50 protein-coding genes and 1 pseudogene (2 of these 51 only partly in view) are annotated in these 57,671 nt (G+C 44.3%); 40 read left to right on the top strand and 11 right to left on the bottom strand.

Annotation, left to right across the window (positions count from 1 at the left end; genetic code table 11):
* From DIU38_RS18325 to DIU38_RS18315, 3 genes are all read left to right on the top strand, one after another.
* Positions 1 to 1,932, top strand: partial view of a beta-N-acetylhexosaminidase gene (locus tag DIU38_RS18325; protein ID WP_112654760.1) — the 3' portion only. It extends 339 nt beyond the left edge of the window; the window shows 1,932 of its 2,271 coding nt (coding positions 340–2,271); its start codon lies off the left edge, out of view; it ends in the stop codon at positions 1,930 to 1,932.
* Positions 1,933 to 2,376: 444 nt separating this feature from the next.
* Entirely contained in the window at positions 2,377 to 4,680 is a 2,304-nt protein-coding gene (locus DIU38_RS18320) for a glycoside hydrolase family 3 N-terminal domain-containing protein (RefSeq protein ID WP_167516223.1), read from the top strand.
* Between the two features lie 9 nt (positions 4,681 to 4,689).
* The gene (locus tag DIU38_RS18315) at positions 4,690 to 6,867 is read left to right on the top strand and encodes a GH92 family glycosyl hydrolase (RefSeq protein WP_112654758.1); all 2,178 of its coding nucleotides are present in this window, start codon (positions 4,690 to 4,692) and stop codon (positions 6,865 to 6,867) included.
* Positions 6,868 to 6,967: 100 nt separating this feature from the next.
* Here the strand turns inward: DIU38_RS18315 and DIU38_RS18310 are convergent, their stop codons facing one another.
* Positions 6,968 to 7,768, bottom strand: a complete 801-nt coding sequence (locus DIU38_RS18310) for an SDR family oxidoreductase (RefSeq protein ID WP_112654757.1) — start codon at positions 7,766 to 7,768, stop codon at positions 6,968 to 6,970.
* Positions 7,769 to 7,880: 112 nt separating this feature from the next.
* Here DIU38_RS18310 and DIU38_RS18305 point away from each other — a divergent pair, with 112 nt between their 5' ends.
* Positions 7,881 to 8,399, top strand: coding sequence for a lipocalin family protein (locus tag DIU38_RS18305; RefSeq protein WP_112654756.1), 519 nt, complete (start codon positions 7,881 to 7,883; stop codon positions 8,397 to 8,399).
* Positions 8,400 to 8,509: 110 nt separating this feature from the next.
* Here the strand turns inward: DIU38_RS18305 and DIU38_RS18300 are convergent, their stop codons facing one another.
* Positions 8,510 to 9,124 (bottom strand): YhcH/YjgK/YiaL family protein, encoded by a 615-nt coding sequence (locus DIU38_RS18300; RefSeq protein WP_112654755.1) that lies wholly within the window; start codon positions 9,122 to 9,124, stop codon positions 8,510 to 8,512.
* A gap of 266 nt (positions 9,125 to 9,390) precedes the next feature.
* Here DIU38_RS18300 and kduI point away from each other — a divergent pair, with 266 nt between their 5' ends.
* The 3 genes from kduI (at position 9,391) to DIU38_RS18285 (ending at position 12,384) form a co-directional block, all read left to right on the top strand.
* On the top strand, positions 9,391 to 10,221 hold the full coding sequence (gene kduI, locus DIU38_RS18295; protein ID WP_112654754.1) for a 5-dehydro-4-deoxy-D-glucuronate isomerase: 831 nt from the start codon (positions 9,391 to 9,393) through the stop codon (positions 10,219 to 10,221).
* A gap of 30 nt (positions 10,222 to 10,251) precedes the next feature.
* The gene (locus DIU38_RS18290; RefSeq protein WP_112654753.1) at positions 10,252 to 11,067 is read left to right on the top strand and encodes an SDR family oxidoreductase; all 816 of its coding nucleotides are present in this window, start codon (positions 10,252 to 10,254) and stop codon (positions 11,065 to 11,067) included.
* A gap of 537 nt (positions 11,068 to 11,604) precedes the next feature.
* A complete protein-coding gene (locus DIU38_RS18285) occupies positions 11,605 to 12,384 on the top strand; it encodes a DUF4350 domain-containing protein (protein ID WP_112654751.1) in 780 nt (259 codons plus the stop codon).
* Between the two features lie 189 nt (positions 12,385 to 12,573).
* On the opposite strand, the gene DIU38_RS18280 is transcribed toward DIU38_RS18285, so the two are convergent.
* Positions 12,574 to 13,509, bottom strand: coding sequence for a type VI secretion system baseplate subunit TssG (locus DIU38_RS18280; RefSeq protein ID WP_112654750.1), 936 nt, complete (start codon positions 13,507 to 13,509; stop codon positions 12,574 to 12,576).
* Between the two features lie 113 nt (positions 13,510 to 13,622).
* Here DIU38_RS18280 and DIU38_RS34485 point away from each other — a divergent pair, with 113 nt between their 5' ends.
* From DIU38_RS34485 to DIU38_RS18265, 5 genes are all read left to right on the top strand, one after another.
* A complete protein-coding gene (locus tag DIU38_RS34485) occupies positions 13,623 to 14,168 on the top strand; it encodes a TssN family type VI secretion system protein (RefSeq protein ID WP_262714338.1) in 546 nt (181 codons plus the stop codon).
* On the top strand, positions 14,141 to 14,248 hold the full coding sequence (locus tag DIU38_RS34480) for a TssN family type VI secretion system protein (protein WP_262714337.1): 108 nt from the start codon (positions 14,141 to 14,143) through the stop codon (positions 14,246 to 14,248). Before DIU38_RS34485 ends, DIU38_RS34480 begins: the two co-directional genes overlap by 28 nt.
* The gene (locus tag DIU38_RS34475; RefSeq protein WP_262714336.1) at positions 14,245 to 14,514 is read left to right on the top strand and encodes a TssN family type VI secretion system protein; all 270 of its coding nucleotides are present in this window, start codon (positions 14,245 to 14,247) and stop codon (positions 14,512 to 14,514) included. Before DIU38_RS34480 ends, DIU38_RS34475 begins: the two co-directional genes overlap by 4 nt.
* Before the next feature lie 21 nt (positions 14,515 to 14,535).
* Complete coding sequence (locus DIU38_RS18270; protein ID WP_112654748.1) at positions 14,536 to 15,675, top strand: hypothetical protein; 1,140 nt, start codon at positions 14,536 to 14,538, stop codon at positions 15,673 to 15,675.
* Between the two features lie 114 nt (positions 15,676 to 15,789).
* The gene (locus tag DIU38_RS18265; RefSeq protein ID WP_112654747.1) at positions 15,790 to 16,077 is read left to right on the top strand and encodes a hypothetical protein; all 288 of its coding nucleotides are present in this window, start codon (positions 15,790 to 15,792) and stop codon (positions 16,075 to 16,077) included.
* Between the two features lie 136 nt (positions 16,078 to 16,213).
* Here DIU38_RS18265 and mnmE read toward each other — a convergent pair whose 3' ends face one another.
* Complete coding sequence (mnmE, locus tag DIU38_RS18260; RefSeq protein WP_112654746.1) at positions 16,214 to 17,674, bottom strand: tRNA uridine-5-carboxymethylaminomethyl(34) synthesis GTPase MnmE; 1,461 nt, start codon at positions 17,672 to 17,674, stop codon at positions 16,214 to 16,216.
* Positions 17,675 to 17,877: 203 nt separating this feature from the next.
* Here mnmE and DIU38_RS18255 point away from each other — a divergent pair, with 203 nt between their 5' ends.
* Both DIU38_RS18255 and DIU38_RS18250 read left to right on the top strand, forming a co-directional pair.
* Complete coding sequence (locus DIU38_RS18255) at positions 17,878 to 18,936, top strand: nucleoid-associated protein (RefSeq protein WP_112654745.1); 1,059 nt, start codon at positions 17,878 to 17,880, stop codon at positions 18,934 to 18,936.
* An 83-nt stretch (positions 18,937 to 19,019) separates the two neighbouring features.
* Positions 19,020 to 19,313, top strand: a complete 294-nt coding sequence (locus DIU38_RS18250; RefSeq protein WP_146750332.1) for a hypothetical protein — start codon at positions 19,020 to 19,022, stop codon at positions 19,311 to 19,313.
* Between the two features lie 12 nt (positions 19,314 to 19,325).
* On the opposite strand, the gene DIU38_RS18245 is transcribed toward DIU38_RS18250, so the two are convergent.
* From DIU38_RS18245 to proS, 4 genes are all read right to left on the bottom strand, one after another.
* Complete coding sequence (locus DIU38_RS18245) at positions 19,326 to 20,162, bottom strand: TIGR02757 family protein (RefSeq protein ID WP_149354122.1); 837 nt, start codon at positions 20,160 to 20,162, stop codon at positions 19,326 to 19,328.
* Between the two features lie 18 nt (positions 20,163 to 20,180).
* Positions 20,181 to 20,588, bottom strand: coding sequence for an SMI1/KNR4 family protein (locus tag DIU38_RS18240; RefSeq protein ID WP_112654742.1), 408 nt, complete (start codon positions 20,586 to 20,588; stop codon positions 20,181 to 20,183).
* A 27-nt stretch (positions 20,589 to 20,615) separates the two neighbouring features.
* A complete protein-coding gene (locus tag DIU38_RS18235) occupies positions 20,616 to 21,755 on the bottom strand; it encodes a cystathionine gamma-synthase (RefSeq protein ID WP_112654741.1) in 1,140 nt (379 codons plus the stop codon).
* Between the two features lie 132 nt (positions 21,756 to 21,887).
* Positions 21,888 to 23,360, bottom strand: a complete 1,473-nt coding sequence (gene proS, locus DIU38_RS18230; RefSeq protein WP_112654740.1) for a proline--tRNA ligase — start codon at positions 23,358 to 23,360, stop codon at positions 21,888 to 21,890.
* A 100-nt stretch (positions 23,361 to 23,460) separates the two neighbouring features.
* On the opposite strand from proS, the gene DIU38_RS33145 reads away from it, so the two are divergent.
* Together DIU38_RS33145 and DIU38_RS18220 are read left to right on the top strand one after the other, a co-directional pair.
* Positions 23,461 to 24,399 carry a hypothetical protein gene (locus tag DIU38_RS33145; protein ID WP_167516047.1) on the top strand — a complete coding sequence of 313 codons (939 nt, stop codon included), beginning with the start codon at positions 23,461 to 23,463 and terminating at the stop codon, positions 24,397 to 24,399.
* 33 nt (positions 24,400 to 24,432) lie between these two features.
* Entirely contained in the window at positions 24,433 to 25,914 is a 1,482-nt protein-coding gene (locus tag DIU38_RS18220; protein ID WP_112654738.1) for an OmpP1/FadL family transporter, read from the top strand.
* Here the strand turns inward: DIU38_RS18220 and DIU38_RS18215 are convergent.
* A complete protein-coding gene (locus DIU38_RS18215) occupies positions 25,897 to 26,085 on the bottom strand; it encodes a hypothetical protein (RefSeq protein WP_112654737.1) in 189 nt (62 codons plus the stop codon). The genes DIU38_RS18220 and DIU38_RS18215 overlap by 18 nt on opposite strands.
* 82 nt (positions 26,086 to 26,167) lie before the next feature.
* On the opposite strand from DIU38_RS18215, the gene DIU38_RS18210 reads away from it, so the two are divergent.
* Positions 26,168 to 27,952 carry a DUF885 domain-containing protein gene (locus tag DIU38_RS18210; RefSeq protein ID WP_112654736.1) on the top strand — a complete coding sequence of 595 codons (1,785 nt, stop codon included), beginning with the start codon at positions 26,168 to 26,170 and terminating at the stop codon, positions 27,950 to 27,952.
* A gap of 191 nt (positions 27,953 to 28,143) precedes the next feature.
* On the opposite strand, the gene DIU38_RS18205 is transcribed toward DIU38_RS18210, so the two are convergent.
* Together DIU38_RS18205 and DIU38_RS18200 are read right to left on the bottom strand one after the other, a co-directional pair.
* Entirely contained in the window at positions 28,144 to 29,991 is a 1,848-nt protein-coding gene (locus tag DIU38_RS18205; protein ID WP_112654735.1) for a type VI secretion system baseplate subunit TssF, read from the bottom strand.
* 4 nt (positions 29,992 to 29,995) lie between these two features.
* A complete protein-coding gene (locus DIU38_RS18200) occupies positions 29,996 to 30,430 on the bottom strand; it encodes a GPW/gp25 family protein (protein ID WP_112654734.1) in 435 nt (144 codons plus the stop codon).
* A 219-nt stretch (positions 30,431 to 30,649) separates the two neighbouring features.
* On the opposite strand from DIU38_RS18200, the gene DIU38_RS18195 reads away from it, so the two are divergent.
* From DIU38_RS18195 to DIU38_RS18085, 23 genes and pseudogenes are all read left to right on the top strand, one after another.
* Positions 30,650 to 31,168 carry a type VI secretion system TssO gene (locus DIU38_RS18195; protein ID WP_091172388.1) on the top strand — a complete coding sequence of 173 codons (519 nt, stop codon included), beginning with the start codon at positions 30,650 to 30,652 and terminating at the stop codon, positions 31,166 to 31,168.
* An 8-nt stretch (positions 31,169 to 31,176) separates the two neighbouring features.
* On the top strand, positions 31,177 to 31,665 hold the full coding sequence (locus DIU38_RS18190; RefSeq protein WP_146750331.1) for a type VI secretion system transmembrane protein TssO: 489 nt from the start codon (positions 31,177 to 31,179) through the stop codon (positions 31,663 to 31,665).
* A gap of 37 nt (positions 31,666 to 31,702) precedes the next feature.
* Positions 31,703 to 32,665: a PKD domain-containing protein gene (locus tag DIU38_RS18185; protein WP_112654732.1), complete on the top strand. Its 963-nt coding sequence runs from the start codon at positions 31,703 to 31,705 to the stop codon at positions 32,663 to 32,665.
* A 31-nt stretch (positions 32,666 to 32,696) separates the two neighbouring features.
* The gene (gene tssR / locus DIU38_RS18180; protein WP_112654731.1) at positions 32,697 to 35,060 is read left to right on the top strand and encodes a type VI secretion system protein TssR domain-containing protein; all 2,364 of its coding nucleotides are present in this window, start codon (positions 32,697 to 32,699) and stop codon (positions 35,058 to 35,060) included.
* Between the two features lie 3 nt (positions 35,061 to 35,063).
* Positions 35,064 to 37,541, top strand: coding sequence for an ATP-dependent Clp protease ATP-binding subunit (locus DIU38_RS18175; RefSeq protein WP_112654730.1), 2,478 nt, complete (start codon positions 35,064 to 35,066; stop codon positions 37,539 to 37,541).
* Positions 37,542 to 37,636: 95 nt separating this feature from the next.
* Positions 37,637 to 38,077, top strand: coding sequence for a type VI secretion system contractile sheath small subunit (locus DIU38_RS18170; RefSeq protein ID WP_091172377.1), 441 nt, complete (start codon positions 37,637 to 37,639; stop codon positions 38,075 to 38,077).
* Between the two features lie 32 nt (positions 38,078 to 38,109).
* Positions 38,110 to 39,492: a DUF5458 family protein gene (locus tag DIU38_RS18165; protein WP_112654729.1), complete on the top strand. Its 1,383-nt coding sequence runs from the start codon at positions 38,110 to 38,112 to the stop codon at positions 39,490 to 39,492.
* A 223-nt stretch (positions 39,493 to 39,715) separates the two neighbouring features.
* Positions 39,716 to 40,288 (top strand): NAD(P)H-dependent oxidoreductase, encoded by a 573-nt coding sequence (locus tag DIU38_RS18160; RefSeq protein WP_112654728.1) that lies wholly within the window; start codon positions 39,716 to 39,718, stop codon positions 40,286 to 40,288.
* Between the two features lie 107 nt (positions 40,289 to 40,395).
* The gene (tssD, locus tag DIU38_RS18155) at positions 40,396 to 40,794 is read left to right on the top strand and encodes a type VI secretion system tube protein TssD (RefSeq protein ID WP_090531688.1); all 399 of its coding nucleotides are present in this window, start codon (positions 40,396 to 40,398) and stop codon (positions 40,792 to 40,794) included.
* Between the two features lie 74 nt (positions 40,795 to 40,868).
* Entirely contained in the window at positions 40,869 to 41,261 is a 393-nt protein-coding gene (gene tssD / locus DIU38_RS18150; protein ID WP_090531686.1) for a type VI secretion system tube protein TssD, read from the top strand.
* A 112-nt stretch (positions 41,262 to 41,373) separates the two neighbouring features.
* Positions 41,374 to 42,273: a hypothetical protein gene (locus tag DIU38_RS18145; protein ID WP_112654727.1), complete on the top strand. Its 900-nt coding sequence runs from the start codon at positions 41,374 to 41,376 to the stop codon at positions 42,271 to 42,273.
* Positions 42,274 to 42,276: 3 nt separating this feature from the next.
* Entirely contained in the window at positions 42,277 to 42,888 is a 612-nt protein-coding gene (locus DIU38_RS18140; RefSeq protein WP_112654726.1) for a hypothetical protein, read from the top strand.
* 19 nt (positions 42,889 to 42,907) lie between these two features.
* The gene (locus tag DIU38_RS18135; protein ID WP_112654725.1) at positions 42,908 to 44,779 is read left to right on the top strand and encodes a type VI secretion system Vgr family protein; all 1,872 of its coding nucleotides are present in this window, start codon (positions 42,908 to 42,910) and stop codon (positions 44,777 to 44,779) included.
* A 2-nt stretch (positions 44,780 to 44,781) separates the two neighbouring features.
* Positions 44,782 to 45,657, top strand: coding sequence for a hypothetical protein (locus tag DIU38_RS18130; protein WP_146750330.1), 876 nt, complete (start codon positions 44,782 to 44,784; stop codon positions 45,655 to 45,657).
* A 36-nt stretch (positions 45,658 to 45,693) separates the two neighbouring features.
* Entirely contained in the window at positions 45,694 to 47,064 is a 1,371-nt protein-coding gene (locus DIU38_RS18125) for a PAAR-like protein (protein WP_091172361.1), read from the top strand.
* A gap of 18 nt (positions 47,065 to 47,082) precedes the next feature.
* Complete coding sequence (locus DIU38_RS18120; RefSeq protein WP_112654723.1) at positions 47,083 to 47,859, top strand: PoNe immunity protein domain-containing protein; 777 nt, start codon at positions 47,083 to 47,085, stop codon at positions 47,857 to 47,859.
* Between the two features lie 231 nt (positions 47,860 to 48,090).
* Positions 48,091 to 49,746, top strand: a complete 1,656-nt coding sequence (locus tag DIU38_RS18115; protein ID WP_112654722.1) for a glycoside hydrolase family 28 protein — start codon at positions 48,091 to 48,093, stop codon at positions 49,744 to 49,746.
* Entirely contained in the window at positions 49,746 to 50,738 is a 993-nt protein-coding gene (locus DIU38_RS18110; protein WP_112654721.1) for a pectinesterase family protein, read from the top strand. The genes DIU38_RS18115 and DIU38_RS18110 overlap by 1 nt, the downstream gene beginning before the upstream one ends.
* A gap of 8 nt (positions 50,739 to 50,746) precedes the next feature.
* Complete coding sequence (locus DIU38_RS18105; protein ID WP_243770714.1) at positions 50,747 to 52,648, top strand: glycoside hydrolase family 88/105 protein; 1,902 nt, start codon at positions 50,747 to 50,749, stop codon at positions 52,646 to 52,648.
* 24 nt (positions 52,649 to 52,672) lie between these two features.
* Complete coding sequence (locus tag DIU38_RS18100) at positions 52,673 to 54,166, top strand: tagaturonate reductase (RefSeq protein ID WP_112654719.1); 1,494 nt, start codon at positions 52,673 to 52,675, stop codon at positions 54,164 to 54,166.
* A 12-nt stretch (positions 54,167 to 54,178) separates the two neighbouring features.
* A pseudogene (locus tag DIU38_RS18095) lies at positions 54,179 to 55,829 on the top strand (UxaA family hydrolase).
* A 281-nt stretch (positions 55,830 to 56,110) separates the two neighbouring features.
* Positions 56,111 to 57,124 (top strand): zinc-binding alcohol dehydrogenase family protein, encoded by a 1,014-nt coding sequence (locus tag DIU38_RS18090; protein ID WP_112654717.1) that lies wholly within the window; start codon positions 56,111 to 56,113, stop codon positions 57,122 to 57,124.
* 130 nt (positions 57,125 to 57,254) lie between these two features.
* On the top strand, positions 57,255 to 57,671 hold the start of the coding sequence (locus DIU38_RS18085) for an MGH1-like glycoside hydrolase domain-containing protein (RefSeq protein WP_112654716.1). Its footprint extends 1,134 nt past the window's final position; 417 of the gene's 1,551 nt are visible here — the first part of the coding sequence; it begins with the start codon at positions 57,255 to 57,257; the stop codon falls past the right edge of the window.

Raw genomic sequence — 57,671 nt, 5'->3', positions numbered from 1 at the left:
ATCAGCGGCAGCGGAGCTGGTGTTTTTTACGGGGTACAATCACTAATTCAATTGTTGCCGACAGATAAAGCAGCGCCCCTAAAAGTTGCCGCCTGTACCATAGCCGATCAGCCACGTTTTGGCTGGCGTGGTCTGAGCCTTGATGTAAGCCGCCATTTTTTTACAGTTGATGAAGTAAAAAAATACATTGACGTAATGGCACATTACAAACTCAATACTTTTCACTGGCATTTAACTGATGATGAAGGTTGGCGTATCCAGATTGATAAATATCCGCGCCTTACCGAAGTTGGCGCCAGGATCAGCTACTATGCCAAACGCGGCGAATTCCGCAAACTGGACAACCTGATAGATGACGGTCGCGATGGTTTTTATACCAAGGATGAAATTAAGGATGTGATTAAATATGCGCAGGACAGATTTGTGACCATCCTGCCCGAAATTGAAATGCCGGGCCATAGCGAGGCTGCTATTTTTGCTTACCCGCAACTGGGCTGCCAGGATTCGACAGGGGCTAAACACCGTGTGCGGATGCTTGACCCGAGTGAATATACTTTCAAATTTATGGAAGATGTGTTAAGCGAGGTGATAGCACTGTTCCCGAACCAATACATTCACATTGGCGGTGATGAGGCTGAAATGGCCGATTGGCTCAAAAGCCCTACAGCAGTCGCACTCATGAAACGTGAGCACCTGAAAAGCGAAAAAGAAGTACAGAGTTATTTTATTAAACGGATAGAAAGGTTCCTGCTGTCGAGAAATAAGAAATTGGTTGGTTGGGACGAGATTTTGGAGGGTGGCCTTGCCGAGTCAGCGACAGTAATGAGCTGGCAGGGCGAAGCAGGAGGGATAGCTGCCGCCAGGATGCATCATCACGTAGTAATGACGCCGCTGCCATACATGTACTTTGATGCCCCGCAGGCCAACGAGGACCTGGAGCCTATAGGCTGGAACCCGCCGGTTACCTGGCAAATGGTGTACAATTATGAGCCGCAATCAAAAGAACTCACTAATGCCGAAGCCGAGTATATCTTAGGTGCCCAGGGCAATATCTGGAACGAAAAGGTGCCCAACGCGCAGCACCTGCAATACATGGTTTACCCCCGTGCCCTCGCCGTAGCCGAACTCACCTGGAGCCCGAAAAATGAAAAAGACCCGGAGCGCTTTGGCAGGAAAATGAAAAACCAGTATGGCCTGTTTAAGTTGTGGGATTTCAATGCCCGCCTGCCTGATATTGACGGCGTAGACAACGTAATTACCAATAAAAGCCGGTTTAAACTAACGCTGAGCTACCCGCTGAAAGGAGCTAAAGTTCGGTACGCGTTAAACGGTAAAATGCCGGATGCCCATAGCCCGGCTGTACCTTTCCCGGTAAATATCAATGTACCCTTAAAAGACAGCATCGGTTTAAGAACCTTCACCACCTGGACATTGAATGATCAGCACATTCGCCAAATGGCCAGCATTAGGCGGGTGAATATCAAGCATGCACATGAAAAAGTTGCTAACCTCAAAACCAGTATGGCTTACGAGGTTTTTAAAACGAGGGAACGCGATATAGATAAGCTGGGAAATGAAAAGCCAACGGAAACCGGCGAAACAAGCCTGATTGTACCCGTTAAAATTGCAACCGAAGGTTTTATCAATTGGGTTAAAATTAAAGGCTTTATCAAAATAGGCAAGGAAGCGGATTATGAATTAACTACCGGTTTTGAGGTTAGTCCTGCTTTGTTTTTGGATGAAGTACCGGTAATTAAACCCGGGCTGAACACTTATGTAGAACCGCAAAAAGCTCTATTACATTTGAAAAAAGGCATCTATGCTTTAAGCGGACATTACATGGCTGATAAAGCTAATGAGAATCAAACCCTGATAGAATTGAAGGTAGCCGGAGGGGAGAAGCTTTATCCTAAGTTTTATTTGATGCATTGAGGGGATAAAATCGGTTTCTATGCCGTTGTTGGTGACAACATCATAAGTGTACGGAAGATGCAGATCAGTTGAAATTATTGGTTTAAAAAACCATGTCATTGCGAGGGGGAACGACGAAGCAATCTCGTAGTTATACAGAGCGGACATGCATTGGCTACGAGATTGCCGCGCTACGCTCGCAATGACATGTTCTTTATCCTGGTAAATGTTTAGAACGCAAAGGACCTCAGGGTCCTCTGCGAGAGACCCTGAGGGAACATGATGAAAATATGCCGTTGTTGGTGTTGTCACCAACAACTCCTATGATTTTTATTTTCTGAAATGCCGCATGAAAAGTTGTTGGTGACAACACCAACAACGGCGAGGAGGACAAGCAACGATGCTTTGCATGTTGGGGACGCATGTGATGCGTCTCTACATTTGAAAATTAAATATCTGGATACTATGCAAAAGAAATTATGCCTGTTTACCGCGTTTGCTTTTGTAATAAATATTGCCAGCGCGCAGATTTACAAAAAGCCTGAAGCGCCTGTAGCCGAGCGGGTAAAAGACTTGCTAAGCCGCATGACGCTGGAAGAAAAAGTGGGCCAGATGAGCATGAATTCGTTAAAAGGCTCCATGCAAAACCCAATTGCTTACGGTGTTTGCGAAAGCCCTTTTACCAATATCAATGATATAGCATCGCTCTCAATCGCTGCAAAAAAATATGCTAAAGAAAAAACAAGACTTGGTATCCCACCCATCCAAATAGGAGAATGTCTGCACGGGCAACTGGCCGCAGGGGCAACCATTTTTCCGCAGGCTATAGCACAGGGCAGCACCTGGAACCCGGCGCTGATTGAAAAAATGGGTTCGGTAATCGCTTATGAAGCGTCCTCGTCAGGAGTTGACCAGGCGCTTTCGCCTTTGTTCGATCTCATCCGCGACCCGCGTTATGGCCGTAATGAGGAATGTTATGCCGAAGATCCATATCTCGTAAGCAGGATGGGTACATCGTTTGTAATTGGGATGCAGGGTGATCCTTCGCAAACAATAAACGGTATTGGTAAAGACAAAGTGATGTGCACGGCCAAGCATTTCGCGGCCTACAGCATCCCTGTGGCAGGTATCAATTTAGCCCCGGCATTAGTAGGGGAAAGGGAGCTACGGTCGATGTTTTTGCCGCCTTTTAAAGATGCCGTGCTAAAGGCAAATATTTATGCCGTGATGCCGGCCTACAACGAAATTGACGGTGTGCCTGCACATGCCAACCATTTCCTGCTGCAAACCATATTGCGGGAGGAGTGGGGTTTTAAAGGCTATGTATTTTCGGACTATGAAGGTTTAAAACATTTATACACTTTTCATCATATTGCTAAGGACGCCGAAGGCGCTGCTCCAATTGGCCTGAACGCCGGAGTTGACCTGGAAGCGCCAAGCCCCGATGTGTATAATAAACTGATTGGCCTGGTGAAAAGCGGAAAAGTAAAAGAAGCGTTGGTTGATAGCGCTGTTGCCCGTATCCTTACTATAAAATTTAAAGCAGGTTTGTTTGAAAAGGCATTGCCCGATACATCAGCGCTAAAGAAACGGGTACACACGCCTGCTCATATCGCCCTGTCGCAGCAAATAGCAGAGGAATCGATCATCCTGCTCAAAAACGATAAGCAGCTTTTACCGCTCAATATGAACAGCCTGAAATCGCTGGCGGTAATCGGCCCTAATGCCAACCAGGTTCAGTATGGCGATTACAGTTCAACCCGCGACAGCCGCTCGGGCACAACAGTGCTTGCTGGCATAAAACAGTTGACCGGCAATAAAATAAAGATCAATTATGCTAAAGGCTGTGCCCTGTCGGGCCCGGACAAAAGCGGCTTTGCCGAAGCCATCACGGCTGCAAAAAACAGTGATGCCGTAATAGTAGTTTTGGGCACCACCAGCGTGGTATTCTCCGGTGTTGGCTGGAACGGGCATGCACCCGAAAGCGAGCCTAAAGACCCATTCACCTGCGGCGAAGGTTATGATGTAACCGACATTGATCCCGATGGTGTACAACGTGAACTGTTGCAGGCTGTTTATAAAACAGGTAAACCCGTAATTTTGGTACTGGTACACGGCCGGCCGCAAAGCATCAGTTGGGAAAAAGAAAATATCCCGGCTATTGTGGAGGCCTGGTATCCCGGCGAAAGGGGAGGAAATGCCATTGCCAATGTCCTGTTCGGAAAGGTAAACCCATCAGGCAGGCTTACGGTATCTATCCCGCAGTCAACCGGGCATATCCCGGTTTTTTATAATCATGTGGCATCCAACAAAGGTTTTTATCATAATCCGGGTTCAACCGAAAAACCGGGACAAGACTATGTTTTTTCATCGCCGGATGCGCTGTTTCCCTTTGGTTATGGGTTGAGCTATACTTCATTTAAATACAGTAATCTGAAGGTATCGGCAGCGTCGTTCGGAAAAAATGAGACTATAACGGTTTCGGTAGATGTAACCAACAGCGGCAGCATGGCCGGTAAGGAAGTGGTACAAATGTACCTGGGCAATAAGGTAAATTCGGTAACTACGCCTGTAATGGCCCTCAAGGGTTTTGACAAGATCAACCTTAAACCCGGCGAAACCAAAACAGTTAAATTTACGGTAAAGCCCGAAGATATCGCTATCTGGAATAATCAAATGAAACAGGTAACCGAACCCGGTACATTTGATGTGATGATAGCACGCTCGGCCGAAGATGTTGTGTTAAAAAAGACAATTGAATATAAATAGTAAAAGGTCATGAAAAAGCTGATTGCCGTTTTATTAGTGTTGACTTTGGCTGTTGAGGTTAATGCGCAATCGTATAATAAATACGTAAACACCTTCATTGGCACTTCCGCAACAGGGCATACCTTTCCGGGCGCTACGGTGCCTTTTGGTATGGTTCAGCTTAGTCCTGAGACCGGGAATTTTGGTTGGAACTACTGCTCGGGATATCGTTACGAAGATAACGTGATCACCGGTTTCGCGCATACCCATTTAAGCGGTACAGGTGGTGTTGATTTAGGAGATGTGCTGTTTTTTCCCTTTCAGGGCGATCAACCTCAAAAGTTTCAAAGCAAATTTTCTCATCAGGAAGAAAAAGCATCGCCCGGTTATTATGAAGTGATTTTGGGCGATAACAATATTAAGGCTCAACTAACTGCTTCTGCCCATACTGGTTTGCACCGGTATACTTTTACAAAAGCCGGTAAAGCACATTTGCTTGTTGATATGCAAAGCGGACTGGTTGATAGCCCGGAGCAATTGGCTGAGCATGTTTCTGACGGGGAGATCACTATCGATAGCAAAATAACTATCAGTGGTTATGCCTTCACCAGCCAATGGGTAGATAAAAAAGTATATTTCACGGCTGTTTTTAACCGCCCGTTTACCGGACAGCATTTTATTGATGGCGATAATAAACGCCGCTTAATATTGGATTTCGATCTGAAACCCGGTGAAACTATTGAAGCTAAAGTTGGGGTATCGGGCGTAAGTATTGCCGGTGCGCGTAAAAACCTGCTGGCCGAAACACAGCACAAAACATTTGAACAGGTAAAAACGGAAGCAGCCCGTACATGGGAAAATAATCTTGGTAAACTTAAAGCCGAAGGCAGCAAAAAAGAGAAAATAGCATTTTATACCAGCCTGTACCACGCCTTGATCCAGCCTAACAACATTGCGGATGTTGACGGTCAATATCGCGGGGCCAACAGCCTGGTGCACCGACCCGCTGATAAAGTTTTCTATTCTACGCTTTCATTATGGGATACTTACAGGGCCGCCCATCCACTGTATACTATTATTTGTCCTGAAAAAGACGGGCAAATGGTAGAGAGCATGTTACAACACAACGACGTGGCAGGTATGCTGCCAATCTGGACGCTGTGGGGTAAGGAAAGCTACGCCATGATCGGTAACCATGCCGTACCGGTAATTGTAGATGCCGCGCTGAAAGGGATTAAAGGTTTTGATCGGCAAAAGGCATTTGCTGCCATTAAAAACACGCTCACACATAATAAAAATCCAAAATACGATTGGAGCCTATATCTGCGTTATGGCTACCTGCCATCAGATACTGTAAAACGCGAAGCTGTTTCCCGTACACTGGAGGCCGCTTACGACGATTGGTGCGCCGCTCAATTAGCCAAGGCGCTGAACAAACAAAGTGACTACAATTATTTCATCAAACGATCTCTGTTTTATAATAGCCTGTTTGATAAAAGCACGCGTTTGATGCGTGGCCGAAAATCAAATGGCGAATGGGTACAGCCTTTTGCCAATTTAGATAGTGGCCAACTGGCCATTGGTGGTGACTATACCGAAGGCAATGCCTGGCAATATACCTGGCAGGTTCAGCATGATATTCCGGGTTTGATTAAACTTATGGGCGGCAAAAAATCATTTTCGGGCAAGCTGGATTCATTGTTTACTATGGATTCAAAAGTGTTTGGAAAAGGCTCAACGCTTGATGTTACCGGGTTAATAGGCCAGTATGCACATGGCAACGAACCTAACCATCATGTGGCTTATTTGTACACGCTTGCCGGGAACCCTGCCAAAACACAGGAACTGGTAAGGCAAATTGCCGACCAGTTTTATATAAACAAACCCGATGGCCTCTCTGGGAATGATGACTGCGGACAAATGTCGGCCTGGTATATCTTTACTGCTATGGGTTTTTATCCCGTTAATCCGGCAGATGGCCGTTATGTTTTTGGTGCGCCGCTATTAGATAGGGTTAGCATTGCTTTACCTGGCGGCAAAAGTTTTGTGATAGAAGCAAAGGGGCTATCCGAAGAGAATAAATATGTGCAAAACATCAGCTTAAATGGTAAACCTTACCCCAAAGAATATATTACACATAAGGATATTATGAAAGGGGGGAAGGCGGTATTTGTGATGGGTAATAAGGCGAAAGCGCCGGTGTTTTAAGGCTTTTGAGTTCAAGCGTCCACGCTTACTATTTGTTAGATGTGAGCGTGGACGCTCACGCTTTGAGATGGTTCAAGCGTGGACGCTTAAACCTGCGTCATTAAATCAAGACCTGGTATTGATAAGCTAATACCGGTCCAACGTTTATACTCTCCACAACTTTCCATTCCTTCAACTCCCTTATAAACTCCGGCTTTTCAAAGCCCGAGTCAAGAGCAGCCTGTGTGTAAAAATCAGCCTTAGCAGGGTGAACCGGCGAGCATCCGTTAAAAAGATAACCGAATGCCTCTTTCGCCAATATCGCTTTGCTAATGCCGATACAATCATCAAGATGGATGAGGTTCACTGGCGCGTCACCGTTAGGGATCTCCTTTTTACCGGCAAAAAATCTGCCGGGATTGCGTCCGGGGCCAATCAACCCTGCAAAACGGATGATGGTTGTTTTAAAGCCATCCTCAGCACGGAAAAGGTTCTCAGCTTCAAATAATATCCTGCCGGCTTCCGTATTGGGCTGTGGATCGGTTTGTTCATTCACGTGCCTGTTGTTATCGGCATAAACCCCTGTGGAGCTGACGAAAATCACTTGCTGTATAGCAAACCTTTTTATGGCATGGACAATGCCTTTAACCTTCTGTAAAAAAATATCACCCTCACCGCTGCGGCTTTTGGGCGGAATGGCTATCCACAAAACATCGCAATCAAAAAAATCGGCATCATATATTTCCTCACCCGGCGAAAAGTTAACTACATAGGGCCGGATGCCCAAAGCAGCCAGGTTATCCATTTTTGCGGTAGAAGTGGTTGAGCCTTTTACCTGCATGCCATCGGCAATTAACGCTTTAGCCAATGCGCTGCCGTACCAGCCGCAGCCTAAAATACTGATCTTTGTTTTACCGGGCATGTTATTAAAATAATGCTTTGGCGCAAAGGTAATTAAATAATGATATGGCGTTTGGCTGTCGTTAATATGCTTTTGTTTTAAACTTTTTGGGCATAACAGGCGTTATTGGTTTATGAAGAAAGAGATCATTGCAACCTCTGTAGCATTAGGTTTAACTGCTTTAGCTTTACAGGCAGCCCGCTGCAAACCGCTTGAAACTGTTCCTTATGTTGATTTGAAAAAATATGTTGGTTCCTGGTTTGAAATTGCCGCTTTCCCGCAATGGTTTGAGTCGGGTTGCAGTTTTACTTCGGCAGCGTATGGTTTAGCAAAAGATGGTAGTATCATTGTTAAAAACCGTTGTATAAAAGATAATAAGATAAAAATTGCCGAGGGCAGTGCTGTTGTTGTTGATAAGACAAGTAACGCAAAGTTGGAAGTACAATTTCAGTGGCCATTTAAAGGTAAATACTGGATCATTGCTTTGGCTGATGATTACAGCTATGCCATGGTGGGGCATCCGAATAGAAATTACTTATGGATCCTGAGCCGCCGTTCAACACTTGATGAACAGATCTATAATCAGTTGGTGGTACAGGCTGCCAATCAGGGATTTGATGTGCGAAAGCTGGTGAAAACGGTGCAGGTGTAGGTAGGCAAAAAAGTGTCATCGAGCGTAGCGCGGCAATCGCGCGGAAGCAGGGCCACTCTGTATAGCATGCGATTGCTTCGTCGTTCCTCCTCGCAATGACATGAAAAAATTTACTTCACCACTTTTATCTTAACAACCAATTTCTTCACCTTATCATAACCATCAACCTTGATATTAGGCCGGTGACCATCGCTGGGGAAAAACAGGAAAAACTCGTTGGGAGTGGCGGTGTAGTATTTACCCTCGCCGCTATAGTTGGCACCGTCTTTAGCCGGGTCATAGGGTTTGGTAACGGTAAGGCTTTCAATAGGGGCGACACCGATCTTTTCCTTGCCTGTGATCACATATTGCAGGTCGATATAGTTTTGGTGCGATTCCCAGGCCGATTGTTCAAACTCTTTGGAAGGGCCTTCTGTAACGGATGCATAAACATTATCGCCATCTATAGGATATTTACCGGGAGCTATCTGATCAAGATTGCGTTCGCGCAGAAATTCAAAAGCCTTATCCCATACCGCTTTATTTGCGGCATATTGTTTTGCAAATTCGAGGTTATTGGTTGAGGAGTTTAATTTAAGCTTTAACCCATTAGCCCAGATGCGGCTTTTTACCCATGTTTTTGCGCTTTTAGCTGTAAACTCCTGCTGCTGGGCATTAGCAATGCCTGCAATAAGTAAAAAGACGGTTAGTAGCGCGATGTTTTTATAGGCTGCTAATTGTTTCATAGTTTATTAGTTTACCGGTTATTGAATTGGCGTTGCCCTGGTTCGGCAGCTCATTAAGTACCAATAATACAAGCTTAATTAATTAAAATGATATATGATCTGTTAAATATTTACTTTAACGTTATAGTTTAGCTTTTAAATGGTTTAGTAATCGTGTTATCACTATAACGTTGGAGTGAAAATAAGGCTTAAATGACTTTTGAAATCGTTTATAAGATTGTAGAATTGTATTTATTAACAAAAGATTTTCTAAAACAACATTTGCTTTGAAAACAATACACAGCGTCCACCCAACGGATTTTAAAAGCTACGATACCACTACCATACGCGAAAGATTTTTGATAGATAAACAGGTTCAGCCCGATCAGATCAATTGTACCTATACCCATTACGACAGGGTGATTGTTGGCATGGCCAACCCGGTAAGTAAAACACTTGAGCTGCCAAATTACCCGAACCTACGCGCCGGATATTTTTTAGAGCGACGCGAGATCGGGATCATTAACGTAGCCGGTGCCGGTGTAGTAAGAGCCGACGGACAAGCCTTTGAAATGAATAAGCTTGATTGCCTGTACATTGGTAAAGGGACAAAAAGCGTGACTTTTGAAAGTGCCGATCCATCAGTGCCGGCTGTATTTTACCTGCTGTCATCACCGGCACACGCGGTATACCCAACAACCCTGCTTAGCCACGCCGATGCGGTTAAGGTTGAACTGGGTTCGGTAGCAACGGCAAACAAACGCACTATCAATAAATATATCCACCTGGAAGGTGTACGGAGCTGCCAGCTGGTAATGGGTCTTACCATATTACATGAAGGCAGTGTTTGGAATACCATGCCGGCCCACGTTCACGACAGGCGTATGGAGGCATATTTTTATTTCGATGTACCAGCAGGCCAGAAGATTTTTCATTACATGGGCGAAGGACAGGAAACAAGGCATATCACCATGGATAATTACGATGCTGTAGTGTCGCCGCCGTGGAGCATCCACTCGGGCAGCGGCACGGCAAATTATAGCTTTATTTGGGGTATGGCAGGCGAAAACCTCGATTACACCGATATGGACGCCATAGCTATAACAGATCTGAAATAATTATACATCAACCTTAAAAATATAGTTTAAGTGGAGAATCAATTTTCATTAGCCGGTAAAGTAATTGTAGTAACCGGCGGAACCGGCATATTAGGCAAAGCATTTATAGACGGTATTGTCGAGGCGGGGGGCGCGGTAGGCATTCTTGGCCGTAATGCCCAGGTAGCAGAAGAACGTGCCAACGCCATAAATGCAGCCGGGGGCAAAGCCATAGCACTGGTAGCCGATGTAATGAACGAGGCCGAATTGGTAGCCGCCAAAGATAAATTGCTGGCAGCTTTTGGCAGGATAGATGGCCTGGTGAACGGTGCGGGCGGTAACATGCCCGAAGGTGTTTTACAGCCCGACGAGGATATTTTTAAAATGAATATCGATGGCATGAAAAAAGTAATGGAGTTGAACCTTTGGGGTACACTGATCCCTACACAGGTTTTCGGCGAAGCCATTGCGAAAACGGGTAGAGGCAGCATTGTTAATATATCGTCAATGAACTCAAAACGCGCCATAACCAAGGTATTAGGCTATAATATAGGCAAGGCCGCTGTTGATTGCTATAACCAATGGTTTGCGGTTGAGCTGGCTAACCGTTATGGTGATGCAATAAGGATGAACGCGTTGGCACCGGGTTTTTTCCTTACCGAACAAAACCGTTACCTGCTCACCAAACCCGAAGGCGGTTATACCCAAAGGGGCGAGCTGGTGATCAAACAAACGCCGTTTAAACGCTTTGGCCATGCCGATGAACTGAAAGGAGCACTGGTATGGTTGCTGAGCGATGCCTCTGTATTTGTAACCGGTTCGATGATCTGCGTCGACGGCGGGTTCTCGATTTTTGGAGGAGTTTAGGGGAATAAGATAACTAAGGTCAGCTTCATACATGACAGTTACTTGGCGAGTGGGGTACTGAAACAAGTTACCCATGACATAATAAAAAATACAGTCATGCTGAACTTGTTTCAGCACCCCACATGCAAGACCGCTTGCATAGCCGCTCAGCGCGTGGAATCCCGAAATAAATTCGGGATGACGGGTAGTGTAAATGTCATTTCACCTTTAGAGGCCCCGGATTTAAACACTCAGCATGACCGCTGAAATATATGGCCGTAAAATTGGGCACAAACACAAGTGTTCAATTTTTAAAAAAACACGGTGTTCAATTTTTGATCTTGTAAAATATTAACTTGTTGAGTATCAATGGAAATGTGTTTATTTTTGCTAAAAAGGTAATTTTTACTAAAGTTAACTTGTTGATTATCAGTATTTTTTTTTGAAAACAGGTGAAAGTGTTTACACCTAAAAAAATTGAACACCTGGAAAATAGATAAAAAAGTTAAATGTATGGTGATAACATCTACCACAGGCTAACCAAATAATAAACCTACTATGAAACTAAGATTATCGCTCATCACGCTATTTATCCTTGCAGGCTTTGCCGCAAGCGGCCAAACTGTAACGCTCGATTATTATTTTAACCATGAGGTACATAAAGGTGCCAACGGGCAGTCGGAGCGGTTCCATTACCTGTGGGATGAAGCGGATAATAACGGTTTCAAGATTTTTGGCGAGGCTTTTACAAGCCGCGGCGCTAAGCTGGATACCCTTGGCACAGCGCCGACATTGGAAAACCTGAAAGGTTCATCTGTTTATATCATTGTTGACCCTGATACTAAAAAGGAGAGCCCGAACCCAAACTATATCCAGGAAGATGATATTGAGCAAATTGCTGCCTGGGTAAAAAAAGGTGGTGTGCTGCTGATGATGGCTAACGACAGCGTTAATGTGGAGCTGCCTCATTTCAATAACCTTGCTGCAAAATTCGGGATGCATTTCAATAACGATCTGCAAAACCATGTAATTGATGATGCTCATTTTGAGGATGGTGCTGTCTACGTAAAAAACAATCCGGTATTGAAAACAGCTACTAAGGTTTTTATGAAAGATGCCTGTTCGATAGGTTTAACGGGGACTGCCGTACCTGTGCTTAAAAACAAAGAAGGTGCTACGATCGTAGCATCTGCCAAATATGGTAAGGGTACAGTAATAGCGGTTGGCGATCCATGGCTTTACAATGAATATGTAAACGGCAGGCTACCTGCCGGATATGAGAATGATAAAGCAGTGAATGATGTTGCCAATTGGCTGTTGAAGCAGGCTAAGAAGTAACTATATATGAAAGTTATTTCAAAACGAAGAACGAGTGAGAAATTTGTTGTACGTCTGCATTGTGGGGTGTAGAAGATTTCTCTTTCACCCTATGCTTGTTCCTTCCCTGCTATATCTAAATGACAATTTTTATTTTGTGAAAAAGACGCGTACATACTCTGGGGTGTAAAATTGAGATTGGTATCATCATCACCCCAAATAAGTAGTATAGCCAAGCGTAGCATTGGCCCCTTCCTCGCCTATAACCAATTTTTGCGAGGCAGGATCGGCAAGGAGGTTAAATTGTACGCCGGTGCCTAACGGTATAAAGTAGGATAACAATACGTCAATAGCTTTTGCAGCAGATGTGCCGGGTAAAAACTCCAGCATCCGGGTGGCGCTCACGGGGCCTATGTTCATGATTAATTTTCGCTCAGCCTCAATAACCTGCCCGGCAATAAAGTTTACACCTAAAGTACCGGCGCCAAGGGCTGTTCCGCCATTTACAGTGGTATCGTTTTTTTGCTTCGGGTATACCGTTTTGTAATGCAATGATAAAGGTACATTGAACATCATATTAATAATACTGCTCACAAAATTTATATTATTGCGCTGCTCATGTATTACAGGTAAAACATGTATCAAAATAAGCATCTGCTTTTTTGTAAAACACTCAAACTCCTGCCATTCCTTTAAAAATATATTGATCAGCTCATCGTATTCATTTTTTTTGTCGAGCCGGTTTTCATAAAGCTCGACCAGTGTTCTGAAATAGTTAAGCTCGGCCTCAAATGGGGCAAAAAAGCGGCGGGTTTGTTTTTCTTCTTCGCGGCGGGCTTTAATATCTTTGATCATATCCTCCTCGGTGATCATCACACTCGAAGCAGGCGGCCGGTGAAACAATCCCTCGGGCAGCATATCATAAAAGCCGTCGCGGTTAACCCAAATGGTGGTTTCCTGTTTTTTACCTTCACTTTTTTTATCAACGGTTATGCCTGCTATCTCCTTATCATAGGCTCGCTTTTCAGGGCCTTTGGGCAGTATTATTACATCACCGGTAATAACCATTTCATTTTCAATAATTTCGGCCGCTATAGTTGCTGCTTTAAAGTCGGTATCAATTTGATTAGGCTTTTTTATTCTCATTTGTGATTTAAATAATTGATGCTATCCAAAACAATAACCAATATTATCGGTAATTGATTATACTAAAGTGAAATTAATATAAGATAGCTGCCCGGCCTACATATTTAATACTCATGAACCTTAAATCGTTTTTTATAAGTTATCTGATAGCTCCTGTCCTGTTCTTCATTGCCGCGCTGGTCATGTCGGTGGTGAACAAGAAAAACAAATACCTAAGCAACAGGCGCCTTATCATCACTTTACTTTTAACGGCTGTTATATTGGGAGTTCCGGGTTTTTTGGGCTTTTTAGGTATGCAGTTTATGCCGTGGGGGTACTTATTTTGTCAACTGATATATTTAGGTATGGGTGTATTTTACACCTGGCTTGCAGGCAAATACCATGAAGATCAGTTTCTTGAAAAAAAATGGTTTTTCCTGGTGGCTTCTTTAATATCATGCTTGCTGGGGATGTTTCTTTTCAAGCTGGCATTTAACTGGCTTAATGATATGCAATATGGCCTGTGGGCTTCAACCAGTATCCTGATATTTTTATTACCGCCGGTTTTTTGGTGGGGGTATATTGCCTTTTTAAGCATCCCGCTCGAAATTTACAAGGTTTGGCAATATCCCGCACGCCTGAAGAGATCAGTATGGAACACCTGGATTTTGACAGACTGATGGTGCTCGAACTTGATCTGTATAAAAACACCGACGATCCTGAACCGCTTAAAGTAAAGGCCAAAGCACCGCAAATATGAACTTTGGCCAGTGGTTTCAAAAGTTTATTGATGATTATAATCTTAAATTTCCAAAATCAACGGTGCAGTATAAGCTTAATAATAATGAGAGCTATAAGTGGATCTTTTATATTAAGCCATCGTTTTTTAAGCAACGCCACTTTATAGACCCCGACCTTAACATTACAGAAAACCGGATAACCGAATCGGTTACCATATTTGCCAAACGTGTATCGGAAGTGGTAAGTGAACCCGCCCATACCGGCGACCAGGCCATTTACCTGTAAACTTTATTAAAACAAAAAAAAATGATCAGCCCATTAAAACATAAACCTGTGAACTGGATAGATGGAATGAAAATTTCCAGCGCACATTTTGTTAATACTGATAATTTTATTCATGATATAGTACGCGATGCCAATTCGCTGCCGCTCAACAATAATAATTTCGGGCTGCTTCCACCCGCACAAGGGCAAAGCTCATCGCTGGATATCCAGATCACCGAACGGGCATCAGGCCAGGTGCAGGTAACTTTAAACCAGTGTAACGCCATCACCGCCGACGGTTTCAGGATTGATATTACCCGTGCCGAACAACCGCTAACATTTAGTCATTACTTTGGCCAGGAAACTATCAATGAAGCATCAGAAACCTATTATGTGCTGCTTACCGTAAACCCCTTTGAACGTGTACCCTCAGGCACACCCGACCCGGAAGAACAGCCCATCCGCTATCCCGATATCAGCAAACATTACAGTATCACTGTTTTGCCGGCGTCACAACTGAACGGCATGGGAGCGCAGTTTATGGAGGTTGGTAAATTTGTACGAAGCGGGAGCACCTTTCAGGCCAATGTAAGCTATATCCCGCCATGTACCTCGCTGATAAGCCATGCCGGCCTGATGACCTATTATGAAAATTTTGGGGCACAGATCAACAACCTTCAGCTGCTTTCGTTCCGTATTATTGACAAGATCACGTCGAAAGATTCGGTATCTACTATTGGTAAAAATGTAAAGCTGCTGTGCGATAAAATGCTTGATTATATCGCGAGGATTTATTTTTCATACCGAAACCTGATCTATCTTCAACCACCTATCCAACTGGTTTCCTGCTTTTCAGAAATGGCACACCTCTTTTTCAGTACCGTTAAAAGCATGCCGGGAGCAGAACGGGAAGAATTGCTTAAATATTTTTATGAATGGAAAGATGTAACACCCGGCAATTTTGAAGAGCTGTTAGCCCGTTTGATCGAAATAATTTATAATCATCATGAAATAAACTCGTCAATGACAGCGATTGATGAGTTTATGCGGGTAATTGTTGCCCTGTGGAATAAGCTCAGTACGTTAGAATACATAGGCCAGCGCAAAGAGAACATTGTAGTTGCCGAGCAGCAAGCCATACAAACCATACAAACTAAACGTACCTGGACATTGCTTGACTAAGTGCCGTTAAAGGTTTCAATAAAATAGATGCCTTCCGGTTCCATATATTGCGGCAGGCACTCATCATAAACCAGTATTGTTTTATTACCGACTTTCGGTACCCGCCATTAACAGTTGTTCGAATATTTCGGTATAACCGCGCTCACTGGCGTAGGCCGCATCATTAACCAAAATCTGCAGATGGATAAAAGTATTGATGAGCAGCAGATCATAAGCCAAAGTCGTCCCGGTTTTTTCAATGCCCTGCAGCAACAGGCCGAAAACAGCCTTACCAGCCCTGGCCTAAAATATTGCTCATATATTTTAATGGGGCTTGATACCAGGGAAATAACTAACCGCTTGGCGTTGAGCCAAAAAGTATCCGCATGGCCAGGTACAGGCTTAAACAAAAACTTAAATTAGGATCTTGACCAATTTATTGGCAGGGTTGGTTAGCGTAAGGTACAAGAGCAGGTGAACGCCTTCAATATTAGTAAGAGGAATAATACCTTATTTATGAATTAATGTTTAAGTAGTAAGCATTTGTCAATTTGCGTGTTTATTTTCCGATACAAAACTTACTAAATATATTCTCCAGTAAATCATCCGTAGTAACAACACCAGTGATCTCACCGAGATAGTGAAGCGCCTGTTTAATATCCATCGACAAAAAATCGGAAGTTATACTGCCATCAATACCGCCCAATACCCTTACAAGCGCCTCTCCAGTTTTTTGTAAGGCTTCGAGGTGGCGGATATTGGTTACCAGCGTTTCATCGCCACTGAGCTGGTCTTTTACGGCAGACGAGTAGATCTTGTGTTTCAATTCGTCAATATGATGTTTTTCTTTGGCGGAGATAAAAATTATGTCCGGAAGTCCGAAAGGCTGGAGGAGGGAGGTAGCAGAAGTGGATGGATCCCGCTTATCAAAATTCTGATTAGCAAATAAATCAGCGAAGCTTCTTTCGGACTTTTCGACTTTCTGGCTTTCTGACTTATTTAACAAATCTGCTTTATTGGCTACCACTAACATGGTAACCCCGGGTTTTTGCAGGCTGGCGATATCATTGTTCAGTTCTTCGATAGTAATCTCCGCAGCATCAAAAACATAAACCAACAGGGCCGACTGGCTGATCTTTTCCATGGTGCGCTGTACGCCTATCTGTTCAATGGCGTCGGTAGCTTCGCGAATACCGGCAGTATCAATCAGCCTGAAATTAATGCCCTGAATATTCAGCACTTCTTCTATGGTATCTCTTGTAGTACCGGGGATGTGGCTTACAATAGCACGCTCCTCATTGAGCAGCGCGTTCAACAACGTTGATTTACCGGCATTTGGCCTGCCTGCTATTACCGTGTTTACACCATTTTTAATGGCATTACCCAACTCAAATGAATTAATTAGCCGGCCAACAATTTTGGTAATCTCGTGGATCAACTGTTTCAGTTGGTCTCGGTTGGCAAACTCTACATCTTCCTCAGCAAAATCGAGTTCCAATTCAATGAGCGAAGCAAAGTTTACCAGTTGCTCGCGTAGGGCCTGTAACTGAGTGCTGAAGCCTCCGCGAAGTTGTTGCAAGGCCACCTGCTGCGATGCTTTGGAATTGGAGGCGATCAGATCGGCCACAGCCTCGGCCTGGCTCAGGTCGAGCTGACCATTGAGGAATGCCCTTAGGGTAAATTCGCCGGGTTTGGCCGACCGTGCTCCTTTTTTGATGAACAGCTTAATGATACTTTCAATAATATAACCCGAAGCATGGCATGAAATCTCAACTACATTTTCGCGGGTGTATGACCGCGGACCAACAAACAACGATACCAGCACCTCGTCCAAAATCAAATCACCATCGGCAATACTGCCGAAATGAATAGTATGCGATGCCTGTTTGCTCAGGTCCTTACCTTTAAATACACTGTTGGCTATGTTTATGGCATCAGGGCCCGAAAGGCGGATCACAGCAATGGCGCCCACACCGTTTGGTGTGGCAAGGGCAACTATGGTATCGGTATTATCTGTCATTTTTTAGTTGATAGTTAATGGTTCATAGATCATAGCCTAAGCCAGCCTAATTTACCAAAGTGCAAAGGTCGTTATTTCGTGGTGATTTTTCTCACCTGCTCCTTCTAATCCATCTCCATATGACTTGAACATGAAAAACGCGGGCATACCATGAACTATGATCCATGAACCATTAACTAAAATCTTTACCTTCGCAGGCAATTATGGTAACTTTTTTTGAAGCTTCGCTCGATACTATTTCGGTACATCATGTTGGTAATCAGTCGCAGGAAGAGATGTATGCCCTTTCCGAACAGCCGTTAGAATTGAAGGATGAGATTATTCCCAACCTGCTTATGCAGTATTTTCTGAAACCTTTTGAAAAGGCTAACGAGGTTTATCACCTGATGCACAGCAGTGGCGACCTGGAACTAAACGAACTCCATCACTTTGCCACACAGGTATTTGATAACAACACTAAGTTTCATGAGGCATCTGAGAAAATAGCGAAGCATTTGTACAAGGTTACCAATCACCCTAACATTAAAGGCGGTGAACTTTATGTGGTTTACTTTAATAAAGTACAAATTGAAGGCAACCCACTGGATGCCATCGGTATCTTCAAGTCGGAAAACAAGGAAACTTACCTTAAAGTTTATCCCGACAAGGGTGGTTTCCAGGTTGATTATGAACAGGATGCCATCAATATTAATAAACTGGATAAAGGTGTACTAATCTTCAATATCGAAAAAGAGAACGGCTACAAGGTAGTTGTTGTCGATAAAACCAACGGCGGACAGGAAGCGGCGCGATTTTGGAAGGATGATTTCCTGCAATTAAAGATCCGCAACGACAGCTTCAATCAAACCAACAATACCCTGGGCATTTACAAAAACTTCATCACCGATAAAATCGATGAAGAATTTGAGATGAGCAAGGCCGACAAGATCGACCTGCTGAACCGATCCATGAAATACTTTAAGGAGAAGGAAGCCTTTGATATGGAGGAGTTTTCGAACGAAGTAATTGGTAACGAACAGGCCATTGAATCATTCAAAACTTTCAAAAACCAGTACGAGCAGGAATTTGACAGCCCTATTGCCGATAATTTTATTATATCAGAAAACGCGGTAAAGAAGCAGGCCCGTGTTTACAAAAGCGTTTTAAAGCTTGATAAAAACTTCCACATCTATATCCACGGCGATAAAGAACTGATTGAGAAAGGTTTTGACGACGGCCGGGCGATGAACTATTATAAAGTTTATTTTAGGGAAGAGGCGTAATGGCAAAAAACAACAGATAGTGAATAAACCTTTGTTTCTCGCGTGAGTCATACCTGCAACACAAGAAAAATAAACTAAGTCACATGTCTGCTCTAAAAAACACGCTCATTATTCTGTCCATTCTACTGATTCTTTCCGGTTGTAGTGTAAAACACTATACCATAGGGATGAGTGAAAGCGAATTTAAAAATTCAGAAAAGTATAACCTGGAGTTAGTTGAAGAAACCTCAAAACATGCAGTTTACAGGCGAATAGCTTCTGCAGATGCACAATCAAAACCACTATCATATCATTATTATTATTTCAATAACGGTACATTGGTGCGCACAGAACTTGTTGATGCCCCTAAACCAGGTATTGTAGTTTTGGGTAAGTAGAATGCGAATATTTTAAAACTGTACGCCCCAGCGTTCTTCTATCCCCAAACCAAACAAGGCAAAATCATATTTAACCGGATCGTTAGGATCGAACCCGCGGAGTCTTTCGGTCAGTTCAACGGCCGTTTGCCAGTCGGTTTGTTTTCGGGTGATAAGATTGAGTTTACGCGATACCCTGTCAACATGCAAATCAAGCGGGCAGATCAGGTCGGTCGGTTTAATGCGGTTCCAGATGCCAAAATCAACGCCGTTATCGTCCTTCCGCACCATCCAGCGTAAAAACATATTCAGCCTTTTGCAGGTTGATTTTTGCGATGGTGATGACACATGTTTTTTAGTACGATGCGGAAAATCGGGCAAAGAAAAAAAGTATGAGCGAAAATGATTTAAAGCAGCCTCAATAGCTTGAAACTTTCCCTCCCCTTCAAGGGGCGGGGGCATAAACGCATCTTCCAACGATTCAAACCTTTCATAATGCTGCCGAAAAAAAGCGATGAAATATAAAGTATCCACATCATTAAAAGTGCGGTGCTTGAACTTTAACAGCTTTTTCAGATCAGGCTCTTCATGATTTATGATGAAATCATAAGGCGCGCCATCCATCAACGTAATAAGTTCTTTGCATTTTTTGATAATGGTAAGCCGTTGTCCCCAGGCCAGTGTGGCAGCCCAAAAACCCATGATCTCGATATCCTGCTTTTGGCTAAACATGTGCGGGATGGTTACCGGATCATTCTCAATAAATTCAGGGCGATTGTATTGGGCAACTTTCGCGTCGAGGAAGGATTTGAGAGCTTCGCCCCCTATCCCCCTAAAGGGCGAACTGTTCTTATTGTATCCTATATCCATGTGCCGAAATGTTCACATTTAATATATTTCACCTGAACCACTGTTTATCATACCTATTGCTTCCATAAAAGTAAGAGCAATAGGTTCGTAGTCGGTTGAGTAATCATTAAAAATGCCCACTGCATTTCGCTTAAAGCCAATAACGTGGCTCATTATTAAAAAATCACAAAAGCCTATAATATTCTTATTCTCGCTTTCGACAAATTCTTCTATAATCCTATTGAGTGACCAAAAAGAAAACATATACTCCTGCCATCCATAATCATCAAACCCGTTTACAACAGAATAAAGCGCTTTAAAATCATCGGGAAAGCTAAAACTTAAAATAGTTTCAGCTTTCTCAAAATCCGTGGCAGTTGCTGGTGGGTTCATTTTCACCTCACATTCATCCCAAAACGCAATAGCTTCCTTTATCCAATCCTCCATAAGAAAGTTTTGATTAAAGGCTCCTTTTTAACTCAAAGCTTGTTTAATATCCTCCAGCAAATCTTCTATATCTTCCACACCTACACTCAGGCGTAACAGGTTATCAACAACGCCGGCTTTTTCGCGTTCGGCTTTGGGGATTGAACCGTGGGTCATGCTTACCGGGTGATTGATCAATGATTCAACTCCTCCTAATGACTCGGCCAGCGAGAATACCTTAAATGACGATGCAATGCGGAAAGTCTCCTTCAGATCGGCGTCTTTCAATACAATGGAGATCATGCCACCAAAATCACGCATTTGCTTTTTGGCGATGTCATGGTTAGGGTGATCGGTAAAGCCAGGCCAGTAGATCTTTTCAACTTTAGGATGATCTTTCAAAAATTCGGCAATTTGCCTGCCGTTTTCGCAATGAGCTTTCATGCGTAGGTGCAGAGTTTTGATACCACGCAATACTAAAAAGCTATCCATAGGTCCTGGTGTAGCACCGCAGGCATTGTAGATGAACCATAGCTTTTTGTAAAGCTCTTCATCGTTCAGCATCAATGCGCCCATTACCACGTCGCTGTGACCACCTATGTACTTGGTTACAGAGTGCATTACGATATCAGCACCCAGATCAATTGGATTTTGCAGGTATGGCGATGCAAAAGTATTATCTACCACAAAAAGTAAATTCTTTTCTTTCGTGATCTTACCAATGGCTTCCACATCTACAATCCGCATCGTAGGATTAGTTGGTGTTTCAATCCAAACCAACTTGGTTTTATCATTCACATGAGCGCGAACAAGCTCCGGATCAGACAGATCTAAAAAATGGAACTTAATGCCGTAGTTAGCAAATATCTTGGTGAAAATCCGGTATGAACCACCGTAAAGATCGTTACCGGTAATAACCTCATCGCCGGGCGCAAGCAATTTCATCACCGCATCAGTAGCACCCATACCGCTCGAAAACGCCAGGCCAAATTTTGCGTTTTCCAAAGCAGCCAAACAATCTTCCAAAGCCCTACGGGTAGGGTTAGTACCACGCGAGTACTCATAGCCCTTATTATCCCCCGGCGATTTTTGCCAGTAGGTTGATGTTTGATATATCGGCGTCATAATAGCGCCGGTAGTTGGATCGGGCTCCTGCCCTGCGTGTATTGCTTTAGTTGCGAATTTCATGCCCCTAACCCCTAAAGGGGGAATTTGGAATGCGTCTCATCCCCTACAATGAAACCTGTTAATATTTAACATATCCTTTTAGGGACGGATATCGTTCTACGCCAATAACTCCCCTTTAGGGGCCGGGGGCGACTAATACGCCCTCGCGAATAACACTCTCTGTGTTGACGGCTTACCGGTAAAAATACACTTACCTTCTTCCTGTTTATTATCCAAAGGTATGCAACGGATTGTCGCCTTAGTTTCCTCTTTTATTTTTTGTTCGGTTTCGGATGTGCCGTCCCAGTGTGCACTGATAAAGCCGGGTTGCTCATCAAGCATGTGTTTAAACTCGTCCCAGGTATCCACCTCGGTGGTGTTTTCGGCACGGAAATCAAACGCTTTTTTATAGATATTTTGTTGGATCTCTTCAAGCAGGTTTTCTATAACCTGAGCAAGGCCTTCCTGGTTAACGGTTTCTTTAGTCTTGGTATCTCGGCGGGCCAGCTCAACAGTTCCGTTCTGCATATCACGGCTGCCTATGGCTACGCGTAATGGAACACCTTTCAGTTCGTATTCAGCAAATTTAGCTCCCGGGCGATGAGTATCGCGGTTATCAAACTTAACCGAAATACCTTTAGCCTTAAGTTCCTTTTTTAACGAGTTAACATAAGCGCTGATGTTATCAAGCTCTTCCTGGTGTTTATAGATAGGCACAACTACAACCTGAATTGGTGCAAGTTTTGGAGGCAATACAAGGCCTGCGTCATCGCTATGGGCCATGATCAATGCCCCTATTAAACGGGTTGAAACGCCCCATGAAGTGGCCCAAACGTGTTCAATTTTATTCTCTTTGTTGGTGAACTTTACATCAAACGCTTTGGCAAAGTTTTGCCCTAAAAAGTGCGATGTACCAGCCTGTAAAGCTTTACCGTCCTGCATCAAGGCTTCAATACAATAGGTATCCAAAGCACCGGCAAAACGCTCATTAGCAGTTTTACGGCCTTTTACTACTGGCAATGCCATCCAGTTTTCGGCAAAATCGGCGTATACGTTCAGCATTTGCTCTGTTTCGGCTACTGCTTCTTCAGCCGTTGCATGCGCGGTGTGGCCTTCCTGCCATAAAAACTCGCTGGTACGCAAAAACAAACGGGTGCGCATTTCCCAGCGCATTACGTTGGCCCATTGGTTAACCAGGATAGGCAGGTCGCGGTACGATTGGATCCAACCCTTGTAAGTGTTCCAGATAATAGTCTCTGATGTCGGACGGATGATGAGCTCCTCTTCAAGCTTGGCTTCCTCGTCAACAATAATATTTCCTTCGCCATCATTTTTGAGGCGGTAATGAGTTACAACAGCACATTCTTTGGCAAAACCGTCAACATGGCTGGCTTCTTTACTAAAGAACGACTTGGGTATTAAAAGCGGGAAGTAAGCATTACTGTGGCCGGTGTCTTTAAACATCTCGTCAAGCACCGCCTGGATCTTTTCCCATATCGAATAACCGTACGGTTTAATGATCATACAGCCTCTAACCGGCGAATACTCGGCCATGTCAGATTTAATTACTAAGTCGTTAAACCATTGCGAATAATCTTCGTCTTTACTAATAACACCTTTGCTCATATTGATTGGATAGAATTTGGACTTGTGTAATTGTTGTATATTGCTGCCAAATTTATAAATTTAAAACTTATTTGACCTTGCACTTTTTACTTACCTGTATATGAAACGGAACATCGCGATAGGAATGTTTATTATCGGTGCCATGGCATTGAGTTCCTGCTCTACAACCAAGCTTGCATCAAACCAAAGTAATGACAACGTTTATTTTTCTGATGCACGAGCGGGCGATGAACCTGTTTATGCACAACAGCCGGCTTACAACCAAACCCCGGTTGCAGAGGATGGGTATAGTGATGACGACGATGATTACTTTTACTACGATGATTATTCGGCACGTATAAACCGTTTCAGTTATTTTTCCCCATTTGGTTATTACGATGATTTTTATTCAGCATATAATAGCTATCCTTATTACAATTACGGCCTTGGTTATGGATATGGCGGCTTAGGCGGCTATTACGGTGGCCTCGGTTATGGAGGCTACGGCGGCTGGGGGCCAGGATACGCATACGGCCTTGGCTGGGGATATGGTGGTTGGGGATTAGGCTATGGATATGGCGGCTGGGGTTATGGCGGCTATGGATACGGCGGTTATTACGGCGGCGGTTACGGATACGGCGGATATGGCGGTTACTATGGTGGAGGCTATGCCTCGTCAGGTACAGCACGTCCTTATCGTGGTAATGGCAATCCTTTTGCAGGCAGCGGGCGCCGCCCTGTTAGCAGTGCCGCTTCCGGTATAGGCTACATTCCCGGAGGCCGTAACAGACCATTGGGCAGCAGAACGAACACTTACAGTAACAGCAGCAGCAATAGCGGAAATAACAGTTATAATAATAACAACGGCACCCGCTATGCACGCCCGGCCCGTACGGACGCGGCGCCTACCCGTGATGCACAGCCGGTTTACAGACAGCCACAGGTTGAACGTACATCACAGCAACCATCCTATACGCCATCACCAAGCTCAAGCGGCGGCAGTTCACGCAGCACAGGCAGCAGCAGTGGCGGCGGTGGCGGCAGACCATCAAGACCATAAACCTAAATCTTATATTTTATTTACCTGAATTTTATGAAAATCAAGTATTTACTAAGCATAATTGCTATAGTAGCAATTACTAAAGATAGTTTTGCGCAATACTCACAGGATGCCATCAGGTTTTCAACCTTTCAAACCGGGTCAACCTCACGTATCAAAGCTATTGGCAACGCCGGCACAGCTGTAGGCGGCGATTTGAGCTCAGTTAGCGGCAATCCCGCCGGCTTAGGCTTTTTTACACACTCGGAGGTTAGTATTACCCCTGAGTATGATAACTCCAAAATAAGCTCCAGCTTTTTTGGGCAGGCAGGAAGCGCGAACCGGAACGATGTGAACATGAGCAACGCTGCCATCGTATTTTATCAGCAGCTAACCACCCGTGGGCGCGACAAAAGCAAAGGATGGTTGAGTATTAACTATGGCGCGGGCTACAGCCGTACCAATAACTTTTATGAAAATGTTGCTTACGGCGGTACAAACCAAACCAGTTCTATTTCTGATTACTATGCCGGCATCGCCAAGCGCGAAGTATCTCAATATGGCAGTGTTAACCCCAATGGCCTTGATGGATGGGCATATGATCATGTCCTGATCGATAATTTTGGCCCTGCAACTGACCCAAATTCGTATTCAAGCACAGTGAACGTTCCGGTAAGGCAGTTGGCAGGGATTACCCGTACCGGTGGCCAGTCGGAGTTTAACCTTTCATTTGGCGCCAATTACAGTAATAAGCTTTATATAGGTTTGGGACTGGCTATTACTGATATCAGGTATAATTCGCATGCCAGGTTTACCGAAAATGGCAATGCCATTATAACCAACGGCGGCAACCCTACCGACTTTTCATCCACTTTTGCGCAGGACCAAAGCACCAAAGGCTCGGGCTTCAACGCCAAATTGGGTATTATTTATAAACCTATACAGGCCTTACGCCTGGGCTTTGTGTTTACCTCTCCTACGTTTTATAATATTGATGATTCATATGCCGAAGGGCTTGCCACACAATACACTGGTGGCAAGAGTTATCAAAACGTATCCGAGCCATATCAGCTAAGCTACAATCTGCGTACGCCGTTAAAATTGGCAGGTGGCGCGTCTGTTTTCATAGGCAAATATGGTTTCATAAGCGGCGATGTTGAATATATTGATTATACCACTACTCATTTAAGCAGTAATGACAGTTATACTGCCGATGGTGACAACAGCGATATCAAATCACTTTACCGCTCAACAGTAAACCTTCATGTGGGCGCCGAAGTAAACGTGAACAGCCTCGTTTATCTGCGCGGCGGTTACAGCCAGCAGGGCAACCCGATGAAAGACCTTGGCAGCGATATTAAAACAGTTAGCGGCGGCATAGGCTTCCACTTTGGTGCTTATTTTGTTGACGCTACTTACGCGAGGGTAACCGGTAAACAAACCATTTTCCCTTATGAGGTAGGTGCAACCAGTCCTTTTGCCGATTTGAAAAAAACAAACAACAATGCATTCCTTACTTTAGGGTACCGCTTTTAACCGTTGATTTATTTTGATTACGCTGATTGCGTTGATCTGTTCAGCCTGGCTTTCTGTTACGGAAAGCCAGGCTGTTTCATTAACGCTCATTGTTGTGCCTTTGTTGATGTTGTCGCCAACAATGCCGAGAAAGTCAAAATGTGCTATTATCAGCGAAATCAGCGTAATCAAATAAATCAGTGGTCAAAATCAACGTAATCAAAAATATCAACGGTCAAATTAAGTAACTTGCCATTCATAATTTAAATTGACCATGAACAAAAATCTACTTAAAAGCACCGGTTTGTTAGTGCTATTGACAGGCATCGGCATCAATGCCCGGGCGCAGCAATCGGCCGAAACAAAAGCCTGGGTAGCCAAATCAAATGAGTATACCAAAATCATCATCGATCTGGATAAAAAATACTCGCCCGAATACGGATCATCGCAAGGCCTTGCAGAATATGACAGCGACATCGCTGTACCAACCCTCCAAAACATCATGGCCGAACGCAAGGATGAAGAGGCCGTTGTCGCTAAACTTACCGAAGCCCTTAAGACTGAAAAAAATACTTTTATTCAACAGGATATTAATATCATTATAACCCACCTCAAACTGGGTTTTCGCCAGCAGGACTTTGAGTTGAGCCGCCAGGTCCCTTTTTTAAATGCGTCCTCAACCATTTACAGCGGACTGGAAACACTGCTTGACGATCAAACCCCCGAAGCCCGTCGCGAGGCAGCGGTAATGCGTATCCGTAAATATGCAGGACTGGAAAAAGGCTATAAACCATTGACAACCATTTACAGGGAACGCCTGCAGCACCAGATGGGCGGTAAAAACATGATCTATCCGTCAAAACAACGCATGGAAACCGATCTGTCACGCAATGCGAGTATCGTAATCGGCATCGCCGAGCTTTGTACCAAATACAAGGTGACCGGATGGGAACAACCTTATGCAACCCTGAAAAAACAACTGGAAAATTATGACAAATGGGTAAAAGCAAATGTACTGGTAAAAGCCCGTACAGATTTCAGGCTCCCACCCGAAGAGTATGCTATGAACCTCGAAGCTTATGGTATAGATATTCCCCCTGCGAAAGTAGCTGAAATGGCACATGCCCTGTTCAACCAGATCCAGGACGAGATGAAGCCTATTGCCGGGCAGATAGCAAAAAAAAGGAACCTGCCATCAAGTGATTATCGGGCTGTAATTCGTGAACTTAAAAAAGAGCAAATCCACGGAGATTCTATTATTCCGCTGTACGAGCAGCATTTAAAAGATATTGAAGGCATCATTCGCGATCATCAACTGGTAACGCTGCCTAACCGCCCGGCTATTATCCGTTTAGCAACCGCTGCCGAAACCGCGCAGAGCCCCGCCCCGCATATGGTGCCACCTCCGTTCCTGAACAATACCGGCCAGCGCGGTGTTTTTGTACTGCCATTAAACATGCCCGCATCACCCGGCGAAAAAGCTACAGACAAGTACGATGACTTTACTTTTGATGCCGCCTCGTGGACCATCATTGCCCACGAAGCAAGGCCGGGCCACGAATTACAGTTTGATAAAATGGTGGAAGAAGGGGTATCACAGGCACGCGCCCTGTACGCTTTTAACTCAACTAATGTGGAAGGCTGGGGCTTATATTCCGAATACATTACCCGCCCCTATATGCCTTTAGAAGGACAGTTGGTATCGTTAGATTATCGCTTACTCAGGGCCGCGCGCGCGTTCCTTGATCCTGAATTGCAGGCTGGTAAGATAACCCAGCAACAGGCGCTTGATGTATTGATGAACGATGTAGTACAATCGCGTGCATTTGCCCGCCAGGAAGTTGAGCGTTATACCATTAACGCTCCCGGCCAGGCCAATAGCTATTTTTATGGTTTTACCAAAATGATTGCCCTGCGCAAAGATACCGAGGCTGCGTTAGGCAACAAATTCAACGCTTTGCATTTCCATGATTTCATCCTGTCGCAAGGGATCCTGCCGCCGGCATTAATCCGCGAGGCGGTGATGAATGATTTTGTGCCGAAAGAGAAAGCGTTGTAAGATTTTCTATAAAACGCAAAAAGCGGGATATTTTAAAATTATCCCGCTTTATTGGTTATTTACAATGTTGCGATAGAGCAGGGTGGGCAAGCGGGCCAAAATAATGCAGCCCGTGATTCTGCCCGATTTGCAGGGCCCGTCGCTTAATAACAAAAGAACACAAGGGCGATGACGGTATCGATATGTATACCTTATTCCGTAAACACCCTATAATTAACATCCATTACGCTCCGGCTTTGCAGCTTCGATTTTAGCAGCTCAAGCAGCGTGGCCCATTCCGGTGCCGAAAGTTCATGATCGGCCGGGGTTATATAAATATCGGTTGTTTTAATAAAACCTTCTCTGGGATTGGCTGAGATACTTACCCCTTTGCTTACGCGGATGTTTTTCATTTTTGCTCCAAGCTCATATCTGCAGAAACTTGTTAGATCGGCAAGGGTAACTATGCGGTCTTTAGTGGTGAGGCCATATTTATAAGCCTGGATCCGCTCGGAAGCCCCAAGGCTGTTCCGGCCGCCGGTGGTCGTGGTAAGGAGCCTTAAACTATCCGGCTTAAGTTTAATGGTTTCCGCCTGTTGCAGCTTTGAGCCTTTGCGGATGTTATTGGCATTATCGGCAAGTGTTGTCCAAAAACTGAGGTATAACATGGCCGCTTTGTTTGCCGGTTTTAGTACCAGGTAATTTACCAGTTCATGATTATCTTTTGAACTTTTGGACTTTTTTTCGATAACGGAGATATTCTGCTCCAGTGTTTTTAGGGCCGTTGTTAAAAAGTCGCTTCCGTATGCGGCAAAGGCCGCTTTTTCGTCGCGAAGCAACTCAAACAAATATTCGATGGTTTGTCGGGCGTTACGTGCGTCAAAACGCTCGGCGCCGCCGTTCCTGATAGAGTAACTGCCCTCATAATTAATACCGGCCTGGCTATACGGGATCTCGTTATACCGAACGTCATTGTCGTCATGCAGCTCATGGATTGATAAAAAGTGATCATAAGCGCCTGGTTTTATAGGGATGATATCGCTGATCTCCTTGATCCTGAATTTTTGTTGGTGAAGCCGCCTGCTCATTACCGGGAAACAGTTTAAATGTAACTGTAGTTCATCAATGGCATTTGCCGGGATTGCTGCCGGGAATACGATCTTGAACCACAGGCAGGGCTTAAGTGTTTTCAAATCCTGCTCGTTAAAAAACGACTGTAACTCAACCGGATAGTTTGCTTTGAAGGCGGTAATATTGCTTAGCCGCTCATCGGTTAGCGAAATAAAATGATTGTTGTAATAGGTCCTGACGTCGCGGGTTATAAGGTTAATGATATGCTGATCATAAAAAACAGGTTTCTGATCGTCGGCTTGTTCATCAACGTAAATGAGGCCAGGTTCAGTATCAAGCTGTGAACCATCGAGGTAAAATTTGGTTACCTGCAGCAGGCTGTAAAAATCGGTATTGCTGATGTAAACAGGCCAGTCGAAATAGATTCCCGCGTTTTTAAAAGTATTCAATGATGCTGCTGTTTCAATGCCTATCCAAAGGGTGTTAGGTTCGCCAAAAGCACCGGTGCGAACGTTTAGCAATGCATTCTTCTGCCCATTTTCAACATGCTCCTGCAGTCTGCCCGCGTTGAAGCTGTATTTTATTTCGGCATTAAATACAGTGTTGGCACCTGCAGGTGTAAAATAAATGTCTAGTTGTTCCGGGCTGGTTTTACCAACCTCCGCTGCCAACTGTTTCCGGAAATAAAAATGGTTGCCGATGTTCAATATTTCTGAAGCCTCGATGGGTTTACCTTTTAATATGGCATGGGCGGGCAGGGGAGCCGTTAAATAGTCGGAAGCCAGGATCCTGGATATTTTGTTCAGGATGCGATGTTCCAGGTTTTTAACATCGTTGTTTAAGTTGAACAACTCGGTGCTCAGGGCTTCAATCAAAAGCTTTACCAGCGGATCAACATCATTTACGTTTTGAACGCCCCAAAACTCGGTAGCGTTCTTCAGCATGCGGTTCCTGATCTCTTCTTTTGAGTTATAAAATATAGTGCTCATAGGTTTATGCTGATAGCGGGCTTAGGAATAAAGCAGTTTTGAACAAATATGTTTCGCCGGTCTTGTTCAGTTTGCCTTTAATAGTAATATCTACTTTCTTTTTTATTTCGCTCACATTGCGCAAGGGGTAAAATTTGTTGATCTCGGTAATGTTCACGCCGATATCAATATCATAGATCCTGTTTTCAAATTTGCTGATAGAACGCAACAACGATTGCCTCAGCTTTTCTTCCCAAATAGTCTCACTCATAATAAGTTCAAAATCCATATCCCAGATCTCGCAGCCAAATTTGGGGTTGTAGCGGTGTTCACCAAAACGGGTAAAAATAATGAGTTCGATGTATTGCGATATAGACGCGCCAAGGTCTTGTTTATCAAGGTCCTGGCCATTATTGATATGGCTAAAGCGGATCGGTTTTGAATAAAGCGGGTTTAGCATAAATGATATTATTGGATTTCGCTTATGTTAAATTTTAACTTTTTATAAACATTTATTTTCAAAAATAGTTGTAGATATGTTTTATTGGTTACAAATAGTTGATAAAGCATTGATTTTTTGATAATTATTACACTATTGGTTAATTAATAGATATGAGTTAAATATTATAAATGGAGCTTTTTTAGCTGTAAATAAACCGAACCGATACTATAATATTAGATGAAACCTGTAAACAATAGCGACCTAAACCGGGCTTATCGCAAATTCATGATGTACCTTATTACATTACTGGGTTTTGCCATCATTATCGTTTACTTCTTTTTTGCAACCTCGGGCCGTGAGCTTGAATTATTAAATGCCCGCGTTAAAAAGACAGATCAGCTGATAGCGCTCCGTACTGATATCAATAACAGCTTTGAATTGATCCTGCTGCGCATGCAGCAACTATCGCAGTATGCAAAAATGAACTCGCAGGAGCTTAATAACCAAACGGTACTGCTTAATGATATCCAGGAGAGCAATCAGCATATCCGGGAGCGGCTGCAAAGTAACCCTTACCCGCTTAAAAGTTTTGAGTTGTATAAAAAGCTCAGCAACGATATTGAAACCATTGCCAGCATCAAAGATTCGCTTTTTACCACACGTTTCCAGATTGAAAGCCTTCGCTCACAGTTAGAGTCGTGCAGCCGGGTAAATAAATCGGCTATTAATCAGTTAAACCATCACTATCCGCATTAATAAGCCATATGTTAAAATTTAGTTTAAAAGAACGGAGAGAAAAATTCTTGTTTTTCATGGGGATGTTTTTAGTGACGTCGGTGATATTGTGCGTGGCTATATTTTATAATTATGGCAACGAAGGGTTAGTATCAAAAAGCGAGTTTGCTAAAAAAGTAAACGAAGAAGAGCAGTTTGAAAGCCTTGTTACCGAAGCGTTACCAACCGTTGATACCACGTATCATAAAATAGTAAAGTTTAACCCCAACGTGCAGGCCGTTTTTTTGGAAAATGACATCAGCGGTTCAATAGGTGCTGTAAAATCATATTACAACCGCCGCCCATATGATGCGCGGTATAAATGCTTTATCCACGCTTCAAAACTGTTGCAGGCACTTTTTTATGATAAGCGCGAACTAACGGGCAATTATAACGATATCAGGAACATAAAAGGATCGGTTGATGACTGCCACATTGCACAGCGGCAATTGCAGCAAAACATGAGCATGGCCCGGTAAGCATCATCATACATCTACCATATATAACCTAAGCAAAATGAAAAACGATTACAACGACGGGAGGCCCGTCGATACTAACCGGAACACCTACACCTTTTTATACATTTTTACTGGTGTAGTTGTTATTGCGGGTATCATTTTCCTGCTGCGGAGTTCATTGTTTGAAAAGAGAGTGATCAACGCCCGTATCCTGAAGGATGAGATAGCCCTGAACGAGCACCTGGTTTACTCGGATAATACGGCCAATGCAAAAAACTGGCTTTGGGAGTTTGGCAATGGCGATAAATCAATTCAACAAAACGGGAGCTACCGCTTTAAAAAAACAGGCGACTATATTATACGGCTTACCGTTGACGGCAATTTGACGCAGCAATTCCCGGTTAGCGTAAAAGATAGTACCCCAACCATAGCCGCCGATACCCTGATTACAATTAACGGCCCCACACAGGGGATTGTAAATGAACAGGTAAGGCTTGAGGCGCAGGGTAATGCCCGGATTTTTGAATGGTCGTTTGGAGAAACCGGCCGGGTGGATGTTAAAGGACCAACTGCACTCTACACCTTTCACAATCCCGGTACCTATTTTATCAAACTGAGCACGGATAAAAGCAGGCGCCCGGTCTATCACCGCATGCGTATTACCAATCCCGATTCAACATTTGCCAACCAGATCGTAAACCCTGGTGAAAGCGAGCGCCGTGTAATCGATGATATTAGGGCACACCTGCAGGCCATAGCCAACGGCCGTGATTTTAACCGCCATTATTATTACCTCGTTAGGAGATATTTCTGCGGAGATGAGAAAGTTACCGTAAATCTTGAAGATAACGGCGAAAGCAAACGGACTGATTTTTACTCCTACTGTATGCGGCTAACTTTTGGAGGTGGCATCAGTGTCGACGAAGCACAGGTTACCCTAAAGCCAAAATCAAACTGCTCAAGTATGCTTTCGGTAAGGCAGCATGCAACCACTGCCGCTCCCGAAAAGAGGCCCAGATAATCCATTTTAAAACCTATTTGCATCAACCAACATGAAAAATATATTAAGCTTCTTTTTTTTAACCTGTATAGTAATTGCGGCCCGGGCGCAATCGCCGGTATCGCTTGGCAAAACGGTGGTAACGCTACCCAAAGCTTTTGAAAAACCTGATGAGCGTACCAGCATTTACAATACCGACGACCGCACTTCCCTGCCATGGATCGTATTTTCGGACAGGGCCGAAAATTATACATATACCTCGCCGGGCGGAACGCTGGTAATGAAAAAAATAAGTTTCATGGAGCCTTTTTATGTAAGTGAACAAAAAAACGGGTTTATAAAACTAATTAAGTACCAGGCCGGCATGGTACAAGGTAAAAAGCTTACCAATAAAAAAGGCTCGCAAAGTTACGGATGGATCAGCATTTCAAAGGTGTTGCCCTGGCAGTCGGCTTTTACCAGCACAAATGGTTATCCCGAAAAATATATCACCATTATAAGTGGTGCCGGTCCGCTCACTATGCCCGATTATTATTATGACAAAACTGATTCCGCTTACATTTTTGCCGGGCCCGATCAAAGCCAGAAAAAAACCAAAGTGGCACTGCACAACGTGGTTTATGTATACAAAAAATCTGACGACGGGAAAAAAGTATTGGTTGGATCCGATCCGCAGTTAATTGCCGATAATGCAGCTGGCAGTGTTTATGGCTGGATAGCCGCCGACGCCGTTCATAGCTGGGGCGATAGGCTATATGTCGGGTCGGCAAGGGAAAACCAGCCATTGATCAATGATTCTATTGCAAGGTATATCAACAGTTCCCTGAAAACCAATAATAGTAAGGGAGGCACGGGCTATTTTGCTTTTGACCCCTTACTGGTCGATAATGCTCCCTTGTTATTGAGCATGCCTGTAAGCTCATCTGCTTCGGGTAATCTTAGCCTCGGCTTCGCAACCGATGTTTATGATAAAAGCCATAACAGTGTGCTTAATATCAAAGGCGGGCATTTAGCATATAAGGATTATCTCAAGATCCGCAGCAATGTTCACCACGTTAACATTGTGTTTGTGGTTGATGGCGGCAGCCCTATGCGCAATTATTTTTCGGGTATTACCAGCACTATTCAATCATTTGAAGATATTTTTGATGCGCATGCCAGGGGTAACCAGGTTAGATATGGGGCTGTAGTTTACCGTAACGCGTCCGGCTGTCAAACCGGGGGCATCCAGTCAACCCCGCTTAACGCCGATTATCGTAACCTGGTAAAATACCTCGAATCACAGTCAACAGTAACAGGTAACTGTGCCCCGGTGATAAGTTCCCAACCTGTTTTTGACGGTATCCGCACGGGCTTAAGCCTTTTTGGCAATCATCCCGACGAAACCAACCTGGTCATCCTAATTGGTGCCACCGGTGCTTTAGATCGTAATTCGGTAGGGGTTAATACGGTGGCCAGTCAGATAGCGGCCGCCAACGCCCGCTTGTTAGCTATCCAGGTATTTAGCGATTACAACCCTATCTACAATGATTTTGTAATCCAGGCAAGACAAATTGTATCACAATCTGCGGTAAAGCTGGCCGATTATAAAAAACAGCGCATGGTGAATGGAGAAGGCCTTACCAACGTGCAGCAATTCAATACATCACTGTCTGATTCGGTTTCCTTTTACCTCGATTATCCCAAAAAGAGCCTGATCCAGGGCGCTGTGGTATTTCCGCCCAAGAGAGTAGTAAAATCAAACCAGGCCATGAGTTTGGCAGTTGAACGCCTGATGCGCGAAACAGATTATGATATCCGTAACCAGATCCATACGCTCGACAGCGCATTCAGGCTTACCGGGCGCGAAAACCGTTATGTACAGCCGCTGGTTATGCAGCAGCAGGGGCAGCCATCAACCGATTTGGGAAACAATATGCCGCATAACGCTTTCAAATATTACCTCAGCGCCGAAGCACCCAGGAACCTGGTAAATGAAAGCAAGGGGCAGCTGCAATACCTGCTGATATTGAACGAGCAGGATTATAAGCAGCTGACAGATCTGCTGTCGCTCATGATAGGCGAAAACCTGCAGCGGGACGCGTCCGATTACCGCTCAAAATTGGTTGATAACTACGTTGATATCGCTGCCAAGCATTTAGGACTTAACTTATCTGGCGGTGATATTAAAGACATGACCCTGGCCGATTATTTTCTGCGGGTTACCAGTTTGCCCTTACCCGGCAAAAAAGATTTCTATAATAAAAAGGTGAATGATCTTAAACACAACGATGATATGCCGCAGGCGCAGTTTGAGGCATATATCCACTATTTGATCCATAGCAGTGATGTTATTAAACAGGCTGCTATTACCAACCAACACTTTACGTCAAACGGCAAAACCTATTATTATATAACCCAGGCTAACCTGCAATAGCATATGAATATAGTTAATTTAAGCGAGTCGGTGAAAACGGCGGTGCGGGTAGCGCAGTCATTAGCCAAAGAATATCACCATAAGGAATTTGGTCCGGCGCACCTTTTAAAAGGCTTGATGCACCAGGAAGTTGGGTTGAAGAACCTGCTTCAATCCATTGGGAAGGACACGGCTTACATAAGCGATTGGGCCGAAGTGCGCATTGAAGACTATTCGGCCGCGTTAACCGTGCCCGACGAGATGTTAGGTAACAGCCAGGTAAAGCAGGTATTTGAAGAAGCCGATAACATGCGCATAAAATTAGGCCAGGATTTGATTACGCCTGTTTGTGTATTGATTGCGTTAATAAAGCCCAATGTGGGTTTTGATGCTAACCAGCTAAAATCTTTCCCGGTAAAAGAACGCGAGTTACTGGATATTTATTTGAGTAATGAGGATGTTAACCATGCGGTAAATCCCTCTGTGCAGGCCACAAACGGCAGCGATGCACCCAAACAAACAATAGCATTACTCAAATACTGTGTAGACCGCACAAGCCTGGCCAAACAGGGTAAGGTAGATCCTATCATAGGCCGGGAGCGCGAAACACGGATGGTGATGGAGATCCTGAGCCGGCGTACCAAGCCCAATGTAATGATCACCGGCGACGCGGGCGTTGGCAAAACAGCCCTGGTTGACGGGTTCGCGCTTAGCATTGTAAACGGACAGGTACCGGCGTCGCTTAAAAATGTACAGCTTTTTGAACTTGATCTGGGTTCATTGATCGCGGGGGCATCTTACAAAGGAGAAATTGAAGACAGGTTAAAAAACATCCTGCGCGAGATAAAGCAGTTTGAAAAAGCGATCCTGTTCATTGATGAGATCCATACCCTGCTCGATAATAAAGGGCCGATAGGCGGCGGTGTTGGCAACCTGCTGAAACCGGAGCTTGCCCGGGGCGAAATAACGGTGATTGGTGCCACTACCATCGACGAATACCGCAAAGTGATTGAGCCCGAACAGGCTTTCAGCCGCCGGTTTGAGGTGCTGCAGGTAAATGAGCCCGATACACCTACAGCTATTAAAATGCTTAAAAAACTGGTGCCCCAATATGAGGAGCACCACAGCTTAAAGATAGATGCTAACACAGCCGAAGAATGCGTTAGACTGGCGCAGCGGTATATGAAAGACCGTCGCCTGCCCGACTCTGCCTTCGACCTGCTCGACCGTACCATGGCTGCTATCCGTTTAATGAACGATACCACCGATACAGCCCTTTCCGAACTCCGCACCGAACTGGACGAATTGAAAGCTCAGGATGATGCAGGCGATTTGATCGGAGCCTACAAATGGCTTTACACCTTGTATCGCAATAAAATAAGCGCGGTGTTGTTAGGCCAGCTGGAAGATGAAACCCAAGTTGATACTTTTGAAACGCCCGATGAATACATCGCTTACTTTGAACGCAATTTGAGCCGGCTTGAAGAATTGGCTCAAAATAAAACCGAGGTGGTGAATAAACATGATATTGCCGCTATTATCTCCTATAAAACAGGCATTCCCTTAGGCAAGATCCAGGCACAAGAGAAAGAAAGGCTTTTGGGCATGGAAGGCTTCCTAAAAAAACGGGTTGTTGGGCAGGACCAAGCGTTGAAAGCCGTATCTGATGCCATACTCGAATCGCGGAGCGGACTGAACAAAAAAGGGCAGCCCATCGGCTCATTCTTTTTGCTTGGCCCAACAGGCACCGGTAAAACGGAGCTGGCCAAATCAATAGCCGAGTTTTTATTTAATGACGAAAAAGCGATGATCCGCTTTGATATGTCTGAGTTTAAAGAGGAACATTCGGCCGCATTGCTGTATGGCGCGCCGCCGGGCTATGTGGGGTATGAAGAGGGCGGCTTGCTCGTGAACAAAATAAGGCAGCAACCTTACTCGGTTGTGCTGTTTGATGAAATTGAAAAGGCTCACCCATCGGTATTTGATATCTTTTTACAGATCCTGGATGAAGGGCATATGCACGACAGGCTGGGCAAGCAAGGCGATTTTTCAAACGCGCTGGTGCTATTTACCTCAAACATTGGCAGCGAGTGGGTATCTGAGCAAATTAGCCGGGGGCATATGCCTACATCAAACCAATTGATGGAGGTGATGGCCAATAAGTTCAGGCCGGAGTTTTTGGCGCGGTTATCAGAGATAGTACCCTTTGCACCTATACATGAAGAAAATGTAGTACGCATCTTTGAGATCCAGCTCAAAAGCCTTACACAGGCGCTTGATAAAATGGGCATAAACATGCAGTTAAGTGCCGAAGCCAAAAATATGCTGGCCTTAAGCGGTTTTACACCCAAATATGGTGCCCGGCAGCTATCGGCGGTGATCCGTAACCAATTGCGCAGGCCAATATCACGGTATATTATTTCGGGCGAACTGAAAAAAGGAAATACTATCGCTATAGATAAAAAAAGTGATGATATTGAATTATTGTGGAGCATTAGTTAAGTAATTTAACTGAAATACATACTGTTAAAAACAATTTTATAGTTATTGCATTATAACATAAACACTTTCATACTTATCATTTATTAAATAAAGCTATGTTTAATTACGAAATAGGGGGAAACGAAACAAAAGTTGATTCCTCAGAAGCATTTGGTGAGATAGCTCCCAATAAAACTTTGTTTATTCAAAAATTAACTGATAATGAGCCGCTGAGACCGGAGAAGGTTGAAGGACTTAAAAATGTTGAAGAGGTTTTTGCTCATTACAAGCCAAAAGTAAGTGTTGAGCTTGAAAGAGAAAACGGATCAAATGTTACCGAAACCCTGTACTTTAACAATCTTGGCGATTTTGCCCCCAAAAACCTGGTACAACAAAGCAAATACCTGCATAAGCTTAATATCCAGCGCGAGATGTACCTCAATATCATGAAGCAGCTGAAAACCAACAAAACGCTTAAGTCAACCCTTGATAACGCCGAAACCAAACAGGCCTTTATTGAGGCGTTAAAAAATATAGTAACCGAGCTTGACCAATAATTAGCTAATCCTAAACATTTAACAACACGATCATGGCAACACCAAACGAGCAGATCCTGAATGAAAATTCAACAGACCAGGCTCTTAAAATAAAAGAAAGAAGCGGCGCGGCATCCTTATCAACCAGTTTAGATAAACTATCAAAAGTTGGTGGTTTTGATTTGCTGGAAGCTACTATTGATGGCCTTCAAAACCTGAACCCCGAACGCAAAGCCCGTAAACAGATCTTTTTAACTGATGATGAGAAGAAAGGGGAGCGCGAAGAGCTTAAGCTGAAGCTTAATCAATGGATAGAAGCTTTGGAAAGCGGCGAATCGGTTAGCGATACTATTCAGAAAAGCGCCGAAAAACTGCAAAGCGTTGAAGAAAACCTGAACAAAAATTTACTCAATGTATTGGAAAGCACCCGCGAGCTGGAACAGGCTTACCGTACAGTGCATTTGTTTTATAAAAACACCGAACAGGATAAGCTGAAGAATGTGGTATTAATGAATGCCACGATCGATCAGTTGAAAGAGCTTGATAACCCGCGCTTTATTGAATATGCTGCAAATGAGCTTAAGCAGAATTATGACAGGCTGGATCTTCGTCAAAATTACTCAATCCTGGTTGTGCCCGGCTACCTTGGCTCAAACAAGGTAGTTGAACGCTGGTCAAAAATAGCCTATGATAATAAAGTAATGCTGGTGACCGATTTTGCGGATCTTGAACAACCGGATGATGTGATAGACCTGTTTACATCTGCTAATTTAACCGGCGGCGATGCCTTTAAATCAAATACCATCATGACCTGTAACTGGCTGGTAGGCCGAGGCAAAGTTGCCGAAGCGGGTGAAGAGGATGACCTGTATATCCCCGGTTCAGCAGCATTGGCGGGTAAAATGTATTATACGCTGATGTCGCAGGTTACCGCCGGTAAAAAACACGGTGCGGTTAACGAGGTGGATGGTGTACGTTTTGACCTCAAAAAGAGCGAGATCTCACACCTGGAGCGCATTGGCCTGATACCTATGGTGAATGAGTACGGCAAGGTAATGGCATTCTCGGCCAAAACTTTGTTTAATGGCGATAATATCGGTTTGCAAACCTATTCGGTAGTGAGGGTATTTGATTATATCACCAAAGTATTATTTGACTTTTTGAACCGCCGTGCTTTTGAAAACTGGACATCAAAAACAGAGCAGGACCTGCGCTCGCAAATTGTGAAGTTTTTGGATAACATCCAGGGGCCCGACAGGCTTATCGAACGCTTTAAAATAATCAGGTTTGAGCGCGATGAACAGCAAAAGGACCGCATTCACCTTGATATCAATATCACGCCATATTTCCCGGCTAAAAGCTTTGTGGTAAAGCTTGACGGGCAAAAAGGTGAGGATGCAAGCCCGACCTGGAACAGCGAATATAAACAGCAGTAATATCGCGGTACACAACGTTGTGAAGTGGTAATGAATCCCCTTTTAAAATAAGGAAGCACCTACTGGAGCGATATCGGATATGTGCAAAACAATATATTGGCTCCGTAGGTGCTTCCTGTTAGGAGGCGGGTTTTAAAAGCGATATTCACGTTAAACCAGCGCTGTGTGCATTTTAGGTTAATTTAACCGAAGGCCTAACTTTATTTATTGTTAAATAAGGTTTATGTTTGCATTGATGAGGCAGCTATTGATCATTAATGCAGATATAGATAAAACACCAACCACAGCGACATTGATCAATGCCTACAAAGAAGGGGCCCAGGCCGCCGAAGCTGTAGTAAAAGAGATAGCCATCGCCGACCTTAAATTTAATCCCAACAAGCAATTCACGCTAAGCAATAACGAGCCCGAACCCGACCTTGTGCAGGCTGTAAACGCAATAAAATGGGCATCGCACGTGGTGATATTTTGCCCGGTTTATAAAGATTCGATCAACTCGAAAATTAAAGGTTTTTTTGATCGCGTTTTTATGCCCGACCAGGTTTTTATCAGCGGCTCGTCGGTTAATTTCAATGGCCGGTCAGGACGTGTGGTTTCTATATTGGATGAAGCTGCCTGGCAGGACTGGCAGGTTGATATGAAGCCAACCTACCTGGCAGTAAAAAAACTAACCCTCGAAAAGCGCGGCATCAAGCCTGTGCACACCAGTACCATCGGGCATCTATACAACCTCGATAATGAGTATAGCAAAAAGTGGATTCAAAAATTATATTCTTTTGGGTTAAAACTTATTTAAATAAATATTTAATATTTTCTCCAAACAATAAATTAATTACATTGTAGTTATTAAAGTAATGCGCAAAGCATCTACTTTAAATTATTAACCTCTTAAAATTTATCATTATGGCTTTCAAAGCAAGATTAAATTTTTCGGGCAAGGACTACGATGTGCTCACTTGCTCCTATGCATTAAACCGCGATGTAGACTCAAAAGGACGCCCGTCCTCAGGTATTTACGGCGGTACTATCGATATCGAGATCGAGTCGACTGAAGACACCTCCATTATCGAATCAATGGTTAACAACCAGTACAAACCGATTGCCGGAACTTTGCTGATCAAAAAATCTGAGGAAGACGCTAAAATGAAAGAGTTGTCTTTTGAAGATGGCTACATCGTGAAGTATTCTGAAGGTATCGACATTACAGGCGCGACTCCCATGAGTTTGAAGTTTGTGATCTCGGCCCGCAAGTTGAAACTGGGAAGCGCCGAGCACGTGAACGACTGGCCAGGTAAAAACTAAGCCCGGCCGATTTTGTTATCTGTTTGTGCCGAAGGGGCACTTAATTTATTTATCTACTTAAAACTTTATTGATCATGGCTTTCAAAGCAAGAATTAGTTTAGGATCGAAAGAATTCGACGTGCTGCAATGCAGCTATTCATTAAACAGGGACGTTGACTCAAAAGGCCGTCCGTCATCAGGTGTATATGGTGGTACTATCCAGGTTGAGGTTGAATCAACCGAAGATACTTCGGTTATCGAATCGATGGTGAACAGCCAGTACAAACCAATTCATGGCACTATCACCTTCAAAAAATCCGAAGAAGATGCCAAAATGAAGGAGCTTAATTTTGAGGATGGTTATATCATTCAATATAACGAGGGGATATCGATTATTGGTAACAACCCAATGTCGTTAAGCTTTGTGATATCGGCGCGTAAGCTGAAAATAGGCAACGCCGAGCACGAAAACGACTGGCCTAAATAATATCTCAGTACAATTGATTTGTACTGTCTTTTAAAAAGATACGGAGGAGATAGTAACATATTTTCCTCCGTGTTCTTTTTACAGGTTTTATTTAGGTTCAGTTATAAACCTTATGAAAAGAAAGAAGAGAATAATAAACCCAGCCTTACCCACTACAAAGAAAAAGGTGAAAAAATCGTCGGTTCCAACCCCCATGGAATACGTGCAGCTTTTTAATACCTGTGTTATTAAAAAGGAAAAAATTGCTGCTGTCGATAAGATCATCGATGAAAAGGTAACCGTAAACCGCCCCCGTTACGAAAGTATTTCAAACCTGGTACGCCTTGGTACTAATGCGCCGTCGGCTGCCGGAAATAAAAATCTTTTCGCATCGGTGTATACCCCTTTTTTTGATCGTTATAACACCACACCGCTATCATTAAACCCAACCGCGGCCAATGCCAAACCCGAAAGTGTTTTGGATATGATGACCAAACCGCAGATGACAACCAGCCTTTTGGGAGGTAATTTTTTTGACACCGGGAGGTTTACCCCGAACGATCCGTTTTCGTTTATGAACCTTTTTGGCGGCGGCGGAGCTATCCCCTGGTATTTTATAGCCTGCGTACATTATATGGAGTGCTCGTTCAGTTTCAAAAAACACCTGCACAACGGCGATCCGCTTACCGGTTATACGGTACAGGTGCCGGCCAATCGCCCAAAGGTAGGTCACGGCCCTCCGTTTACTTTTGAGGAGAGTGCTGTTGATGCTATTAAACTGATGAAGTATGATAAGGTAACCAATTGGAGCCTGCCGTTTATTTTGCAAAAGCTGGAGGGATATAACGGTTTCGGTTATAACAAAAAGGGCATTCATACACCTTACCTCTGGAGTTTTTCGAACCAGTATGTTAAGGGCAAATATGTCAAAGACGGTGTTTTTGATGCCGAGGCGGTATCCCAGCAAATGGGCGCGGCAGTTATTCTTAAACGCATGGAAGACAGGGCACTGATCAGTATTCCCAGAAATTAACCAATGAACAGGATTAATAAACATATGGTATTGTTACTGCTTGCTACCGGGTTGGCAGGTTCGGCTGTTGGCTGCAGCGGTAGCCCTAAAGCTCCGGTTGCTGATACTGTCAAAACCATAGCTAAGTCGGCCTCCCGAACCGTGCATAAGTCGCCCCTCACCGATGAGCAGTTGTTCAGGGCCTGCCTGAAACAGTTTAAAGCTGCTGCCCTGCAAAAAAATAAAAAGCAGCTGGCCGCCATGTTTTACTTTCCGTTGCAAACAACACCCCAATGGTCAAACGAAGATTTACGATCTGCTACGGTTAACCCTGCTGAGGGACTGGTGAGCGGGGCAGAATATCCACAGTATGAGCCTGCTATATTGAGTGCTGACGCGCTTCGTCTTATACCCAAAAGCACGGAAGACGATCTGTCGGAGATTGACGCCGCTAACGACGAAAACTATTATAAAGTTATTGCAAAGGTTACAGATAAAGGCAGTAAGCTTTACGAGTTGCAGCAACAATATGAGCAAAAAAATGGCAGGGAAACATCGTACGGGTTTGTTTTTGGCAAAGTTAACGGGCAATATAAAATTATAAGTTACTACAGCCCATGGCCTGTTAAAGGTTAATGGATTTTATAGCCGAATTATGGAAAAGAAACTAAAAGTAGATATCAATATTGAAGGTACCCAGATCACCCATTTCTCTACCTTTAACCTTGACCAGCGTTTTAATGAGCATCATACTTTTCAGCTCAGGTTTAATCATGATATGGTTGAAGAGTACAACGCTGTTACGCTCGAAAACTCAAAGGACTTTATTGGTAAAAACATTACCGTGCAATTTGGCACAGCCGATAGCGGCGAAAATAAATTTAGCGGTATTGTTACCAAGGTAGAGCTTTCGCAAAGCCATGGGTTTCATGGCGATATCCTGGTGAGTGGCTTTAGTCCGACCATCCTGATTGACCGGGGTCCCGACCTCGGCTCGTATCTTAACAAAAGCCTGAGCAGCATTATTCAGTTAGCTACCCAGGATGCACCGGCAAACGATCTGAACCTCAATATCAAGCCAACCAATACTTCGCCTATTGATTATATCATTCAATATCGTGAAAGCGATTTTGAGTTCATCAACCGTCTTTCGGCCGAGTATTACGAATGGTTTTATTACGATGGTGCTAAACTGAATTTCGGTAAGCCCGATAAGCTGGAGGAGGTTGCTCTTATTTACGGTCGTGATCTGCACAGCCTGCAATATGCAATGCAGATAGCCCCCTTAAAGCATAATAAATTTGCTTACAACCCCAGGCAGGATGAACTGCTTTCGTCAGAGCCGCAAGGCTCTTCGGGCAGCACGCCGGACCTTTCGCATGCCATCAGCGCATCAAACAAAGTTTTCAGCAAAGTTTATAATGAACCATTGGCTGTTAGGGTAAATAACAAAAAAGAAATAGATGATTATGTTAATAACCAGCAAAAAGCGCTGATATCCGAATTGGTTACCATTGTAGGCAATGGCGACAACCCCATGGTAGGCCTGGGCAAAATACTTAATGTAAGCATGAGTGTAAGGGGTACAGGGGCTTTTGAATTGCAGGATTTTGGCAAGTTCCTGGTTACGGCGGTTTATCACCAGATCGACGGTGTTGGCCATTACCAAAATACGTTTGAAGGCGTTACTGCCGATACGGAGCGTATCCCGGTTGCTGAAGCCGAAAAACCCAACCCGGATATGCAGCTGGCCGATGTTACCGACAATGCCGACCCGGATGGGCATGGCCGCGTTAAAGTAAAATTTAAATGGCAATGTACCGCGAATGATGTTACCGAGTGGCTCAGGGTAGTTTCTCCTGATGCAGGCAGCTCGGATAAAGTAAGCAAGAACCGCGGGTTTGTTTTTATCCCCGAAGTTGGCGACCAGGTGCTGGTAGCATTTGAGGAGGGTAATATTGCCCGCCCAGTTATTATTGGCAGCATGTTTAGTGGTAAAACAGGCACAGGCGGCAATCAAACCAATAAAACCAAAGCGCTTACTACCCGAAGCGGCAACACCGTGATACTGGACGATAGCAATGGCAGCATTAATGTTAAAGATCCCAGCGGTAACGTGGTAACCCTTAATGGCGATGGTACGGTAACCATTTATGCGCCAAACACCTTAACGCTGGTATCAAAAGATATTAACATCAATGCGGGCAATAGCATTAATATAACATCATCGCCGGCGAAAGAAGGCGGGGGTGACGGTGTTATCAATGTTACAGCCAAAAAATCGATAGCGGTAGCGGCGCAGGATGAAGGTATTACTACAAATGCGAAAAAAGATATTGCCTTCACCAGCGAAACCGAAAGTATCAAACTCTCCGCATCGGCCAAAGACATCACCTTTGATGCTGGGGCCGGCAAACTTTCATCAAGCAGCAAATCGGCCGAGATCAGCTCGACCGACAAAATGCATCTCAACGGCGGCAGTCTGGCGCATATTATAGCAGGCGATGTTGAAATTAACCAATCATGATCATGAATATATTACCGGTAAATACAGCTCAAAATTCATGGTACCAGCTTAGCTCATCCAACCGGACCATAATTGGCACAAAAGTACTTGAATTTGTGCAGGACAGGTGGATTGAAATAAAACTCATTAGCCATGACGATAAGCAACGGGTTTATGAATATACCCTGCTTGATCAAAATATGGATGGTTCTGCGCTGATACATGAATGGGCAGCAGATATGGAATGGTTCCAGTCGCCGGTACAGATCATAACAGATCTGGAAGGGAAATTTATAGGCATCAATAATTTTAATAGTATCGCTAATTGCTGGCAGCAGGGCTTCCGGTCAAAAATCGCCAAAAAATATCGTCAGCAGGATGGTATCGATGTAATGCTGTCCGAAACAGACAAATTGCTGCAGGATCCTAAACGCTTTCTGCAATCATTTATGGGATACAGCCATTACCGGTGCTTTTTTCAACCGTTTTACAGGGAATGGCAAGCCAATGAAAGCTCTTCCCTGATACTGAAAGGTTTTTTCGGCACAATTGACCTGCCGCTCGTCATCTACAGTTTTACCGAACAACATGGCAACACCGTAACCATAACTAACGAAGCTGAGGTTGACGAAGAAAGGTTTGAAAGACCTGTTTTAGTGAGGATGCTAAAAGACCTTACAAACACCTATAACCTGAAGGTTGACCTGCAGACCGAGATGGAAGAGATTTATAAATTTGAAAACAACATACTACAGGAGGCCGATTTGTTTTTGCAATTACATGTGCCCTCATTTTATACCGTTGTAACGGCACATCAATGCAGGCGGATTGAACAGCATGAGCTTCCGAAGGAACGCGTTGATAAGCACGAGCTGAGCAACAGCGTACTGCATGTATAAGGCTGAAGGTTTAGTACTCACAAAAAGTAATATCCGATGTCAAAAAAATATATTCCAAACAATAGCTGCCTTAAGTGCGATAAAGGGTCGGCTCCTGTGCGGTTAAAGGTAACGCATCATAACAACACGAAAATTTATGGTGAGTTCCTGGCCAGCGAGGCCGATATGGTGCCGGGTGAAAATATATTGCCTATGGGCAGGTGTTCGGTGACGGGTGGCAGCTGCAAATTTGACCCAATTTACTGGGACAAGACCAATAAAGGTGTTAAGGTTAACGGCTACAAATTATTATTTGAAGATGCGAACCTGTTGTGCAAACAAGGCGGCAAAATAAGTGTTGACTTTAATGCGCCAGGCGGTATGAGCACAGCCGGGGCGCTTGTTACGGGTGCCGGTGCCGGAACGTTCAACTATGGTTCGTACACCAACACTCTTGATATATTGCAGCGCGGTACCATTTATGATGTTGAAAACGGCAAGATAAGCCTGGTACGGAGCAACAGCGAAAGTGATTACCGCAGGCATGGTAATTACGGGGAGATGAAGGACAACGTTTATCATCGGCAGGAAGGTTTTCGCGATGTAAGAAGCGAGCACCCTGTAATTGATATTGATAAACCTACGGCTTCGGGCATTGACGGAGCTTACGCCAAAGATAATGGGTATAAAATTACAGACGGTAAATACAATACAGCATCTATACAAAATACGACAACCGGCCGAGAGTTAAGTGAGCGATGGACGCGAAATCACATCGACAATAACGGGGCGATAAACCCGGCAGACGAAGCAGGGGTTAGACTGGCAAATACAGATGGCAGCCTGAACCGCGAGGTGATCAGGGTTAAGCCCGACGGATCCATGCAGTCAGAAACTATAAACTCCAACGGCTTTAAAGCTACCCGCGGGCAAAGTGAGGCCCTGGAAATAAAAACCAGCAGGGCAGGCAATTTTATGAATGGTGTCAGGTCGTCCATGCTCAATTCAAAACCTCTTACAGCCTTGTCCGAATCTAATTTTTCGCAGGCGGTACGTAATAGCAGAATTGCCACTGGCGCAAATGACGGCCTGTTTAAGGCAAGCCAGGCAATTGCACGTTCTCCGGCTTTAAGTGTGGCGGGGAAAGTTGCCGGCCGCGGACTTATAGTTGTTGGTATCGCCCTTGATGCAGTAAGTATCTATTCGGCGTATGAAGAAGAGGGTGGTTTTGGCAAAAAAACAAAAGAAGCGGTAGGCGGTGCTGCCGGTGGCCTTGCCGGCGGTATAGCAGGTGCCGAAATAGGTGCAATGATAGGTACTGCTATATGCCCCGGGGTTGGTACGGTGGTTGGTGGTATTGTTGGCGGGGTTATAGGAGGCCTGGCCGGAAGCGGCATTGGTAAATCAATTGCAGGATGGTTCTCATAAATTTAAACAGCTTATAAAATGGGTTTTTTTGATAAATTATTTGGCGGAGGTGGAACTACGGCAACACCCGAAACGCAGCTAAGAGCAGAATATAAAGACGTTGCTTTCTTTAAAAAAATGTTTGATAAGAAGCAGTCGATAATAAAAATGTACCAGGAACAAAATGTCACCCTGAAGCAGCAGGAAAAGTTTCGCCCGATAAACAACTGGGTGCTTGCTATGGAACATCTTGACCTGGTTTATTTAAACTATTCTGCCGGGAATGATATCAGCCTGTGTTATAATGAATATATAACAGCTGCCGGATACTACGGAGAAGGTTGGGATGCCGATGCGTTTTATGCCGATATGATTGATATGGTAGCTTTAGGCAGCTTACTGAATGTACCTGATGAAGTATATGAGCCGGTTATTAATTATATCCGCCAGTCGGATAGTGGTTCCAGTTACCCAACCTGGACACCGGATGCCTTATTATGGTATATCATCAACACCAAAAAGCCGGGGAGCGGCCCGCAGCCGGATACGCTTATTACCGAAGCTTACCGGGATATTTATGATTTAACAAAAATGCCTAAAGCCGATGCGGAGCGCGAAATGAAACTTTACCTCGACAAATGGTACAGGTTGCATAAAGACGATTCATGGTATGAAAACCACAAAAAAGAAGGCTCATATAAAGGCTACTGGAGCTGGGAGGCGGGCGCGGTAACTAAGATATTGGGACTTGATGATAGCGGTTACGCTAATCATCCGAATTATCCTTATGATATGGTGCACTGGTCGACTTCGTAATTGCGCGGTATCAAATAAAATCACCATAAACCGGAGTTGCTTTGAGTTTAACTGAAGGAATCCGGTCTCTCTTTTTAGCCGCTAAAACTTACGCAAACGTTTCTGGGAACGTTTGCGCGGTTTTTGTTGGGCAAATTCTTTTTTTTATTGCCGTCAGCCTTTAATCTTGTTTAGGATTTAATGTTCCTTCACCAATTATAGGGCGATAAACAGCTGTTTTAAAATAAAAACATGTCGGTAGTAAAAACAAGGATAGGGATAGCGGTTTTGCTTTTGGCGGGTTGCTTCACATCGCGAGTACAGTGTCAGCAGTATTCCTGGCAACATTTGCCGCAGGTAAATAAACCTGTATTTAAAAAGGATACCATCAACATTTTAAAATATGGCGCCAAAGCTGATGGTATTACGTTAAATACAACAAGTATCAATAAAGCAATAAGCGCCTGCAGCGCCAAAGGGGGCGGGGTAGTGCTTATTCCGCAAGGCTTGTGGCTAACCGGGCCGCTGGTGATGAAGAGTAATGTAAACCTGCATGTAAGCCGGGCGGCGCTGCTCCAGTTTACTGATGATAAAACGCAATATAAACTGGTTGAAGGCAATTATGAAGGCCATGCCGCTGTGCGTAATGAATCGCCAATATCCGGCACCAACCTTACCAATATCGCCATCACCGGTGAAGGGATCATTGATGGGCACGGCGAGGTTTGGCGGGCCATCAGCAAAGACAGGCTTACTGAAGCTGAATGGAAAAAACTGGTAGCATCGGGAGGCGTAGTGAGCGAAAATGGCAGGTCATGGTACCCTTCTGAAAGTTATGTTAATGGACTTAAAGCACCTGGGGCAGGTGTTGTTGGCAATGGGAAAACTATAAAGGATAACGAACCTTTTAAAGATTTTTTCAGGCCTAATATGCTGGTGCTTACCAATTGTAAAAAAGTATTGCTGCAGGGCGTTACACTTCAAAATTCGCCCGCATGGAATATCCATATTTTACTATGCGAAGACCTTACCGTACAGGGCGCAAGGGTCAGGAATCCCTGGAATGCCCAGAACGGTGACGGCATCGATGTAGAATCGTGCCGGAATGTGCTAATTGAAGGCAGCACTTTCGATGCCGGCGATGACGGCATATGCATCAAATCGGGTAGGGATGAGGAAGGCCGCAAACGCGGTAAGCCCACTGAAAATGTAATTGTACGGAATAACGTAGTTTACCGTGCCCACGGTGGTTTTGTGATAGGCAGTGAAATGTCGGGCGGGGCGCGTAATATTTTCGTATCAAACTGTACGTTTATTGGTACTGACATTGGCCTGCGTTTTAAAACCACCCGCGGCAGGGGAGGCGTGGTAGAAAATATTTTTATCAAGGATATTGCCATGAAGGATATTCTTCATGAGGCTATTCTTTTTGATATGTACTACGGAGGTAAATCGCCCGGCGAAGCGGATGATATAAATGACCAGGCTGTTGTGCCGGTAACCGAAGCTACACCTTCATTTCGCAAGTTTTATGTAGATAATGTAGTATGCAACGGTGCTGAAAAAGCGCTCATGATTCGGGGGCTACCCGAGATGGGGATTAAGGACATCCATATAGAAAACAGTACTTTCAAAACTGTTAAAGGAGCAGATGTAATAGAAGCACAGAACATCTTCCTGAAAAATATCCACCTCGAAAGCAAAGAAACCAACCCACTCATCAATATTCAAAATAGCAACAACCTTACGTTTGATCATATTACCTATGGCAATACAGAGTTGTTGTTTAAGATCAGCGGTAAAAAATCGCAGCAAATAAAATTGCTGAATACCGATACCGCCAAGGCTAAGAACAAAGCTGAGTTTGCTTCAGGAGCAGCCGAAAATGCAATAACCGGTTCAAAATAATGAAGAGAGCGGCGCTATTGATATGGATTGTTTTTGCTCCGGCACTATTGCTGGCGCAGGCGGTTGTATATCCAAAGCGTTTTACCGTAGCACTGGATGGTAGTGGCGATTTCAAAACCATTCAACAGGCTGTAAATGCTGTGCGTGACCTGTCGCAGCAAAGGGTTAGCATTTACATAAAAGCCGGAGTATACCACGAAAAACTGGTGATCCCCTCCTGGAAATGTAATATCGAACTGATAGGCGATGGCCAAAATAACACCATCATCACTAACAGCGATTTCTCGGGCAAAGCAAACCCGGAGGGTAAGGATGCCTTCGGAAAAGCCGAGTTTACAACCTATACTTCCTACACGGTTTTGGTGCAGGGTAACGATTTTATCGCCCGGAATTTAACCATAGCAAACGCCGCAGGCCCCGTAGGACAGGCCGTGGCTTTACATGTTGAGGGCGACAGGTGTGCCATAATCAATTGCCGGCTGCTTGGCAACCAGGATACGCTTTATGCCGGTACCGAAAACAGCCGCCAGTTTTATAACGACTGTTATATGGAAGGTACAACCGATTTTATTTTCGGCGAAGCCACTGCGGTTTTCCAAAACTGTGTAATCAAAAGTCTCCGAAACTCTTTTATTACAGCTCCTGCAACTACACCGCGACAGCGATTTGGCTTTGTGTTTTTTGATTGCAGGCTTATTCCTGCAGATACTTCTGTTATAAAAGTTTTTCTGGGCAGGCCCTGGAGGCCGTATGCCAAATCTGTTTTCATTAACACAACAATGGATAAACACATTTATGCCGTTGGATGGGACAACTGGCGTAACCCGGAAAATGAAAAGACCGCCTTTTTTGCCGAATATAAAAGCAAGGGAACAGACATAAGCAAGCGTGCGCCTTGGTCGCGCCAGTTAACCGAAGCTGAAGTGAAAAAATATACGTTAAATAACATCCTTGCCGGGAACGATAACTGGGATGTAACACTGATAAAATGAATTGTGGAATGAAGAGAATACTATTAGTATGTACTTTCCTGTTTGCAGGCTTAGCGCTCAGGGCTCAAACACAGCCCTGGTCGCAGCGAATGGCGAATACCGCTATTCAGATCTGGAAGGATTCGCTGCCGGGCACTAACTGGTCGTACGACCAGGGGATTGTGTTACAAGGGCTGCAAAGCGTTTGGCAGCAATCGGCCCGGAGTGAATATTTTACTTACATCCAGAAATCGATGGACAGGTATGTGGGGGCAGATGGATCCATCCGTACCTATAAAGCCAAAGATTATACGTTGGATAATATTTTATCAGGCAGGAGCCTGTTATTTCTACACCAGGTATTAGGTACTGAAAAATACTACAAAGCTGCTTCATTACTTCGCAAACAGTTGGACGAACAGCCAAAAACTCCTGAAGGCGGTTTCTGGCATAAAAAAAGATACACTAACCAAATGTGGCTCGATGGCTTATACATGGCCGAGCCTTTTTATGCCGAATATGCTTCCGTTTACCATGAAGATGCGGACTTTGATCAGATAGCCGATCAGTTTATCTGGATGGAGCAGCATGCGCGCGATGCTAAAAAAGGTTTGTTGTATCATGCCTGGGACCAGAGCAAAAAAGAACGCTGGGCTAACCCGCAAACCGGTCTTTCGGCCAGTTTATGGGCCCGTGCCGATGGCTGGTACGCTATGGCACTGGTTGATGTGCTGTCGTATTTCCCGGCCAATCATCCTAAACGAGCGGCACTCGTTGCCATTTTAAAGCGCCTTGCGGTGGCTATACAAGCTTGCCAGGACCAGGGCACAGGTTTGTGGTACCAGGTGCTCGACAAGGGTAACAAAAAAGGTAATTACCTGGAAGCATCGGCTTCGTGCATGTTTGTGTATACGTTAGCTAAAGGTGTAAGGGAAGGCTATCTGCCTCAACACTATTTGCCTGCTGCCCGAAAGGCTTATGATGGTGTCATCAAAAGCTTTATTGAAACCGATGCCGATGGACAGGTAAACCTGAAAGGCACGGCAGGTGCTGTAGGCGTAGGCGGTGAACCATATCGCGATGGCAGTTACGAATACTATACCGGAGTAAAGACTGTCACCAATGAAACCAAAGGTGTTGGTTCATTTATGCTGGCCAGTGTAGAGATGGAACGTTTAGCCAATCTGAATGCCGGTAAAGGCAAAACCGTACTTTTAGATAGCTATTTCAATAACGAATATCATAAAGATGTTACCGGCAAAAACATCTCGTTCCACTACAAGTGGGAGGAACAGGACAATAACGGATTTTCGCTTTTTGGGCGGATCTTTAATAATTACGGATTACATACCAAAACTTTAAACGAAGCACCTGATGATGTCAATCTGAAAAAAGCGGCAGCTTATATTATTGTTGATCCTGATATTCCTAAAGAAAACCCGGACGCTAAATATATCGAAGAACCACATATTAAAGCCATCAGTAATTGGGTGAAAAATGGCGGCGTACTGGTGGTTTTAAACAACGATACCGGTAATGCCGAATTTACGCACCTTAACAAACTGATGGCCAAGTTTGGTATCAGCTTTAACCTAAATAGTGTTAACAGGGTTGTCGGCCGCAATTTTGAGCAGGGAGCTATAAACATCCCTTCGGATAATTCCATCTTTAAAACAGCGCGTAAGATTTATATCAAAGAGTTGAGTACCCTGCAGCTAACCAAGCCCGCTGTGCCGCGGTTAACTAATGGCAAAGACATCATCGTAGCTACCGCCAAATATGGTAAAGGCACTGTGTTTGCCGTTGGCGACCCTTGGTTTTATAACGAATATACAGATGGCCGAAAGCTGCCGCCCGACTATGACAACTTTAAAGCAGCCAACGATTTGGTAGGCTGGCTGGTGAAGCAGCTTCCTCAAACAAAAAAATAGTAACTTATTACAATTCAAAAGAACATGATATTATCAAGATATAACCTCAACAAAACAACTGTACCGGCGGCAGAATTACCTCCTGCCAATGTATTTGACCTGCCTGAAAAGGTGCTGCAATTTGGTACCGGCGTACTGTTGCGTGGCTTGCCCGATTACTTTATCGACAAGGCTAACCGCGCCGGCATTTTCAATGGCAGGGTGGCGGTTGTTAAATCCACCGATAAAGGTTCAACGACGGATTTCGATATGCAGGATGGTTTGTACACCATTTATTCAAAAGGCATTGAAAACGGCGGAGAAGTTAATGAGCAGGTAATCTGTTCGGCGATCAGCCGGGTGCTTTCTGCCTCAAGCGAGTGGGAAGAGATCCTGGAGATAGCACGAAGCAAGAATTTACAGGTGGTGATTTCAAACACCACAGAAGTTGGGATCCAGTTGGTAAAGGAAGATGTACGTAAACACCCGCCGGCATCATTCCCCGGCAAATTGCTGGCTATTTTATATGAGCGTTACAGGGCTTTCAACGGCAGAGCGGATACCGGTTTGGTGATTATCCCAACGGAACTGATTATTGATAACGGTAAAAAACTGGAAGCCATTGTTTTAGAGCTTGCCCATTTAAATAAACTGGAGCCAGCTTTTATGGACTGGCTGGAGAGTAGCAATAGTTTCTGCAATTCGTTGGTGGATAGGATTGTGCCCGGCAGGCCGGATCAGCAGTTAAGTGATGCCATGGAAACCGAGCGCGGTTATACCGATAACCTCAGCATCATGTCCGAAACCTATAGTCTTTGGGCTATTCAGGGCGATGAGAAAATAGCCGAAGTGCTATCTTTTGCCCAGGCTGATAACGGTGTTGTAATTACGCCTGATATTGAACTGTTCAGGGAATTGAAACTCCGCCTGCTTAATGGTACGCACACCTTGAGTTGCGCCGTAGCTTATCTTTCAGGCTTTCAAACAGTTAAGGGAGCCATGGACGATGCGCATTTCACCAAATTCATCACCCAACTGATGTTTACCGAGATCATGCCATCTATCCCATACCAGATTGATGAAGATGTAGCCCGTGACTTTGGTAACAAGGTGCTCGACAGGTTCCGCAACCCCAACATCAGGCACGAGTGGCTTAGCATTTCGGTGCAGTACGCTACTAAAATTAAAATGCGGGTTATTCCGTTATTATTGAACTATTACAAACAAAACAATAAGGCGCCTCAAATGATGGCCCTGGGTTTTGCAGCTTTTATCCGCTTTATGCAGATTACCAAGACGGCTGATGGTAAATATACCGGAACAGCACATTCGGATAATTACGCGGTAACCGACGACCAGGCACCTAATTTAAGCAAAGCATGGAACGGCGCTGATGCAGAAACAGCGATTGCAGCTATCCTTAAAAATAAAAGCCTTTGGGATACCGATCTGACAGCGTTACCCGGCTTTACAGAAGCAGTGACCGAACAGTTTAAGCTTATTAATGAACAGGGAAAACTGCAAATAAGCGCTATTTAAATAGGAGGACAGATGAAACAGAATATATTAAAAGTACACCCTGCCGATAATGTGCTTGTAGCACTAACCGATTTGCAGGCTAATGAACAGGTTGCTTACAAAGGTGAAACTTATATAGTAAAAGAGTTGATCCCGGCAAAACATAAATTCGCTATAGTGGAAATTCCCGAAGGTGGCGAAATTATCATGTATGGCGTACTGGTGGGCAAGGCGCAAAGCCTGATCCCGGTAGGAGGGTTGCTAAGTACCGCCAATGTAAAACATGCGGCAAACAGCTTTTTAACAGGCCAAAGCCATACTGATTGGCACAGGCCTGATATCAGTAAATGGGAAGGCAAAACATTCAACGGCTATCACCGCGGAGACGGCAGTGTGGGCACTGCGAACTATTGGCTGGTAATACCGATGGTTTTTTGCGAAAACCGAAATATTGAAGTATTGCAGGAGGCCCTGGTAAAACCTTTGGGTTATGGCCGCAAAAAAACATATGAGATCAAAGCGCAGGAGTTGATAGGTAAAATCAAAGCAGGGGCGGAGATAGATGAGGTTTTATACACCGAAATAGGCAGCGACACCGCTCAAAATGCCGGTAATAAAGTTTTCCCTAATGTTGATGGGATTAAATTTCTAACGCATACAGGCGGTTGCGGGGGGACCCGCCAGGATTCAACTGCGCTTTGCGGTTTGCTGGCCGGTTATATTACGCACCCTAACGTTGCAGGGGCAACAGTATTAAGCCTTGGCTGTCAGAATGCCGAAGTGAAGACCTTGCAGGAGGAGATCAATAAACGCTCGCCGGAGTTTAACAAACCACTTTACATTTTAGATCAGCAGAAAACAGGTAAAGAAGCCGATTTAATGGAGCTGGCTATCAGGCAAACACTTGCCGGTTTGATGCAGGCTAACCAATATACCCGTAAACCGGCCCCTTTAAGTAAGCTGACCATCGGTTTGGAGTGCGGCGGGTCGGATGGCTTCTCCGGTATTTCGGCAAACCCGGCTATTGGTTATACTTCTGATTTGTTGGTGGCCATGGGCGGTTCAGTTATTTTGGCTGAGTTCCCTGAGCTTTGCGGGTTGAACAAAACCTGATTGACCGCTGTTTGGATAAAACTAAAGCCGAGCGCTTTGCCGATCTGGTACGTACCTACAGCCAACGGGCCGAAGAGGCCGGTTCTGGTTTTTATATGAACCCGTCGCCGGTAATATTAAGGATGGCCTGATCACTGATGCCATCAAATCTGCCGGGGCAGCCAAAAAAGGAGGTACATCACCGGTTGCGGATGTGCTGGATTATCCCGAAAAAGTAACACAGCCGGGGCTAAACCTGTTGTGTACCCCGGGTAACGACGTGGAATCGACCACGGCCGAGGTTGGGTCGGGAGCTAATATCGTATTGTTTACTACCGGTTTAGGTACGCCAACCGGCAACCCGATAGTCCCGGTTGTAAAAATCGCTACTAATACTGCATTATTTAACCGGATGAGCGATATTATTGATATCAATACCGGTACTATTGTAGAAGGTGACGAAACCATTGAACAGGCGGGCGAACGCATACTGGATTATGTGGTAAAAGTAGCCAGCGGCGAAATTGAAGTTCATGCTGTGCGCCACGGTCAGGATGATTTTATCCCATGGAAAAGAGGGGTTTCGTTGTAAAAAGATAAAAGTCTCAATTCATAAGTTCTGAGAGTGGCTTGAATTTATTGAATATAGTTTACAGACAGATAAAATCATTGCCGTTGGTTTTAACCAACGGAATAATATGCAGCAATAAGAGGGCTTTAGCCTAAAATCGCTTGTATAATTGGGCTAAAGCCAGGGCTTTTTAGCTTATTACCGTTGGTTAAAACCAACGGCAATAAATATATTTTAAAATAGTTTCTAAGTATAAAAACGTTGAATTTAACTTCAGACTTAGGACTACTAACTTAACACTAATGAAAATACTAACCTGTACAACGCCCGGTCAATTGGATTATGGCACTGCTGATGTACCCCAATTAAAACCGGGTAATGCACTGCTCAAAATAAAACGTATAGGCATTTGCGGTACCGATCTGCATGCATTTGAAGGTACCCAGCCCTTTTTTAGCTATCCACGAATTTTAGGCCACGAACTTGCGGCCGAACTGATTGAAGCCGGAGATGCCGAAGGCTTTAAAAAAGGTGAGGCTGTTACTTTTATCCCGTATTTCAATTGCGGGCATTGTATCGCTTGTCGCTCGGGCAAACCAAACTGTTGTGTAAATATCCAGGTTTGCGGTGTACATACCGATGGCGGCATGGCCGAATACCTGCAGGTACCATCACATTTATTGGTTCATGGCGAAGGTTTGAGCTTTGACGAACTGGCCTTGGTTGAGCCCCTTGCTATTGGTGCCCACGGGGTACGACGGGCCGATGTAAAGCCGGGCGAATTTGTACTGGTTATTGGCGCCGGCCCGATAGGTTTGGGTATTATGGAATTTGCCCGCATTGCAGGAGCAAAAGTCATTGCTGCCGATGTGAACGAACAGCGTCTTAATTTTTGCAGCGAAAATTTGAAGGTTGATTATACCATCAACGTAAAAAACGAAGATGTGAATGAGCGCCTGAAAGAGATCACCAATGGCGATATGCCTACTGTGGTGATTGATGCTACCGGCAATCAAAAGGCTATAAACGGTGCGTTTTTGTACCTGGCGCATGGCGGCAGGTATGTGTTGGTTGGTTTACAACGAGACGAACTTATTGTAAGTCACCCCGAGTTTCACAAACGTGAAAGCACATTGATGAGCAGTCGCAACGCTACCCGCGAGGATTTTGAACACGTGATCCGTTCCATGAAAAATGGTTTGGTAAACCCGCAGACCTATATCACCCACCGGGTAACTTTTGATGAAGTTAAAGATCAGTTTGAAAGTTGGCTTAACCCGGCGAATGGCGTTATAAAAGCAATTGTGGAAGTATAGGAAGCTGTTTAAATAAATGTAGAGACGCATAATTGCGTCTCGCGCTTGCAATTTACGGGAGCTGAGACGCTTTTGAAATGGGCTCGTCCTCCGGGAGACGCAATTATGCGTCTCTACAGAAAAAAATTAAATGATGATAAAGAAGACGTTTTTTACCGGGTTCTTTTTTTGCGTGATAGGAAGTGCTTTTGCGCAACAAAAGCATGTATTGAGTTTTGATAAGTTGAAAATCTATGTGAACAGCTTTAATAAAATCGATACCGAAACGGTTAAAAATTACATCACTAACGACCATGCTTACGAATGGCTGGCCAAAAATGTACCTTTATTTGATTGTCCGGACTCGGCTATTCAAAAAATCTATTACTACCGCTGGTGGACATTCAGGAAACACTTGAAACAAACACCCGATGGCTTCATTTTTACCGAATTTATAACGCCGGTTAGCTTTACCGGCGTTTATAATAGTTCAAGCAGTGCCCTTGGTCACCAGGTTTATGAGGGACGCTGGCTGCATGATCCGCAATACATTAATCAGTACATCAAT

Origin of the sequence: Mucilaginibacter metallidurans (assembly GCF_003286435.2) — a bacterium.
Taxonomy (GTDB): domain Bacteria; phylum Bacteroidota; class Bacteroidia; order Sphingobacteriales; family Sphingobacteriaceae; genus Mucilaginibacter; species Mucilaginibacter gossypii.
The sequence above is the reverse complement of the archived record's forward strand: the minus strand, read 5'-3'. Positions and strand labels throughout refer to the sequence as shown.

Coding starts and splice junctions, on each gene's coding strand:
- tssR (WP_112654731.1), top strand. CDS start 32,697: ATGAAAAATATATTAAGCTTCTTTTTTTTAACCTGTATAGTAATTGCG.
- DIU38_RS18195 (WP_091172388.1), top strand. CDS start 30,650: ATGAAACCTGTAAACAATAGCGACCTAAACCGGGCTTATCGCAAATTC.
- DIU38_RS18170 (WP_091172377.1), top strand. CDS start 37,637: ATGTTTAATTACGAAATAGGGGGAAACGAAACAAAAGTTGATTCCTCA.
- DIU38_RS18255 (WP_112654745.1), top strand. CDS start 17,878: ATGGTAACTTTTTTTGAAGCTTCGCTCGATACTATTTCGGTACATCAT.
- DIU38_RS33145 (WP_167516047.1), top strand. CDS start 23,461: ATGAAACGGAACATCGCGATAGGAATGTTTATTATCGGTGCCATGGCA.
- DIU38_RS18110 (WP_112654721.1), top strand. CDS start 49,746: ATGAAGAGAGCGGCGCTATTGATATGGATTGTTTTTGCTCCGGCACTA.
- DIU38_RS18135 (WP_112654725.1), top strand. CDS start 42,908: ATGGAAAAGAAACTAAAAGTAGATATCAATATTGAAGGTACCCAGATC.
- DIU38_RS18100 (WP_112654719.1), top strand. CDS start 52,673: ATGATATTATCAAGATATAACCTCAACAAAACAACTGTACCGGCGGCA.
- DIU38_RS18205 (WP_112654735.1), bottom strand. CDS start 29,991: ATGAGCACTATATTTTATAACTCAAAAGAAGAGATCAGGAACCGCATG.
- proS (WP_112654740.1), bottom strand. CDS start 23,360: ATGAGCAAAGGTGTTATTAGTAAAGACGAAGATTATTCGCAATGGTTT.
- DIU38_RS18145 (WP_112654727.1), top strand. CDS start 41,374: ATGAAAAGAAAGAAGAGAATAATAAACCCAGCCTTACCCACTACAAAG.
- DIU38_RS18185 (WP_112654732.1), top strand. CDS start 31,703: ATGAAAAACGATTACAACGACGGGAGGCCCGTCGATACTAACCGGAAC.
- DIU38_RS18115 (WP_112654722.1), top strand. CDS start 48,091: ATGTCGGTAGTAAAAACAAGGATAGGGATAGCGGTTTTGCTTTTGGCG.
- tssD (WP_090531686.1), top strand. CDS start 40,869: ATGGCTTTCAAAGCAAGAATTAGTTTAGGATCGAAAGAATTCGACGTG.
- DIU38_RS18210 (WP_112654736.1), top strand. CDS start 26,168: ATGAACAAAAATCTACTTAAAAGCACCGGTTTGTTAGTGCTATTGACA.
- DIU38_RS18160 (WP_112654728.1), top strand. CDS start 39,716: ATGTTTGCATTGATGAGGCAGCTATTGATCATTAATGCAGATATAGAT.
- DIU38_RS18090 (WP_112654717.1), top strand. CDS start 56,111: ATGAAAATACTAACCTGTACAACGCCCGGTCAATTGGATTATGGCACT.
- DIU38_RS18310 (WP_112654757.1), bottom strand. CDS start 7,768: ATGCCCGGTAAAACAAAGATCAGTATTTTAGGCTGCGGCTGGTACGGC.
- DIU38_RS18245 (WP_149354122.1), bottom strand. CDS start 20,162: ATGGATATAGGATACAATAAGAACAGTTCGCCCTTTAGGGGGATAGGG.
- DIU38_RS18280 (WP_112654750.1), bottom strand. CDS start 13,509: ATGAGAATAAAAAAGCCTAATCAAATTGATACCGACTTTAAAGCAGCA.
- DIU38_RS18130 (WP_146750330.1), top strand. CDS start 44,782: ATGAATATATTACCGGTAAATACAGCTCAAAATTCATGGTACCAGCTT.
- mnmE (WP_112654746.1), bottom strand. CDS start 17,674: ATGACAGATAATACCGATACCATAGTTGCCCTTGCCACACCAAACGGT.
- DIU38_RS18300 (WP_112654755.1), bottom strand. CDS start 9,124: ATGAAACAATTAGCAGCCTATAAAAACATCGCGCTACTAACCGTCTTT.
- tssD (WP_090531688.1), top strand. CDS start 40,396: ATGGCTTTCAAAGCAAGATTAAATTTTTCGGGCAAGGACTACGATGTG.
- DIU38_RS18140 (WP_112654726.1), top strand. CDS start 42,277: ATGAACAGGATTAATAAACATATGGTATTGTTACTGCTTGCTACCGGG.
- DIU38_RS18220 (WP_112654738.1), top strand. CDS start 24,433: ATGAAAATCAAGTATTTACTAAGCATAATTGCTATAGTAGCAATTACT.
- DIU38_RS18270 (WP_112654748.1), top strand. CDS start 14,536: ATGATCAGCCCATTAAAACATAAACCTGTGAACTGGATAGATGGAATG.
- DIU38_RS18320 (WP_167516223.1), top strand. CDS start 2,377: ATGCAAAAGAAATTATGCCTGTTTACCGCGTTTGCTTTTGTAATAAAT.
- DIU38_RS18285 (WP_112654751.1), top strand. CDS start 11,605: ATGAAACTAAGATTATCGCTCATCACGCTATTTATCCTTGCAGGCTTT.
- DIU38_RS18250 (WP_146750332.1), top strand. CDS start 19,020: ATGTCTGCTCTAAAAAACACGCTCATTATTCTGTCCATTCTACTGATT.
- DIU38_RS18235 (WP_112654741.1), bottom strand. CDS start 21,755: ATGAAATTCGCAACTAAAGCAATACACGCAGGGCAGGAGCCCGATCCA.
- DIU38_RS18120 (WP_112654723.1), top strand. CDS start 47,083: ATGGGTTTTTTTGATAAATTATTTGGCGGAGGTGGAACTACGGCAACA.
- DIU38_RS18105 (WP_243770714.1), top strand. CDS start 50,747: ATGAAGAGAATACTATTAGTATGTACTTTCCTGTTTGCAGGCTTAGCG.
- DIU38_RS34480 (WP_262714337.1), top strand. CDS start 14,141: ATGGAACACCTGGATTTTGACAGACTGATGGTGCTCGAACTTGATCTG.
- DIU38_RS18240 (WP_112654742.1), bottom strand. CDS start 20,588: ATGGAGGATTGGATAAAGGAAGCTATTGCGTTTTGGGATGAATGTGAG.
- DIU38_RS18175 (WP_112654730.1), top strand. CDS start 35,064: ATGAATATAGTTAATTTAAGCGAGTCGGTGAAAACGGCGGTGCGGGTA.
- DIU38_RS18125 (WP_091172361.1), top strand. CDS start 45,694: ATGTCAAAAAAATATATTCCAAACAATAGCTGCCTTAAGTGCGATAAA.
- DIU38_RS18200 (WP_112654734.1), bottom strand. CDS start 30,430: ATGCTAAACCCGCTTTATTCAAAACCGATCCGCTTTAGCCATATCAAT.
- DIU38_RS18305 (WP_112654756.1), top strand. CDS start 7,881: ATGAAGAAAGAGATCATTGCAACCTCTGTAGCATTAGGTTTAACTGCT.
- DIU38_RS34485 (WP_262714338.1), top strand. CDS start 13,623: ATGAACCTTAAATCGTTTTTTATAAGTTATCTGATAGCTCCTGTCCTG.
- DIU38_RS18315 (WP_112654758.1), top strand. CDS start 4,690: ATGAAAAAGCTGATTGCCGTTTTATTAGTGTTGACTTTGGCTGTTGAG.
- DIU38_RS34475 (WP_262714336.1), top strand. CDS start 14,245: ATGAACTTTGGCCAGTGGTTTCAAAAGTTTATTGATGATTATAATCTT.
- DIU38_RS18190 (WP_146750331.1), top strand. CDS start 31,177: ATGTTAAAATTTAGTTTAAAAGAACGGAGAGAAAAATTCTTGTTTTTC.
- DIU38_RS18165 (WP_112654729.1), top strand. CDS start 38,110: ATGGCAACACCAAACGAGCAGATCCTGAATGAAAATTCAACAGACCAG.